Origin of the sequence: Vagococcus allomyrinae, from assembly GCF_017829975.1 — a bacterium.
In the GTDB taxonomy this organism is placed as follows: domain Bacteria; phylum Bacillota; class Bacilli; order Lactobacillales; family Vagococcaceae; genus Vagococcus_D; species Vagococcus_D allomyrinae.
The window spans coordinates 1-57,671 of sequence record NZ_JAEEGA010000003.1 but is presented as its reverse complement, the minus strand read 5'-3'; the positions used below and the strand labels follow the sequence as shown (position 1 = coordinate 57,671).

44 protein-coding genes and 1 pseudogene (1 of these 45 running past the window's edge) are annotated in these 57,671 nt (G+C 40.4%); 40 read left to right on the top strand and 5 right to left on the bottom strand.

Translation table 11 applies throughout. The annotated features are described in order from the left end of the window. The 11 genes and pseudogenes from I6N95_RS05735 to I6N95_RS05685 form a co-directional block, all read left to right on the top strand. Window positions 1–686 carry the 3' portion of a Glu/Leu/Phe/Val dehydrogenase dimerization domain-containing protein gene (locus I6N95_RS05735; protein WP_209525518.1) on the top strand. It extends 412 nt beyond the left edge of the window, so only the last 686 of its 1,098 coding nucleotides appear in the window; its start codon lies beyond the left edge, outside the window; it ends in the stop codon at window positions 684–686. Window positions 687–896: 210 nt separating this feature from the next. Further along, the gene (locus tag I6N95_RS05730) at window positions 897–2,060 is read left to right on the top strand and encodes a TraB/GumN family protein (protein WP_209525516.1); all 1,164 of its coding nucleotides are present in this window, start codon (window positions 897–899) and stop codon (window positions 2,058–2,060) included. Window positions 2,061–2,397: 337 nt separating this feature from the next. Next, window positions 2,398–2,925 (top strand): YqeG family HAD IIIA-type phosphatase, encoded by a 528-nt coding sequence (locus I6N95_RS05725; protein ID WP_209525514.1) that lies wholly within the window; start codon window positions 2,398–2,400, stop codon window positions 2,923–2,925. Then, a complete protein-coding gene (yqeH, locus tag I6N95_RS05720; RefSeq protein WP_209525512.1) occupies window positions 2,922–4,031 on the top strand; it encodes a ribosome biogenesis GTPase YqeH in 1,110 nt (369 codons plus the stop codon). The genes I6N95_RS05725 and yqeH overlap by 4 nt, the downstream gene beginning before the upstream one ends. 45 nt (window positions 4,032–4,076) lie before the next feature. After that, on the top strand, window positions 4,077–4,388 hold the full coding sequence (gene yhbY, locus I6N95_RS05715) for a ribosome assembly RNA-binding protein YhbY (protein ID WP_209525511.1): 312 nt from the start codon (window positions 4,077–4,079) through the stop codon (window positions 4,386–4,388). A 61-nt stretch (window positions 4,389–4,449) separates the two neighbouring features. Next, window positions 4,450–5,052 (top strand): nicotinate-nucleotide adenylyltransferase, encoded by a 603-nt coding sequence (locus I6N95_RS05710; RefSeq protein WP_209526095.1) that lies wholly within the window; start codon window positions 4,450–4,452, stop codon window positions 5,050–5,052. A gap of 61 nt (window positions 5,053–5,113) precedes the next feature. After that, a complete protein-coding gene (yqeK, locus tag I6N95_RS05705; protein ID WP_430727528.1) occupies window positions 5,114–5,650 on the top strand; it encodes a bis(5'-nucleosyl)-tetraphosphatase (symmetrical) YqeK in 537 nt (178 codons plus the stop codon). Beyond that, entirely contained in the window at window positions 5,641–6,000 is a 360-nt protein-coding gene (gene rsfS, locus I6N95_RS05700; RefSeq protein WP_209526097.1) for a ribosome silencing factor, read from the top strand. Before yqeK ends, rsfS begins: the two co-directional genes overlap by 10 nt. A 1-nt stretch (window position 6,001) precedes the next feature. Then, complete coding sequence (locus I6N95_RS05695) at window positions 6,002–6,739, top strand: class I SAM-dependent DNA methyltransferase (protein WP_209525508.1); 738 nt, start codon at window positions 6,002–6,004, stop codon at window positions 6,737–6,739. A gap of 348 nt (window positions 6,740–7,087) precedes the next feature. Then, window positions 7,088–10,630 (top strand): annotated as a pseudogene (nifJ, locus tag I6N95_RS05690) (pyruvate:ferredoxin (flavodoxin) oxidoreductase); the annotation flags it as partial. Window positions 10,631–10,951: 321 nt separating this feature from the next. Next, window positions 10,952–12,259, top strand: a complete 1,308-nt coding sequence (locus I6N95_RS05685; RefSeq protein WP_245249273.1) for a hemolysin family protein — start codon at window positions 10,952–10,954, stop codon at window positions 12,257–12,259. A 193-nt stretch (window positions 12,260–12,452) separates the two neighbouring features. Here I6N95_RS05685 and I6N95_RS05680 read toward each other — a convergent pair whose 3' ends face one another. Beyond that, the gene (locus I6N95_RS05680; protein WP_209525504.1) at window positions 12,453–13,598 is read right to left on the bottom strand and encodes an AI-2E family transporter; all 1,146 of its coding nucleotides are present in this window, start codon (window positions 13,596–13,598) and stop codon (window positions 12,453–12,455) included. Between the two features lie 201 nt (window positions 13,599–13,799). Here I6N95_RS05680 and I6N95_RS05675 point away from each other — a divergent pair, with 201 nt between their 5' ends. After that, window positions 13,800–14,318 carry a VanZ family protein gene (locus I6N95_RS05675; RefSeq protein ID WP_209525501.1) on the top strand — a complete coding sequence of 173 codons (519 nt, stop codon included), beginning with the start codon at window positions 13,800–13,802 and terminating at the stop codon, window positions 14,316–14,318. 15 nt (window positions 14,319–14,333) lie between these two features. On the opposite strand, the gene I6N95_RS05670 is transcribed toward I6N95_RS05675, so the two are convergent. Next, window positions 14,334–14,888 (bottom strand): bifunctional transcriptional activator/DNA repair enzyme AdaA, encoded by a 555-nt coding sequence (locus tag I6N95_RS05670; protein ID WP_209525499.1) that lies wholly within the window; start codon window positions 14,886–14,888, stop codon window positions 14,334–14,336. A 174-nt stretch (window positions 14,889–15,062) separates the two neighbouring features. Between I6N95_RS05670 and I6N95_RS05665 the strand changes: the two genes are divergently transcribed. The 12 genes from I6N95_RS05665 to I6N95_RS05610 all read left to right on the top strand — a co-directional run bounded on the left by I6N95_RS05665 (window position 15,063) and on the right by I6N95_RS05610 (window position 30,271). After that, window positions 15,063–16,070 carry a LacI family DNA-binding transcriptional regulator gene (locus I6N95_RS05665; protein WP_209525497.1) on the top strand — a complete coding sequence of 336 codons (1,008 nt, stop codon included), beginning with the start codon at window positions 15,063–15,065 and terminating at the stop codon, window positions 16,068–16,070. 60 nt (window positions 16,071–16,130) lie between these two features. Further along, window positions 16,131–17,363, top strand: coding sequence for an ABC transporter substrate-binding protein (locus I6N95_RS05660; RefSeq protein ID WP_209525495.1), 1,233 nt, complete (start codon window positions 16,131–16,133; stop codon window positions 17,361–17,363). 4 nt (window positions 17,364–17,367) lie between these two features. After that, complete coding sequence (locus tag I6N95_RS05655; RefSeq protein WP_209525493.1) at window positions 17,368–18,237, top strand: carbohydrate ABC transporter permease; 870 nt, start codon at window positions 17,368–17,370, stop codon at window positions 18,235–18,237. Continuing rightward, window positions 18,237–19,058, top strand: coding sequence for a carbohydrate ABC transporter permease (locus I6N95_RS05650; protein ID WP_209525491.1), 822 nt, complete (start codon window positions 18,237–18,239; stop codon window positions 19,056–19,058). Before I6N95_RS05655 ends, I6N95_RS05650 begins: the two co-directional genes overlap by 1 nt. A gap of 52 nt (window positions 19,059–19,110) precedes the next feature. Further along, window positions 19,111–20,742 carry a glycoside hydrolase family 13 protein gene (locus tag I6N95_RS05645; protein WP_245249272.1) on the top strand — a complete coding sequence of 544 codons (1,632 nt, stop codon included), beginning with the start codon at window positions 19,111–19,113 and terminating at the stop codon, window positions 20,740–20,742. A 474-nt stretch (window positions 20,743–21,216) separates the two neighbouring features. Beyond that, the gene (locus tag I6N95_RS05640) at window positions 21,217–22,395 is read left to right on the top strand and encodes a glycosyltransferase family 4 protein (protein ID WP_209525489.1); all 1,179 of its coding nucleotides are present in this window, start codon (window positions 21,217–21,219) and stop codon (window positions 22,393–22,395) included. A 494-nt stretch (window positions 22,396–22,889) separates the two neighbouring features. Then, complete coding sequence (cdaA, locus tag I6N95_RS05635; protein WP_209525487.1) at window positions 22,890–23,771, top strand: diadenylate cyclase CdaA; 882 nt, start codon at window positions 22,890–22,892, stop codon at window positions 23,769–23,771. Next, window positions 23,771–24,835 (top strand): CdaR family protein, encoded by a 1,065-nt coding sequence (locus I6N95_RS05630; RefSeq protein WP_209525485.1) that lies wholly within the window; start codon window positions 23,771–23,773, stop codon window positions 24,833–24,835. Before cdaA ends, I6N95_RS05630 begins: the two co-directional genes overlap by 1 nt. 48 nt (window positions 24,836–24,883) lie before the next feature. Then, a complete protein-coding gene (gene glmM, locus I6N95_RS05625) occupies window positions 24,884–26,242 on the top strand; it encodes a phosphoglucosamine mutase (protein WP_209525483.1) in 1,359 nt (452 codons plus the stop codon). Between the two features lie 558 nt (window positions 26,243–26,800). Then, window positions 26,801–28,615: a glutamine--fructose-6-phosphate transaminase (isomerizing) gene (glmS, locus tag I6N95_RS05620; RefSeq protein WP_209525481.1), complete on the top strand. Its 1,815-nt coding sequence runs from the start codon at window positions 26,801–26,803 to the stop codon at window positions 28,613–28,615. Between the two features lie 74 nt (window positions 28,616–28,689). Continuing rightward, window positions 28,690–29,655 carry a S66 family peptidase gene (locus I6N95_RS05615; RefSeq protein ID WP_209525479.1) on the top strand — a complete coding sequence of 322 codons (966 nt, stop codon included), beginning with the start codon at window positions 28,690–28,692 and terminating at the stop codon, window positions 29,653–29,655. Window positions 29,656–29,902: 247 nt separating this feature from the next. Then, window positions 29,903–30,271, top strand: coding sequence for a DUF805 domain-containing protein (locus I6N95_RS05610; RefSeq protein ID WP_209525477.1), 369 nt, complete (start codon window positions 29,903–29,905; stop codon window positions 30,269–30,271). A gap of 1,838 nt (window positions 30,272–32,109) precedes the next feature. On the opposite strand, the gene I6N95_RS05605 is transcribed toward I6N95_RS05610, so the two are convergent. Further along, the gene (locus tag I6N95_RS05605) at window positions 32,110–32,982 is read right to left on the bottom strand and encodes a LysR family transcriptional regulator (RefSeq protein ID WP_209525475.1); all 873 of its coding nucleotides are present in this window, start codon (window positions 32,980–32,982) and stop codon (window positions 32,110–32,112) included. Between the two features lie 215 nt (window positions 32,983–33,197). On the opposite strand from I6N95_RS05605, the gene I6N95_RS05600 reads away from it, so the two are divergent. From I6N95_RS05600 to abc-f, 9 genes are all read left to right on the top strand, one after another. Further along, on the top strand, window positions 33,198–34,409 hold the full coding sequence (locus I6N95_RS05600) for an amidohydrolase (RefSeq protein WP_209525473.1): 1,212 nt from the start codon (window positions 33,198–33,200) through the stop codon (window positions 34,407–34,409). Window positions 34,410–34,672: 263 nt separating this feature from the next. Then, the gene (locus I6N95_RS05595) at window positions 34,673–35,899 is read left to right on the top strand and encodes an ABC transporter substrate-binding protein (protein WP_209525470.1); all 1,227 of its coding nucleotides are present in this window, start codon (window positions 34,673–34,675) and stop codon (window positions 35,897–35,899) included. Between the two features lie 78 nt (window positions 35,900–35,977). After that, entirely contained in the window at window positions 35,978–36,940 is a 963-nt protein-coding gene (locus I6N95_RS05590; RefSeq protein ID WP_245249271.1) for a carbohydrate ABC transporter permease, read from the top strand. Beyond that, entirely contained in the window at window positions 36,941–37,762 is an 822-nt protein-coding gene (locus I6N95_RS05585) for a carbohydrate ABC transporter permease (protein ID WP_209525468.1), read from the top strand. Between the two features lie 26 nt (window positions 37,763–37,788). Continuing rightward, complete coding sequence (locus I6N95_RS05580; RefSeq protein ID WP_209525466.1) at window positions 37,789–40,755, top strand: glycoside hydrolase family 2 TIM barrel-domain containing protein; 2,967 nt, start codon at window positions 37,789–37,791, stop codon at window positions 40,753–40,755. Window positions 40,756–40,765: 10 nt separating this feature from the next. Beyond that, window positions 40,766–42,481, top strand: coding sequence for an amylo-alpha-1,6-glucosidase (locus I6N95_RS27650; protein ID WP_209525464.1), 1,716 nt, complete (start codon window positions 40,766–40,768; stop codon window positions 42,479–42,481). Then, complete coding sequence (locus tag I6N95_RS05570) at window positions 42,474–43,367, top strand: DMT family transporter (RefSeq protein ID WP_209525462.1); 894 nt, start codon at window positions 42,474–42,476, stop codon at window positions 43,365–43,367. Before I6N95_RS27650 ends, I6N95_RS05570 begins: the two co-directional genes overlap by 8 nt. Next, window positions 43,364–44,383 carry a LacI family DNA-binding transcriptional regulator gene (locus I6N95_RS05565; protein WP_209525459.1) on the top strand — a complete coding sequence of 340 codons (1,020 nt, stop codon included), beginning with the start codon at window positions 43,364–43,366 and terminating at the stop codon, window positions 44,381–44,383. The genes I6N95_RS05570 and I6N95_RS05565 overlap by 4 nt, the downstream gene beginning before the upstream one ends. 457 nt (window positions 44,384–44,840) lie before the next feature. Then, complete coding sequence (gene abc-f, locus I6N95_RS05560) at window positions 44,841–46,418, top strand: ribosomal protection-like ABC-F family protein (RefSeq protein WP_209525457.1); 1,578 nt, start codon at window positions 44,841–44,843, stop codon at window positions 46,416–46,418. An 86-nt stretch (window positions 46,419–46,504) separates the two neighbouring features. Here the strand turns inward: abc-f and I6N95_RS05555 are convergent, their stop codons facing one another. After that, window positions 46,505–48,205, bottom strand: coding sequence for an NFACT RNA binding domain-containing protein (locus tag I6N95_RS05555; protein WP_209525454.1), 1,701 nt, complete (start codon window positions 48,203–48,205; stop codon window positions 46,505–46,507). A 128-nt stretch (window positions 48,206–48,333) separates the two neighbouring features. Here I6N95_RS05555 and I6N95_RS05550 point away from each other — a divergent pair, with 128 nt between their 5' ends. The 5 genes from I6N95_RS05550 (at window position 48,334) to I6N95_RS05530 (ending at window position 53,847) form a co-directional block, all read left to right on the top strand. Further along, window positions 48,334–48,999, top strand: a complete 666-nt coding sequence (locus I6N95_RS05550) for a hypothetical protein (RefSeq protein ID WP_209525452.1) — start codon at window positions 48,334–48,336, stop codon at window positions 48,997–48,999. Between the two features lie 272 nt (window positions 49,000–49,271). Continuing rightward, window positions 49,272–50,714: a DUF1958 domain-containing protein gene (locus I6N95_RS05545; protein ID WP_209525450.1), complete on the top strand. Its 1,443-nt coding sequence runs from the start codon at window positions 49,272–49,274 to the stop codon at window positions 50,712–50,714. Between the two features lie 466 nt (window positions 50,715–51,180). Further along, the gene (trpX, locus tag I6N95_RS05540; protein ID WP_209525448.1) at window positions 51,181–52,188 is read left to right on the top strand and encodes a tryptophan ABC transporter substrate-binding protein; all 1,008 of its coding nucleotides are present in this window, start codon (window positions 51,181–51,183) and stop codon (window positions 52,186–52,188) included. 6 nt (window positions 52,189–52,194) lie between these two features. Continuing rightward, a complete protein-coding gene (locus I6N95_RS05535; RefSeq protein WP_209525446.1) occupies window positions 52,195–53,079 on the top strand; it encodes an ABC transporter permease in 885 nt (294 codons plus the stop codon). Continuing rightward, on the top strand, window positions 53,080–53,847 hold the full coding sequence (locus tag I6N95_RS05530) for an ABC transporter ATP-binding protein (RefSeq protein WP_209525443.1): 768 nt from the start codon (window positions 53,080–53,082) through the stop codon (window positions 53,845–53,847). A gap of 68 nt (window positions 53,848–53,915) precedes the next feature. On the opposite strand, the gene I6N95_RS05525 is transcribed toward I6N95_RS05530, so the two are convergent. After that, window positions 53,916–54,689, bottom strand: coding sequence for a MerR family DNA-binding transcriptional regulator (locus I6N95_RS05525; protein WP_209525441.1), 774 nt, complete (start codon window positions 54,687–54,689; stop codon window positions 53,916–53,918). Window positions 54,690–54,918: 229 nt separating this feature from the next. On the opposite strand from I6N95_RS05525, the gene I6N95_RS05520 reads away from it, so the two are divergent. Together I6N95_RS05520 and tnpA are read left to right on the top strand one after the other, a co-directional pair. Continuing rightward, the gene (locus tag I6N95_RS05520) at window positions 54,919–57,147 is read left to right on the top strand and encodes an ATP-binding cassette domain-containing protein (protein WP_209525439.1); all 2,229 of its coding nucleotides are present in this window, start codon (window positions 54,919–54,921) and stop codon (window positions 57,145–57,147) included. A gap of 250 nt (window positions 57,148–57,397) precedes the next feature. After that, window positions 57,398–57,671: IS200/IS605 family transposase (gene tnpA, locus I6N95_RS05515; RefSeq protein ID WP_209525437.1), on the top strand; the 274-nt coding region annotated here is incomplete at its 3' end.

The window sequence follows — 57,671 nt, the reverse complement described above, 5'->3', positions numbered from 1 at the left end:
CTCGCGCAGGCGCTTCTGGCAACCCGAGTCCTAAAACGGCCTTAGGTGTCTATTACGCCATGAAACGAACCGCTAAAGAAGTCTATGGTGACAATTCGCTGCAGGGGAAAACGATTGCCATTCAGGGATTGGGAAATGTGGCTTACGATCTTTGTCAGTTGATTAATCAAGAAGGTGGCCACTTGGTCGTCACGGATATTAATCAAGAGGCAATTCAACGTGTTGTCAGGGATTTTGACGCAAAAGCCGTCGGTGTTGAGGAGATTTACGGCGTGACAGCTGACATTTTCTCACCTTGTGCTTTAGGGGCGGTCTTGAACGATGAGACGATCCCTCAACTAAAAGTCAAGGCAATCTGCGGGTCAGCCAATAATCAGTTAGCGGATATTGAAAGGCACAGTCAACTGTTAAGTCAGTTGGAAATTCTTTATGCGCCAGATTTTATTGTTAATAGCGGAGGTGTTATTAACGTCGCAGATGAATTAAGTGGTTATGATGAAGAACGGGCGACGGTCAAAGTCAAAGCCATTTATGAACAGATGGGACAGGTCTTTGAGATCGCTAAAAGGGAGGCGATAACGACAGCGGAGGCAGCTAATCATTTAGCTGAACAGCGGATTGCCCAGATGCTGAATGTCAGACGAACTTTTTTGCAGACGGGTAAATCGGCAATTTGTAAACGTTAAGAATAACTAGTACAGGGAGAGGGGGTTAACTCTTTGCCAGTACTGGTTATTTTAGTGTTGTTAAGGTCGGTTTGACTTTCATTTCTTTTTAGTAAATGTTACTATAATAGACAAGTCCTGTTAGTTGAATCTGATTGTCAGTCAAGATTAAGAGGATGGTCAGTTAGTCAAGTCATGATTAAACATATAAATTGTGTGAAGGAGTCACAGATGGAACAACCAATAACTCGCTTAAGTTATCAAGAAAAAGAAATTATTTTAATCGCCACTGCCCATGTATCAAAAGAGAGTGTGGCCTTAGTTAAGGAGGTCATTGAGGCAGAAGAGCCAAGTAGTGTCTGTATCGAGTTAGATGACGCTCGTTATGAGACGATTCGTAATCCGCAAGCCTGGGAAGACACGGATATTGTTCAAGTCATAAAAACCAAAAAGGTTGGCTATTTATTAGTTAATTTGGTGTTAAGTTCTTATCAGAAAAAAATGGCGAAACAATTGGATACGCCAGTAGGGGGTGAGATGCTACAAGGAATTGCCAGTGCAGAAGCCCTAGGCGCAGAGATTGTGTTAGCGGATCGCGATATTCAGACCACTTTTTTACGTATTTGGCGAGAGTTAAGTTTTTGGGAGAAATCTAAATTACTGGTGAGTCTCTTTGTTTCCTTTGAAGACGACGAAGAAGAGGAATTGTCAGAAGCAGATTTAGCGACGATGTTAGAAAGTGATATGCTAGAAAGTGCTTTAGCCGATTTGAGAAAAGAGTTTCCTGTGATTGGTCAGATTTTAGTTCATGAGCGTGATATTTATTTAGCAACCAAGATTAAGGAGGCACCGGGTCAGAAAATCGTGGCCGTCTTAGGTGGCGCTCATGTGCCGGGGGTTACTAAAGAAATTTTTAACGAGCATGATTTAACGGCAATTTCAACGATTCCGCCAGCAAAGCAGTCGACGAAAATTATCGGTTGGCTATTTCCAGCGGCAATTGTGGCCCTAGTTGTTTATTCTTTCTTTATCAGCGTTGATACAGGTTGGCAACAACTGTCTACTTGGTTATTATGGAACAGCGGATTAGCCGCCTTATTCACCTTGTTTTCACTCGGTCATCCTTTAACGATTTTGACCTCCTTTGTGACAGCGCCGATTGGCACGCTTAATCCCCTCGTGGCAGTGGGTTTTTTTGCCGGCATTGTGGAAGCAACTCTCCGTAAACCAACGGTCCATGATTTGCAGCATGTTCAAGAGGATATCTCAAGTCTCAAAGGCTTTTTCAAGAATCGCGTGTTACGGATTTTATTAGTGGTGATTATGGCAAACATCGGCGGTGTTATCGGTAACTTTATCGGTGGTGCTGATATGATTCGCAATTTATTTGCCTAATAAGTGTGTGTGGCTGGGACAGTATTTCCCAGTCTTTTTGGGCTTTTTTGTGAGCGCGGGCAACTGAAAGTTTGGAGCTACCTTACCGTCTAAAGAGCGAAAGCAGTCAGAGCGCTGGTTTTGCTTAGCGGTCAGAGGTCATTTGAGAGGTCGTAAAAGATCATGAGGTTTTAGTTTGTTTTTAAGGGTCTGAGAAAAGTAGTGGTTATAGGATGAAAATAGCATGGAAATAATGTATAATAAAGTGGATGAAAGGGGTGCTGAGTCAGTACGCCTGTTTTTTAGGTGAGAAAGTACGGGATTCATTTGATGTGAGACACCCTTGAAAGGAGTATGTATGTTTTCAAAATTTAAGCCAACTTGGATGTTGGAAGCCATTTATCAGTTAACGCCAGAGCAATTGGCTAAATACAATATTAGAGCTGTCCTAACCGACTTGGATAACACATTGATCGCCTGGAATAATCCAGACGGGACAAAAGAATTGTTACATTGGATTGACACGATGAAAGAGGCGGGGATTCCAGTGGTTGTTGTGTCGAATAATAAAGCTGAACGGGTGGAACGGGCGATTTCCCATTTAGAGCTTGACTATGTGGCGCGAGCATTGAAACCTTTAGCAAAAGGGATGAATGAGGCCGCCAATAAGTTGGGATTACCTAAAAAGGAGATCATCATGGTTGGCGATCAGTTGATGACGGATATCAGAGCGTCGAATGGTGCTGGAATTCGTTCCATCCTCGTTCGACCGATTGTGGCTTCGGATGCGTGGAACACCAAGCCAAATCGGGCGATGGAAAAAGTGGTCATGAAAACGTTAAAAAGAAAGCATTCAGATATGGAATGGAGAAGTGATTTAGGATGAACGAAGAAATTCGTTGTATAGGTTGTGGTTCGGTTATTCAAACAGAGGATAAAGCTGAGGTGGGCTTTACCCCTTCCTCTGCTTTAGAAAAGGGCTTGGAAACAGGGGAAGTATACTGTCAACGTTGTTTCCGCCTGCGTCATTATAATGACATTCAAGATGTGTCATTGACGGATGACGATTTTCTTCGTTTGTTAAATGGCATTGGCCAAGAAGATGCTTTAATCGTAAACGTGGTAGATATTTTCGATTTTAATGGCAGTATTATCCCTGGATTGCATCGTTTTGTGGGCAGTAACCCGATCTTGCTAGTGGGGAATAAGGTGGATATTTTACCGAAATCTTTGAAACGTGGCAAGATGACTCAATGGATGCGAGAGCGAGCTCATGAAGCAGGATTACGTCCAATTGATGTGATTTTGACGAGTGCCAAAAAACCATTGGAAATGGAAACTTTGTTAGAGACAATTGAAAAATACCGTCAGGGACGAGACGTTTACGTCGTAGGTGTCACCAATGTGGGTAAGTCGACCTTAATCAACGCTATTATTAAATCAACAGCGGGTGTCCAAGAATTAATCACAACCTCTCAGTTTCCTGGGACAACCTTGGATAAAATTGAAATACCTTTGGAAGATGGCAAGTTGCTAATTGATACGCCTGGGATTATTCATAACTTCCAAATGGCTCATTATTTAGGGAAAAAGGATTTGCGGATTATTGCGCCTACGAAAGAAATTAAACCGAAAGTCTATCAACTTAATCCAGAGCAAACCTTGTTCTTAGGCGGGTTAGCCCGCTTTGATTTTCTTCAAGGAAAACGCAGTTCATTTGTGGCATATGTGTCAAATGACGTGGAAATTCACCGAACTAAATTGGAAAAGGCTGATGAGTTCTATCAGAAACATGTAGGTGGACTTTTGCAGCCGCCCCGTCCTGATGAAGTTGGCGACTTTCCCGAGTTGGTCCGTTTTGAATTCTCAGTTAAGGAAAATACGGATATCGTCTTTGCTGGCTTAGGCTGGATCATGGTCAGTGAGCCTTGTGTGGTAGCCGGTTGGGCTCCTAAGGGTGTTGACGTTATTCGTCGCAAAGCATTAGTATAGTAAGTTAGACACTTCCTTCATGGAAGGTTAGAAAAGAGGAGAAACATGGAATTAAGAGGTAAACAAAAACGCTTTTTACGTAGTCAGGCCCATCATTTAAGCCCGTTATTTCAAATTGGTAAAGGGGGGCTAAACGAGGCGATGATCACGCAAATTGAAGAAGCTCTTGAAAAAAGAGAATTGATTAAAATAAATCTTTTACAAAACACAGATGAGATCGCAACGGATGTAGCAGCGACACTTGAAAAAGAAATTAACTGTGATGTGGTGCAAATTATTGGCCGTGTGTTAGTCTTGTTTAAGGCTTCATCCAAAGCGGCTAATCAGAAATTATCTATAGATGTCCGTAAATTATAAAATGATGAGGTGAGTTATAGTGGAAACTAAGGGAAGATGTCAAGTCTTAACTCAGTCCCAGCTGGCGCCTCTTGAAGAACCAACAAAGAGGCGTCAAGTGGGGATTCTCGGTGGTAATTTTAATCCGGTTCATAACGCTCATTTGATTATTGCGGATCAAGTCTATCATCAATTAGGATTGGATAAACTTTATTTAATGCCTGCTTATGAGCCACCTCATATTGATGAAAAAAAGACGATTTCTGCTGATTTCCGTTTGGAGATGTTAGCTTTAGCTTTAACGGATGCCGAACATTTGGAAATTGAAACGGTTGAAATCGAGCGCACGGGTAAGAGCTTTACCTATGACACGATGAAGGAATTAACAGAAAAAAATCCTAACACGGATTATTATTTTATCATCGGTGGCGATATGGTAGACTATTTGCCGAAATGGCATCGTTTAGAGGAATTAATGGCCTTAGTGCAGTTAGTCGGTGTTCGTCGCCCTAATTATCCAGTTGAATCGGCCTACCCGATTATTTGGGTTGATGTGCCGTTGATGGATTTGAGTTCATCGTATATTCGCAAGAAAGTTGCAGAAGGATGTTCAATCAACTACCTTCTGCCTAAAAGTGTGATAAACTATATACACGAGAAAGGACTGTATGTGGATGAAAACTAGTCAGTTAGTGTATTCCGATGGTCTGACTCGAGGGGGGTTAGTTAATCAGATTCAAAAGAGCATGAGTGAGAAGCGGTTTAATCATGTTTTAGGTGTGGAAGCAACGGCTTTAACTCTGGCCGAACGATATGGTGTTAATTTGGAGCGAGCCAGCATGGCCGCTTTAAGTCACGATTATGCTAAAGAGCGACCAGATGATGAGATGATTGAGCTAATTCGCACTCAAGGCTTTGATTTGTCGTTAATCGAATATGGTAATCAGATTTGGCACGGCATTTTAGGGGCGTATCTGGCAAAAGTAGAATTAGGAATTGTGGATGAAGAGGTATTACAAGCGATTCGTCTTCACACGACGGGGGCTAAAGAGATGAGTCAGTTAGATAAGCTTATCTACGTTGCTGATTTTATCGAACCAGGACGTCAATTTCCCGGTGTAGAGGAAGCTCGTGTTGTGGCGTTTCGCAATCTTGATGAAGCGGTGGCTTTTGAAACCAAGCAAACCTTGAGCCATCTGATCGCCCAGGAAGTGAAGATTTACCCAAAAACAATTGAAACATACAATCAGTGGGTTGTAAAAAATAGGAGGGAATTATCATAGAAAGTAGTCAATTATTAGAAGTAGTAGTCAAAGCGGCCGATGACAAACGAGGAGAGGACATCGTGGCCTTAGATGTTCAAGGCATTTCCTTGTTAGCCGATTATTTTGTGATTTGTCATGGGAACAGTGAAAAGCAAGTTGGGGCAATTGTGGATGAAATAGCCAACGCTGCTCGTCAAGCCGGGATTGAAGTAGGCCGGATTGAAGGGAAAGAATCTGGCAAGTGGGTCTTGGTTGACTTAGGTGATATTGTGGTTCATGTTTTCCACTCGTCAGAACGAGAGTTTTACAATTTAGAAAAATTATGGTCAGACGCCCCGATGGTCAATTTGACATCTTTGGTTGACTAAGATGCTGTACAAGACATTTGCCTTTGTCTATGACGAGGTCATGGACCCATTTCTCTACATGGAATGGTTAAATTTCTCGAGACGTCATTTACCAAAGGATACGAAACGGATTTTAGAATTGGCATGTGGAACGGGCGCTTTGGCATGCGATTTTGCTCGTGAGGGCTATGAGGTAACTGCTTTGGATTTATCGGAACAAATGTTATCTGTAGCCAGTGAACGGGCTCAAGAAGAAGGCGTAGCCGTTCAATTTGTCCAAGGGGATATGATGGACCTCTCTGAAGTCGGAACCTATGAAGCCATTACTTGTTTTTCTGATTCTCTCTGCTATATGCCAGATCGTCAATCGGTTCAGCAAGTTTTTGATTCAGTCTATCAAGCTTTAGAAGAGGATGGCACGTTTATCTTTGACGTTCATTCCTTATTTCAAGTTGATGAGGTTTTCCCTGAATACAGTTATCATTATCAAACGGAAGAGTTCGCCTTTTTGTGGGACAGTTATCCCGGTGAAAAAGAGCATAGCGTGGAACATTTTCTGACTTTTTTTGTCAAGGAAAATGAAGGTGATCAAAAGTTTGTTCGTCATGATGAACTGCATCAGGAGCGAACTTACTCCATGGAAAACTACTATACAATGTTAGAGAATGCCAATTTTTATAATATCCAGATTTTTGCTGATTTTACGGATGAAAAACCAGAAGAAAACACCACTCGCTGGTTTTTTGTCTGCAAGAAATAAAGACAAGCTTGTGATCATGATGCAGTTCATGATCACAAGCTTTTTTTTGTTGATTAGGCAGCTTTGTGAAAGTTATACGTTTTATTGAACAAAACTGAATATTTTTTTAAAACGTTGAAACAGACTATCTAATGGGTTATAATGAGTATGTTGAAAAAACATTGAGTATTATTTCACAAAAATAACGCTGATAGATAACGTTGTGATGATGGGTGCAAGGCATAATCAGAATGGAGCGCTTTTCTGTGAAATAGCTTTTCTGACAGTGTGGGGCATGGGAATTGGTGATCGAGGTTTTCCAGCTTCTGCGTTTGTCAAAAAGCATGTTAAAGAAAGAAGGAATATCATATGCGTAATCAGCAAACGATGGATGGCAACACTGCCGCCGCCTATATCTCTTATGCCTTTACCGAACTTGCAGCCATTTATCCTATTACACCAAGCTCAACAATGGCTGAGTTAGTAGACGAGTGGGCGGCAAAAGGTCAAAAAAATATCTTTGGACATCCTGTTAAAGTAGTGGAAATGCAATCAGAAGCGGGAGCCGCAGGTGTGGTTCACGGTTCTCTAAAAACCGGTGCGTTAACGACCACTTATACTGCTTCCCAAGGGTTACTGTTAATGATTCCCAACATGTATAAAATTGCTGGTGAATTATTACCAGCGGTCTTCCATGTGGCAAGTCGAGCAGTGGCGACCAATGCCTTGAGTATTTTTGGGGATCACGGTGATGTGATGGCAGCTCGCCAAACCGGCGTGGTGATGCTAGCGGAAAGCACGGTTCAAGAAGTGATGGATTTATCTGCTGTGGCCCATTTGGCAGCGATTGAAAGCAGTCTGCCTTTTATTAATTTTTTTGATGGTTTCAGAACCAGTCATGAAATCCAAAAGGTTGAGGTTTTAGAATACGATGAGTTAAGTGGCTTGGTCAATCAGGAAAAATTAGCGGCGTTTAGAGCAAAAAGTATGAATCCCAATCATCCTCATGTCAGTGGAACCAATCAAAATGGTGACATTCATTTCCAACAACGGGAAACGGTTAACGATCATTATTTAGCTGTTCCTGGAATTGTCAAAAAATACATGAATGAAATTAACCAATTAAGGGGAACAAATTACGACTTAGTCAATTATTACGGAGCAGAAGATGCCACTGAAATCATTGTGTCGATGGGAAGTGTGGCGCCGGTTGTCCAACAAACCATTGATTATTTGAATCAGCAAGGGAGAAAAGTTGGTCATCTCACGATTCATCTTTACCGTCCTTTTCCTGTCGCAGCGTTCCTCCAAGCTTTGCCTAAAACAGTTACTAAAATAGCGGTGCTTGATCGGACGAAAGAGCCTGGGGCTGGTGGCGAGCCACTCTTGCTAGATGTTCAAAGCGTCATGTATGACAGTGATATCCATCCTGTGATTATTGGTGGTCGTTATGGTTTAGGCTCAAAAGATGTGACACCAGATCAACTGGTCAGTGTTTATGATCATTTGTTGTTGCCGAGAGCAGAACTGAAAACGCGCTTCACCATTGGTATTGTGGATGATGTGACCGGACTTTCTTTACCTGCAACAGCAAAGTTGGATTTGACACCCGCTGGCACCTTTCAAGCTAAATTTTGGGGATTCGGCTCAGATGGCACGGTTGGAGCCAATAAATCGTCAATCAAAATTATTGGGGATCACACGGACTTATATGCTCAGGGGTATTTTTCTTACGACTCGAAAAAATCTGGCGGGTTAACCGTCTCTCATTTGCGATTTGGCAAAGAGCCTATTCAATCGACTTACCTAGTTGAAACACCTGATTTTGTCGCGTGTCACAACGCATCCTATATCCAGAAGTATGACTTGATCAAAGGACTGAAAAAGGGTGGCACTTTCCTCTTAAATACCAGCTGGAATGAAGAACAATTAGCCGCCAATTTACCGGCAACTTTAAAGCGTCAATTAGCTGAAAGGGAAATTGACTTTTATGCGATTAATGCCGTTAAAATTGCCCAACAAAATGGCTTAGGTCAGCGGATAAACACCGTCATGCAAGCGGCTTTCTTTAAATTGATGGGAATCATGCCCGATGACGACGCCATGAACTTGATGAAAGCAGAAGTTCAAAAGAATTATGGGAAAAAATCGCAACAAGTTGTCGCTAACAATAATGCGGCCATTGATGAAACCGACGCGTATCTGCAAAAAATTGCGGTTCCTCAGTCTTGGTTGCTCTCTCAGGAAGCGCCTAAAAAAAGAGACAATATGCCGTCTTTTGTTTTCAATATCGTAGAGCCTGTCAATCGCCAAGAAGGTGATTCCTTAAGCGTGGGCGACTTAAAAGCAAACAATATGACTGATGGTCGAATGCCATTAGGAACTGCTGCCTTTGAAAAACGAGGTGTCGCCTTGGAAGTGCCGGAGTGGAATGTGGACCGTTGTACCATGTGCAATGAATGTGCCTTTGTTTGTCCTCACGCGGCGATTCGGCCATTTTTAATCGATGAGAAAGAGGCCAGCGAGGCACCGGAAGGCTTTATCATGCGGGAAATGCGAGGGGCTGATGGTTTGATGTATCGGATTCAAGTTTCCTTGGAAGACTGCACGGGCTGCGGTTTATGTGTCGAAGCCTGTCCCGCTAAAGGCAAGGCTTTGGCGATGAAACCATACGGTGAGTTAAAAGCAGAAGCGGTTAACTGGGCCTTTGCCATGACCTTAAAAACAAAAGAAAATCCTGTAAAGAAAAACTCCGTTAAAGGCTCTCAGTTTGAACAACCTCTGATTGAATTTTCTGGCGCTTGTTCGGGCTGTGGTGAAACCCCCTATATTAAATTGTTAACTCAGTTGTATGGTGATCGTTTGATGATGGCCAATGCAACGGGGTGTTCCTCGATCTTTGGTGGTGCTGCGCCGACTACGCCATATACAACTAACCATTTGGGACAAGGGCCTGCTTGGTCTAATTCCTTATTTGAAGATAATGCTGAGTATGGCTATGGCATGTATTTGGCTAATAATTCCCGTCGCGATTATCTAGGAGCCAAGGTGGCGGAAGTTTTAGATCGTGAGGAGCTAACACCTGATATTCGCGATTTATTGACCGATTGGTTGAGCCATAAAGATGATGGCGAAGGGACCCAACAGCGGGCGCGAAAACTAAGAGCGGCTCTAGAAGCTGAGCCAGAAATGAGTCAGTTGCTTAAAGAGATATCTGAGAATCACGATCTGTTTGTTAAACCAAGTCAATGGATGATCGGTGGCGATGGCTGGGCCTATGATATCGGCTTTGGGGGAATCGACCACATTATTGCCAGCGGGGAAGATGTCAATATCTTGGTCATGGACAACGAGGTGTATTCTAATACGGGCGGTCAAAAGTCAAAAGCAACACCAACATCTGCTGTTGCTAAGTTTGCTTCAGATGGCAAGCGTGGGGCTAAAAAAGATTTAGGCGTAATCGCGATGAGTTATGGTCATGTCTATGTAGCGCAGATTGCCTCTGGAGCTAATCAGGTTCAAACCATCCGTGCCATTGAAGAGGCGGAAAAATTTCCTGGTCCATCGCTGATTATTGCTTACACGCCGTGTATTGCTCATGGTATCTCAGGTGGAATCACCCTTGAACATACGAAAGAAGCCGTTGACACTGGCTACTGGGCGTTATATCGCTATAATCCTTTATTGCTTGAAAAGGGCAAAAATCCGATGACATTGGACTTTAAAAAACCGAATTTTGCTGGGATGAAGGACTTTATGGCCTCAGAAACTCGTTTTGCAACGTTGGCGGGGATCGCACCGGAGCTTTCGGAAGAACTTTTTGATTTAACCATTGAAAATGCCAAATCACGTTTTTATCGGTACGCTCGGATTGCTGGTCAGGAGGAAAAAATTCGCGAGAAATTAGAGAAATAATTGTCGTGTCAGCGAGTTTTTTTGGAGTTGCTACAGGCCGTTTAAGATTAGCACAGAAATGTGATGAAACTGAAACAGGGGAGGACATCTGTCCTGCCCTGTTGTTCTATTTTTTTTTGAAAAATTCCCAGTATAGACTGAATAACAGGAAAAATTTGGCTGACACTGAGAAACAAAAAGTCGGATGAGCAACGACTGACACACGGACAGTACGAGGAAAGCGGTCGGCGCTAGCGGAAACGGTTGAGTATTCTAGGCGTCACCGGATTAATGTGTTATATTATAGACGGCGTGTAGTGAATGAAAAGGAGTCTTTAAATGATAGCAGGAAAGTTATTGATATTAGTGGTTATGATAATGTTGACGGCATTTTTTGTCGCAGCTGAATTTGGTTTAGTTAAAATTAGAAAAAGTCGCCTAGAAGGCTTGGCTCAAAGTGGTGATAAGAAGGCACAGCTAGGATTGGAAATCGTCGGTCATTTAGATGAGTATTTGAGTGCGTGTCAGCTAGGGATTACGTTAACGTCTCTGGCAATTGGGTGGTTAGGTGAGGGAACCGTTAGAGAGCTTTTGCACCCATTATTAGGTTTTCTACCGATTCCAACAGCCGTTCTTCAGGTCATTTCTTTAGTGATCTCCTTTTTATTGATTACTTTTGTTCATGTCGTGATTGGGGAATTGATCCCTAAATCGCTGAGTATTACCAAAACAGAACCGGTAGTTTTGTGGGTGGTAACCCCTCTTCATTATTTTTATAAGGCAACCTATCCCTTTATCTGGTTGTTAAATTCTTCAGCAACAGGCATTGGAAAATTATTTGGCCTTAAGTTAGGGGAGGGTGAGGAGACTCATTCAGAAGAAGAATTACTACTAATTGCCAATGAGAGTTTGAAACATGGTGAAATCAATAAGGACGAATTTGATTTTCTTAACAATGTGTTTGATTTTGATGAGCTACTTGCTAAAGAAATCATGGTAACTCGTCTTGATATGGAGGCTATTCCTGAAGAATATACGATAGCCGAGGCTTTGTCGTTTACGATTGAGACAGGGCATAGTCGTTTTCCGGTTATTCGCAAAACGAAAGATGATATTGTTGGCTATATCACGTTGCAGGACTTAGTAAAGGCCTATCTTGCCAACTCTGAGGCAGCGATTGTCACGTTGGTTAATGAACCAATCATTGTTTTTGAAACGATTCCTGTTAAGACATTACTGGCAGAAATGCAGAGCAGTCATAAACACTTCGCTATTTTAGTCGATGAGTACGGTGGTACCAGTGGGATGGTCACAATTGAAGACATATTAGAAGAAATTGTGGGTGATATTCAAGATGAGCAGGATCGTGAAGAGGAGAACATTCGACCGTTAACGGAGCAGGAGTTTATGGTAAATGGTAAAACGCCGTTGACGGAAATCGAAGATTTTTTTCATGTTGATTTTCCAGCAGAAATTGAAAGCATTAGTTTAAGTGGTGTGATCACAGATACTTATAAACAAGCAGTCCGGGTTGGTTTCCGGTGTGTGCATGAAGGTCTTGAAATGGAAGTAGTTGAGATGGATAAGGTCAACATTACTAAAATTAAGATAAAAGATCGCAAAAGAGTTAAGGCGGTTGCGGAGTAAGCTTTTGCCAATTTGAATGAGTGGCCTTTTTATGTCAGGCAGCGTGAGCTGGGACATAAAGTCGCTTGTCTTCTCCTACGGTTACTCGTCACAGTGGAAGTTGCTACAGGGAGGAGACTTCAACCGGCAGTTTATCGCATGTTATACGTGAATAAACAAGTGACGAGAACTTTTTGTTCCCGTCACTTGTTTATTATTTACTTAAAAGACTGTCTTCCTTTTTCGGTGTTTCCAGCCACTCCATTAAGGTGATTTTTAAGATGGCGGCAACAGGGACCGATAAAAACATGCCTAAGACGCCAAAGTAGGCACCACCAACCGTGATCGAGACTATGATTAAAATAGGGTTGAGATTTAATGCTCCGCCCATAATACGGGGACCAATAATATTCCCATCAATTTGTTGTAATAGTAACAGCGAGACAATGGTGACTAAAGCGAGGTTTAAGCCACCGGTAAAGAAAGTAATGATCATGGTGATGATGGAAGCAAATATTGAGCCAAAATAAGGGATCATATTACAGATTCCTAATAAAATTCCCAGTGTAATAGAGAAACGAACCCCTAAAAGTGAAAGTAAGATAGTAGCTAATACCCCTAAAATACAGGCGTCAAGAAATTGACAAGCAATAAATTTATAAAAGATATCGTTTGCGTGTTGGATAAAGCCTTTTGTGCGATTAAAGGTGGTTTCTGATAAGAATTTTCTGAATAACTGGGTAAAAAAGGCGGCAATCGCATCTCTAAATATCAAGACATAAATAGAAATGATGAAGGCCAAGAAGGTGTTGAGTACCAGCGAGGAGAGGCTTTTGGCAAAGAGCCCAATTGAAGCCAAGGAGGCTGTTCCTTGGGAAATAAGCTTCTCAGGTGAATAACTGGCTGTCACTGATTTTAACAGTTCTTCTAGTTTTATCAATTCGATAATGCCATTGTCTTCTAAGCTGTTGGCTAGCTCGGTTAGATAGGCATAAAAAGAGGGTAAAAGATTAAGTAAATCCAATAAGTTTTTGATGATTAAGGGCACAACATAGTTTAGCGTTAAAAAGATAAACAACAAGGCCATCACATAGAGAATCAAGATACTAAGCCCGCGACTTTTTTTCTGAATAAACGTAATGTGGGTTTTGGCTAATAAGCTCTGGATCTTCTTTTGAGGACCGCTTAATAAGTACGCAACAATAAAGCCAATGATAAATGGGGATAGAACACCTAACAGATTTTTAACACCATCTGTAAAAACATGAAAATTTGAGATAGCTTTAAAGCTTATGATCACTGCAAGGACAAATAAAAATCTGACCATCCAGTAATTCCAATCAATTTTAATTTTTTTCATCATACCTTTTCCTAACATTAATATTTAGTACTCCAGTTAAGATTATAGCATTTTAAGCGTGTCACCACCAAATAAATGATTAATGGCGAAAGCGACTGGTTGTCAATTTCTTAATATTTTCAAAACTCCATCTTAAGGTGGAGCAAGATAGCGCCTAAAAATGGTACACTAGGGTAATAATAATGCAAGAAGGAGGAGCCGATGAAAAATAAAAAAGTCAGCTGGCAGGTTAATCTTTTATTTTGGGTGATGTTTTTAGTCTATCTCTATGTCCTCGTCTCGACAATTTTGTTTAAAGGCAATTCTCCAGTTGATATGTTGAATTATGCCAGTTCTGGGCCAAGACGAGTAAATTGGGAAGCCTTCTATTTTATGAATGATCTAAAGGATATTAATGTTGTGGGCAACTTGTTGTTGTTTATTCCCTTAGGTATGTACTTGGCTGTGTTGCTTAAAAGAAAGTGGCCAGGAGTTCTTTTAATGTTCTTGCTTAGTGTGAGTTTTGAAGCGGCACAATTTATTTTCAATATCGGCGCACTGGATGTTGACGACGTCATTTTGAATGTTTTAGGTGGCGTACTTGGGATGGGAATTATCGGTTTTTTAAGCCTCTTCCTCAAAAACAAGCAGCGGCTAAAAACATTTATGGCCATTGCTTCAACACTGATTGGGGTTCCGTTGATCATCTTGTACAGCCTTTTAAAATTTGCTAACCGTTAAAAAAGAAGTGAGGAATTACTTCTTTTTTTTGCGATAAGCACTGGGGCTTTCTGCTGTCATCTTCTTAAAAACCACTGAAAAATATGACGTGTTGCTAATCCCAATATAGCGAGCGATGGTGGCGATGGGATATGACGTTGTTGTCAATAAAAGTTTCGCTTTATCGATGCGAATCATCGTTAGATATTCTAAAGGTGTTAGACCTGTATGGGCTTTAAAGACGTGATGGAGATAATAGGGACTGCTGTGGATCTCACTGGCAATCAGCTCTAGAGTCAGTTTTCGTTGATAATTAAGTTGCAGATAGTTTTTGATATCTTCGACCCAAGTTGCTAAGGGCACTTTATTACCGAGGGGTTGACATCTTTTACACGGTCGAAAGCCCAGTTTGATCGGGTCCAAGCTGTTTGAGTAAACGGCCACATTTTCGCGCTTCGGTGGCCGTGAGGCGCAACTGGGCCGGCAGAAAATCTGGGTGGTTTTGACTGCGTAAAAAAAGTCACCGTCTGCTTGGCGATCATTTGTCGTGATCGCCTGCCACCTTTCATCGGTCAAATCTAACTGTGTCATTATGGTTAACCGCCTTTCTATCAAATTGTTTAAGCTAAGTATACAATAAATTAGTGTCAATATCTTGCTTTTAGAGTCAGCTAATAGTCGTAAAAAAACAATTGACAATGGATACAATCGATGGTAAAGTTCTCTTAAGGACAGTAAACGTTTACGTAGGTGGAGGTGAAAAAAATGTCAATATCAATGGTTGAAGTCGCCAAGCGGGCGGGTGTTTCGATTGCCACTGTGTCTCGTGTCATGAACGGCAAAGATGGTTTTAGCGAAAAAACCAGACGAAAAGTTGAAGAAGTGATTGCTGAACTGGGGTATCAAAAAAATGAAATGGCTAGCAGTTTAAAGAAAAATTTTAGTCAGTCACTAGGTGTTATTATTCCCAGTGTGGTGACCAATTACCACGGGTTAATCGTTGAAGGGATCGAAAGCAAAGCTCAAGAGTTAGGCTATTCGGTGTTGCTGTCTCACAGTGGCGAAAATGCTGAGTATTTTGAGCGCTCGTTACAATCTCTGGCAGAGCGGCGTGTGGAGGGGATTATCTTTGTGTCGATTCAACCAAATGCGTTTCAGTTTGATCTGCTAGAAAAAACTGGGGTTGCCCATATTTTTATTTCGTCAGAGTCACCAACCTTTGATTATCCTTATATTAAAATTGATGATTACCAAGCTGCCTATGATGCTACCACGTATTTGATTCAGCATGGCCATCAAAAAATTGGCATAGTTGGAATTGATAAGAAAGATGCAGTGGCGGGTATTCCTAGAATCAAGGGCTATCAACAAGCCATGAAAGATCATCAGCTTGGAACAAAGCCTGACTGGGTGAGAAACGGTGATTTTGGTGTGGAAATGGGCGAAGTTGGAGCCAACTATTTATTAACTCGTTATCCGGACATGACGGCTATCTTTGGCGGCAGTGATGAGGCGGCAATTGGTGCTATTAAAGCGTGTGGTAAGCGTGGTCTAAGAGTGCCCCATGATGTTTCTGTCAGCGGTTTTGATGATTCGATGACGGCGTTGTTGAGTTTTCCTGAATTAACGACCATTCACCAGCCCTTGTATCAAATGGGAGATCTGGCTGTTTCGGAAATCATTAACAAGTGTGAAAACGCTAGTGAGATCACCAGCCAAATTGTTCCCTATAAGTTAGTTGAGCGAGGGTCAGTGGCTCAAAAAAGCAAATAGTTATTTGCTTTAGCTATTAAGTTAAACGTTTACGTAATAAAATACAAAGGAGCTGAGTTGATGAATAAGAAAGTTTGGTTGTTGATCTGTTTGTTGAGTGTCACGGCCATGATGGCAGCTTGCGGAAAAAAAGAGAGCGATCAAGTCGAGATTGAGTTTTTTCAAACCAAATCTGAAGCGATCCCTACTTTTCGTAAATTAATCGCAAAATTTCAAGAGGAACATCCAGATATTAAGGTGATTGAAAGCTACCCACCAGATGCTGAAACGGTTTTACGAACACGGGTATTTAAACGTCAAATGCCCGAAGTAATCGGAATCGGTGGTAGTTATTTATTTTCAGAATTAATCGGAGCGGAACAGCTTAAAAATTTTGATGATTCGGACTTGGCTGCGAAATCTCAGGAAGGGTATGTGCAGATTTTAAAAGATGTGGGGATGACTGACCAGCTATACGGCTTACCATTTGTGGCGAATGCCAGTGGCGTCTTGTATAATCAAGACCTTTTCGAGAAATATCAAATCGCTGTTCCTAAAACATGGGATGAATTTATGGCGGCGGCTGAGACCTTTCAGTCATCAGAGGTCGACCCCTTTTATTTTACCATTAAGGATGCTTGGACCACTCTTGGTGCCATGAACCCGATTGTCGCAAATACTCAAGGAGATGATTTCTTTGAGAAGCGCCGTAATAAGGAGACCACATTTGTTGAGGGCTATCAGGAAGCGGCAGATAAGTTAAGCCAACTTTTCCCCTTTATCCAAAAAAATGGATACGGTCAGGGCTATGGAGATGGCAACTTAGCCTTTGCTAATGGTCAATCAGCGATGTATCTTCAAGGGATTTGGGCGATACCGGAAATAAAAAAAGCAAATCCAGATATCAAGATTGGCGTTTTTGCGATGCCAGTGAACAACGAGCCGGATAATAATCGTTTAGTCTCTGGTGTTGACTTGATGTTAGCTCAGTCAGCGGAAATCACTGATAAGCAAAAAGCGGCAGCCGCAGATGAGCTGATTGAATTTCTATATCAAGAGGAAAATGTGGCCCTTTATTTAGAGGAACAGGACGCCATTCCAGCGATTAAAGGGATGGAGATTCAAAATGAAAACTTGTTGCCTTTGGCTCCATACATTCAAAATAATCAGGTAGTGGACTTTGCCGATCATTTAATTCCTAGTGGGGTTGCGTTTGATTCTCAAGTACAGACTTATGTGATTAATCAAGATCAAAGGGCCTTTTTAGAAACCATGGATCGTGAATGGGTAAAAGTCATGAACAGAAAGGAATAGCAAGATGAAAAATTATCGAAAAACCATGTATATGATGACCATTCCTGCCGTTATTTTGTTTTTTGTGTTTCACACATTCCCATTTTTGCAAGGGGTATTTTATTCGTTTACTAATTGGAATGGCTTGAACAAAACCTTTGATATGGTCGGGTTTAAAAATTATTTGAATTTGTTTAAGGATAGCAATGTGTTAAGTTCTTACCTATTTACCTTTAAGTTTGCCATAATTTCCACTATCTTAGTAAACATCATTAGTTTGCTTGTGGCAATTGGGTTGAACTCACGGATTAAGTTTAAAAACTTTTTTAGAGCCATCTATTTTTTACCCAATGTGTTAGGAACACTGATTGTTGGTTATATTTTTAATTACTTTTTTGCGAATGTCTTACCGACGTGGGGCACGACGTTACAAGTCCCGTTTTTAGAGAACAATATATTAGGCAGCGTCGAGTTGGCTTGGATTGGGATTATTATTGTGGCAGTTTGGCAAGGCTGTGCCATGAATATTATTCTTTATCTATCTGGCTTGCAGACGGTACCAGAAGAATTATATGAAGCGTCTGCGATTGACGGCGCGAATATGTGGCAAAATTTCTGGAAAATTACTTTCCCTTCGATTGCCCCCTTTTTTACGATTAATATGGTGCTATCTTTAAAAAACTTTTTACAAGTTTTCGATCAGATTATTGCCTTGACTGGTGGTGGCCCTGCTAAGTCAACTGAATCCATTGCCTTTTTGATTTATAATGGTGGCTTCAAAGGTGGCGAGATGGCTTATCAGTCAGCTAATTCGGTGGTTTATTTTATCGTTATTACCGGTATTTCACTGTTTCAATTGAGAATTTTACAACGCCGCGAAGGAGATGATGCGTAATGCGAAAAAAAATCAATGTTCCCTCAACCTTGTTGATCATGATCGGTTCAGTTTTTGTCTTATTTCCTCTTTATATGGTGATCATTATTGCCGTCAAATCGCCTCAACAAATGGCTGATTCGATCTTGGCAATTCCCAGTAAATTTCATTTTGAAAATTTTAGTAACGCAATTAAACAAACTAATTTTTTTCATGCCTTTAAAAATAGTGCGATCATTTCCTTTTTCGCTGTTGTTTTAACTATTTTAACCAATTCTATGGTAGCTTACGCTATTGCTCGAGGAATGAAGCGCTCCAAGTTTTTTAAGGCGTTGTATTATTATTTTATCGCAGCCATGTTTATCCCCTTTCCAATTATTATGTTGCCGATTGTGAAGCAGACATCTTTTTTTCATATGGATAATCCAGTGGGACTAGTGGTACTTTATGTGGTATATGGTATGGCATTTAACACGATGTTATACGTCGGGTATATCAAATCGATTCCTTATGAGCTAGAAGAGGCGGCCAGCATCGATGGTGCTAGTCAGTGGACCACCTATTGGAAAGTGATCTTTCCCATGTTGAAACCGATGAATGCCACTGTTGGAATTTTGACTTGTCTGTGGGCCTGGAATGATTTTATGTTGCCTTTGTTGATTTTAAATGATCAAAAAAATAATACCTTGCCACTTGTTCAGTACGTTTTTCAATCAGAATTTGGCACTGATTTTAACTTGGCCTTTTCCTCTTATTTGATGGCGATGTTGCCGATGATTATCGTCTACATTTTTGCACAAAAATACATTATTGGCGGAGTGACAAGGGGATCAATTAAATAGTAGCAAATCATTAGAGGAACAAAATACATTGTTGTGAGAAGGAGAATAATCAATGATCAAAAAGAAATGGTGGCACGATTCGGTTGTCTATCAAATATACCCAAGAAGTTTTCAAGACAGTAATAATGATGGAATAGGTGATATTCAAGGCATCATCAGCCGCTTAGACTATTTAAAAGAACTGGGAATTGATGCTTTGTGGCTAAGCCCGGTTTTTGAATCACCGAATGATGATAACGGGTATGATATTAGTAACTATCAAGGAATTATGGCAGAATTTGGTACCATGGCCGATATGGATCAGTTGATTGCTCAATGTAATGCGCGTGGGATTCGCTTAATTATGGATTTGGTTGTGAATCATACGTCAGATGAGCATCCTTGGTTTGTGGAGTCTCGTCAATCACAAGATAATTCATACCGCGATTATTATATTTGGCGCGATCCAGTCAAAGGAGAGGCCCCGAATGACTTAGTCTCGACATTCAGTGGCTCGGCTTGGGAATTGGACCAAGGGACTGGGCAATATTATCTCCATCTTTTTAGCAAAAAGCAACCGGATTTAAATTGGGAAAATCAGCAGGTGAGACAAGAAGTCTGGGATATGATGAATTTTTGGCTGGAAAAAGGCATTGGTGGCTTTCGGATGGATGTGATTGATTTAATTGGCAAGCAACCGGATTTGGAAGTGACGGGCAATGGGCCCAAGCTTCATGAGTATTTACAGGAGATGAATCACAACACCTTTGGTAACTATGATGTGATGACCGTTGGTGAGACCTGGGGAGCAACGCCAGAAATTGCGAAATTATATTCTGATCCCAAACGAGAGGAATTGTCCATGGTCTTTCAATTTGAGCATATTGGCTTAGACGAAATCCCTGGTAAAGCGAAATGGGATTGGCAAGCTCTTGATTTTAAGAAGCTAAAGCAAATTTTTTCTAAATGGCAAACTTGTTTTAATGGGGACGGGTGGAACAGTTTATTTTGGAATAACCATGACACACCGCGAATCATTTCTCGTTGGGGAAATGACAGCCCAGAGTTTCGCGTGTTAAGTGGCAAAATGTTGGCAACTATTTTACATATGCAACAGGGAACGCCGTATATCTACCAAGGAGAAGAAATTGGCATGATCAACACCCCTGTTACGGAGATAGATCAGTTAGATGATATTGAGAGTTTGAATATGTATCAAGAACGTTTAGAGGCGGGGTATTCGAAAGAAGAGATTCTTTTTTCAATCAATAAAAAGGGGCGTGATAACGCTCGGCGACCTATTCACTGGAATGGGCAGGCAAACGGTGGGTTTACAGAAGGGACGCCCTGGTTGGCGTTAAATCCTGAATACGATACGATAAATGTTGCCAATGCCTTGGCGGATTCAGAATCTCTTTTTTATCATTACCAACGTTTGATCGCATTGAGAAAAGAACAGCCGATTGTTGTTTGGGGCGAGTATCAAGAACTATTGCCCGATGACGAGCAATTATATGTCTACGAACGTAAGTTAGCAGGAGAGCGATGGTTAGTCGTAGCTAATTTTTATGAGCAAGCAACGGTTTTTCAGACTGATGACTATCTTGCTACTGAGATTATTCTAAGTAATTATCCCGATTCAGCCTTGGATTTGGGCAATTTACTACTACGTCCTTATGAAGCCATCGTATATAAATGTAAATAAGAAAAGAGCCTTCATTTGATAGAAAATGAGGGCTCTTTATTTTGGGTTACAACTTTTGATCGTTGTGCAGATGAACCAAATAAGGACGACGGTTAAAAATAAAATGGCAAATAAAGCTAGACCAATCATTGCAATTCCTCCTAATAAAAATTTTCAAGCAGTTCGATGACTATAGTAATAGTATACCACAAGATACGCCCTGATACTCTAACAAATTTGTCACAAAGGGTGCTATTATTTGGCCTTAAGAAACTGGATATGTGGAATAGACCAATTTTTTTCCTGTTATTAATGACGAGTGTTTTCTGGGAGACGTAGAAAAAAATAAGACTATGGTTTAACAAAATATCCTACTAAAGTTGGATACAATCTGTTGAAAATTCTTATAAGATTAACTTATCAAATAAAACAAGTCGATGTTAAATGCGTTAGGGTGCTTTTGAAGGTTGTTTATAATAAAAGGAGAGTATTATTATGCGTATTGGGATATTTTCAGATACTTATTTCCCACAAGTTAGTGGGGTTTCAACGTCAATTAAAACATTAAAGGAAAGTCTAGAAGGCATGGGCCATCAGGTTTATATTTTTACCACCACAGATCCTAAAGCGGAGGCTGCTGAAGAGAATATCGTGCGATTACCAAGTATTGCGTTTATGTCATTTAAAGATCGTCGGATTGCTATTAGTGGCAACTACAAAGCGTTGCGGATAGCTCGTCAGCTGAAACTAGATGTGATTCATACTCAAACTGAGTTTAGTTTAGGGTTTATTGGGAAACATGTTGCCAAACAAATGGGAATCCCTCATATTCACACGTATCACACGATGTACGAAGATTATTTGCACTATATTGCCGGCGGTAAATTGTTGCGGCCACGTCATGTGGCAGCTCTCTCTCGTTATTTCTGTAATCAGGCTGATGGTGTTGTCGCCCCTAGTAAGCGAGTAGAAGACCAATTGCGAGGCTACGAGGTTTATTCTAAAATTGGTATTATTCCAACAGGTGTTGATTTATCTAAATTTAAACCGGTTGTTGACGGTCACAATATTCGTCATGAGCTTAATTTAAGAGCGGATCAGCCAATCATTTTATCTTTAAGTCGTTTATCCGAAGAAAAAAATATTATGGCGGTCATTCAGGCGATGCCAGAAGTCCTGCAATCCCGACCAGACGCTCGTTTAGTGATTGTCGGCGGTGGTCCACAACGTGATGAGCTTGAAAAGGCTGTTTCAGAGTTGGCTATCACCGAAGCAGTTGTGTTTACAGGTGAAAAGAAAAGCCATGAAGTACCTAATTATTATACCCAAGCGGATGTTTTTGTCAGTGCTTCTGAATCAGAATCTCAAGGTTTGACATATATTGAAGCCTTAGCTTGTAAAACAGCCATCGTAGCAAAAGAGAATGACTATACTAAAACATTAGTTGGCCCTAATGGTGAACTAGGGACACTAGTCGTAAAAGATGGGGAACTTGCTCAAGCCTTGTTAAAGGAGTTAAATTCAATTGAGAGTCAATCAATTGAAGCGATTCGTGGACAAGTACTAGAGGAAATTTCAGGTGAGACGTTTGCACGGAACATCGTCAGCTTCTATCACGATTGCGATCAAACGGTTCATCCCGTTTACTATGATCAACGAATGAAAGTCTTTTAATCATCAAAAAATGATCTTATCCCTCGGGTAAGGTTATTTTTTTTGAACTTAGCTCTGAGTTTATGAGAGATTACGATGTGCTAAAGACTGGTCAAAGGAACGCTTGGGATAGCTAATGGTTAGGTAATAAGTCTTATTTGTCTAGTGGAGGATTGAGAAGGGAAAATTAGAGGGAATGGTATTGTTGTTTTTTTAGTGGAAATCTTTAATAGAATAGTTGTCTTCTAAGTCCTGGTAAACGGTGTCTATGTTAGATATTTCCGAATTTTGTTATAAATATTCTTGGGTAAAAGGCTGAAGGAAAGAATCGGCTAATAGTTTTGTTTCCAGCTTTTTGAGAATATGGTATACTTAGATAGATAACTTTTTATCAACAGCCCAAGACAACGTGAATAATTGGGAATAACGGACCCATGAGAATAGGATTGTCAGTATACTGTACAGCAATTTGTGTGGCATTAAGACGCACCTATGGTGGATTAGGAGTGAGACTTATGTGGAGTCAGTTTATGAATCTTTTTAAATTTGATAGCTGGAGCGATTTATTTAATAATTATATTTTTACAACAAGTTTTTTAATAAATATTTTAGATATATTAGTTGTATGGTACTTGATTTACAAATTATTTAGTCTTGTAAAAGGAACGAAGGCTGTCCAATTGCTTAAAGGGATAGCAGTTATTATTGTCGTTAGAATTGTCAGTTCTCTATTAGGACTCCTAACAGTGTCTTGGTTGATGGATCAAGTCATCACTTATGGTGTAATAGCAGCCATTATTATTTTTCAACCAGAAGTGAGACGCGGTTTGGAGCACCTTGGACGAGGCGCGCTTTTCAGGAAAACCAATAAGAGTGAGCGGAAAGATTTAGCGATGGTAAACGCCTTTGATAAAGCCATTCAATACATGGCGAAGCGGAAAATAGGTGCATTGATTACCATTCAAAAGACGACTGGACTTGAAGAATATATTGAAACGGGTATCCCGATTGATGCAGAGATAACGGGAGAGCTGTTAATCAATATTTTCATTCCAAATACGCCGCTGCATGATGGTGCCGTCATTATTCGTGATGATAAAATAGCGGCAGCTTCAGCATACTTGCCCTTATCTGAAAACGAGTCGATCCCTAAAGAGTTTGGAACCCGGCACCGTGCAGCTGTGGGAATTAGTGAAGTCAGTGATTCTCTTACGATTATTGTGTCGGAAGAAACCGGGGATGTCAGTATTGCGCAAAATAACTACTTAGACACTCATTTAACGCAGGAACAGTATTTAAAAGTGCTAAAACGTGAGTTGGTTAAAGAAAAAAATGAGCCCAAAGAAAACTTGTTTCAAACCTTCTTAGATGGTATTTCTAAAGGAGGTGGCAAATAATGGATAAGCTGACCGATAGCAAGTGGTTTACACGGATTTTAGCCTTGTTTTTCGCACTACTACTTTTTTTTAATGCCAATTCGATTAATCAGCCCCTAAAAAACTCAACAAGTCAAACGGGACTGGAAATTTCTGTCAATGACGTGCCGATTAAATTGAAATACGATGAGAGCAAATACTATGTTGCCGGTTATGAAGAGACAACAACGGTTTATCTTCGAAGCTCTAATCAATTGTTGCTTGATATTGAGTCCAACAGTCAAACACGTAATTTTAAAGTTGAAGCTGATTTGACCTCCTATACAGAAGGGGTTTTCGAAGTGCCACTAAAAGTGACTGGGTTGAATCAGGCTGTGCGGGCAACCTTAGAAAACAAGAACATTCAAGTGCGAATTGAAAAACGGGAAACGCGTAACTTTGAGGTTACGACGAAAGTTAATGATAACTTGTTGAAAAATGGTTACTCTTTGGAAACGATCAGTGTTGAACCGTCACAAGTTGCGATTACGTCTGGAGCCACAACGCTGGATCAGATTGATCAAGTCGTCGCTTCTTTAGATGATGATCGAGATCTGTCTGATGATTTATCAAAACGAGTCGATGTTGTCGCTTTAGACAAAGAGGGTAATGTCTTAAGTGTGATTATTGAGCCGACAAATGTCATTATGAAAGTGACAGTGGATGCGCCAAGTAAATCTGTACCATTAGTATTAAAACAGTCTGGTTCAATTCCAGCAGGTATATCTTCTTTTCAATTTGATACAGGTTATGAAAATGTCACAATCAGCGGACCTCGTGAAGCGATCGATCAAGTCGAAAGTTTGGAAGTCTACATTGATACTAGTAACATTACCGAAAGTAAGACAGATACCTTTACCATAACTGCTCCAGAAAATGTCAAAGTTGAGCCAGTGGCTGTCGAAGTTAAAATTACGGCTGTGAAAAGTGATAAGCCAAAAGTGTCCGAGTCAACGACTAAGTCAAGTACAAAGACGAGCAGTACCAAAAATTCATCTAGTTCAACCAGTCCATCCAGTAGTACTACTACGGATGGCTCTAACTAATAAATAACTAACTTATAAAATTTAGAAGTAATGGAGAGGTATTAAAAAATGGGAAAATATTTTGGAACAGACGGCGTTAGAGGGATTGCCAACCAAGAACTTACACCAGAATTGGCATTTCAATTAGGACGTTATGGCGGTTATGTTTTATGCCAGCATAATCAAGAATCAGGGAAACAGCCACGAGTACTTGTCGGACGAGACACACGGATTTCTGGTCAGTTGTTGGAGCATGCCTTAATTTCCGGATTGTTGTCAGTCGGTATTGAAGTCTTTCAATTAGGTGTGATTTCGACACCGGGGGTTTCTTATTTAACAAGATTGCAAAAGGCGGCTGCAGGTGTGATGATCTCGGCTTCCCATAATCCGGCATTAGACAATGGCATTAAATTCTTTGGACCAGATGGGTTTAAATTGGTCGATGCCCAGGAATTGGAAATCGAAGCCTTATTGGATGCCGAAACTGATACTTTGCCTCGACCATCAGCTGCTGGTTTAGGAACGGTTGACGAGTTTCCCGAAGGCATTTTGAAGTATTCACAATTTTTAACCGATACAGTTGACGGTGATTTTGAAAATATTCGCGTTTGCTTAGATGGTGCCAATGGTGCCACAACACCACTTGTCAATCGAGTGTTTGCTGACTTGGAGACCGACTTTTATACAATGGGAACCAGTCCTAATGGCTTGAATATTAACGATGGTGTTGGTTCGACTCATCCAGAGGCTTTGGCTAAATTGGTTGTGGAGAAACAAGCTGATTTAGGTTTGGCTTTTGATGGCGATGGTGACCGAGTGATTGCTGTGGATGAACTTGGAAATATTATCGATGGCGATAAAATTATGTTTATTTGTGGTAAGTATTTGTTTGAACAAGGACGCTTAAAGAAAAATACCATTGTCTCTACAGTTATGAGTAACTTAGGTTTCCACAAAGCGGTTGAAGCAGAAGGAATGGTTGCTTTGGCGACCCAGGTTGGCGATCGCTATGTGGTAGAAGAAATGCGTAAAAACGGCTATAATTTCGGTGGCGAGCAGTCTGGTCACATGATTTTCTTAGATTATAATACAACTGGTGATGGGTTGTTGTCTGGTATTCAGCTGATCAATGTCATGCGTGAAACTGGTAAAAAATTATCGGAATTAGCCAGCGAAGTGGAAGAATACCCGCAAAAGTTAGTCAATATCAAAGTGTCGGATAAACATGGCGCCATGGATGTTCCTGCTATTAAAGAAGCGATTGACAAAGCTGAAGCTGAAATGAATGGCGATGGACGAATTCTGGTTCGACCTTCAGGAACAGAGCCTCTCTTGCGAGTAATGGCTGAAGCACCAACTCAAGAAAAAGTGAACTATTACGTTGATAAAATAGCGGATGTGGTTCGGGCTGAAATTGGCATTGAATAGAGTGAATACGGCAGCATAACCCTTAGCGGTTGTGCTGCTTTTTTTGTCCAAGATATAGGTGTTGAGAACCGTTTAGGTGGGCTTGAGCCATATCAGGGGGCAAGTCATCTTGGTTCTTAGATGGCCTTTATTCTGAGCGAGAATGGCATTTATCAAGAGCCATAAGGCCAGTAGTTAAAGTCGATCTCATGACCTACTGTTTTAAATAATTAACTGCTAAAAACTATTGACGGGGTATACCATTAGTGGTTTTTTAACGCTTTTAGAATATACCAATAAAAAAACTGTTGACAAATCTACCGATTAATATTATGATTTATAATGTTTCTATGAATAAAACATGAGAGAGGTGAACTATACCAATTTTATGGATAGCGCCAGACCTATTCGGTTTTGATGTTTAGGTGACGAGGACAGAGTTTATCGAAATTTCGGCGGGTGACTCTAGGGACTGCACTCTAAAGATTAAGTCTAAAAAATAGCTGTGAGGCTATAACAGAAACTTGATCAGGCAGATAGAGACATATAATGAGTTTAAAAAGAAAGTGGGTTTTCATTATGTGTGGAATTGTAGGCGTAATTGGAAAAAAAAATACAACGGAAATATTAATTCAAGGGTTGGAAAAATTAGAATATCGTGGGTATGACTCAGCTGGGATCTTTGTGACAGGTCATGATGATCAGGACCACCTGGTTAAATCCCAGGGGAGAATAGCCGATCTAAAAGAAAAAATTGACGGCCGAGTTCAAGGAGATATTGGGATTGGCCACACGCGGTGGGCGACACATGGCAAACCATCAGAAACCAATGCCCATCCTCACACGTCGAACGATGGACGTTTTGTCTTGGTTCACAATGGGGTCATTGAAAATTTTGAAGAAATTCGCGCTCATTTTATTAATGACGATTTATTAAAAGGTGAGACTGATACTGAAATTGCGGTTCAGTTGGTGAGTTATTTTGTTACTCAAGAGAGTATGACAGTCAAAGAGGCTTTTAAAAAGGCTTTGACGATTATCAAGGGATCATACGCCTTTGCATTAGTGGATAAACAAAACCCTGATCAAATTTACGTAGCCAAAAATAAGAGTCCTTTATTAGTTGGGTTAGGGGCTGATTTTAATGTGATTTGTAGTGATGCGATGGCCATGATTCAGGAAACCAAACATTTTGTGGAAATTGTCGACGGAGAGTTAGTGACGATTTGGGCCGATAAAGTGGAAATCGAAGACGAAAAGGGTAACTTGATTCGCCGCGAACCATATGAAGCGCAACTGGATTTGGAAGACATGGAAAAAGGAACCTACGCCCATTATATGTTAAAAGAGATTGATGAGCAGCCAGCAGTGATGCGTCGTTTAATTCAACGTTATTCTGATGATCAGAATCATTTGAAGGTTGATGCTAAGATTGTCGAAGAGTTAATTGCTAGCGAACGGGTTTATATTGTTGCTTGTGGAACGAGTTGGCATGCTGGTTGGGTTGGCAAACAACTATTAGAGCAATTAGTGGAAATACCTGTGGAAGTGCATTTAGCAAGCGAGTTTGGTTATAACATGCCGATTTTAGCAAAAAAACCATTCTTTATCTTTTTAAGTCAAAGTGGTGAGACAGCGGATAGTCGTCAAGTTTTGGTTAAAATTAATCATTTAGGGCACCCTTCCTTAACTTTGACCAACGTTCCTGGTTCTACGCTTTCACGAGAAGCTAAACACACGTTGTTGTTGCATGCTGGACCGGAAATTGCCGTTGCATCGACTAAAGCCTACACTGCTCAAATAGCAGTTCTAGCGATTTTAGCTAAAGTCGCCGGGGAAGGCCGTGGGTTGGAAAAAGCGAAGGTCTTTGATTTGATTCATCAGCTGGGACTTGTAGCAAATGGGATGGATGTGCTGATCAACGAAAAAGAAGCAATGGCTAAGTTGGTTGAAGAAAGTTTGAGTACCACTCGGAATGCCTTTTATATTGGACGGGGTGTTGACTACTATGTGTCAATGGAAGCTTCGCTTAAATTAAAAGAAATTTCTTATATTCAAGCAGAAGGCTTTGCGGCTGGTGAACTAAAGCATGGCACGATTGCACTTGTTGAAGAAGGAACACCAGTCTTTGGCATCATCACGGATTTGGTCATGGGCTCCCATACTCGTGGCAATCTGAAAGAAGTTGAGAGTCGGGGGGCTAATACGATTGTCATCGCCATGGAGGGCTTTGAGCGGTCAGGTGATGCGATTATTTTACCTCAGGTGGATACCTTATTAAGTCCTTTAGTAAGTGTCATTCCGACTCAATTGATCGCTTATTTTGCTAGTTTGCAACGGGGACTGGATGTGGACAAACCACGTAATTTAGCCAAGAGTGTGACAGTTGAATAATAGTTGCTAAAAAACAGCCTCTTAGGTATCATAGCCTAAAGAGGTTATTTTTTTGATGGAAAGGAAGATCAATGATGAAAATACCTGAAAAATTGAAACATGGGGACGAAATAAGAATAATTGCCCCAAGCCGTAGCTTAAAGATCTTAGCTGATGACGGGGTGATTTTAGCGCGACAGCGGTTAGAGGCCTTTGGGTTTAAGGTGACCTTCGGTAAACATGTGGAAACTTGTGATTTGCAACACTCGTCGCCAATTGCTGAACGAGTCGCAGACATTCACGAAGCTTTTGCGGATCCAAATGTTAAAGGTATTTTAACGGTTATCGGTGGCTTTAATAGCAATGAATTGCTACCTTATTTGGATTATCAGTTGATTCAGGCTAATCCTAAGGTTCTTTGCGGGTACAGTGATATTACGGCACTGGCTAACGCGATTACGGCAAAATGCCAGTTTGTCACCTATTCTGGGCCTCATTTTTCCAGTTTTCAAATGACGGAACTTCAATCGTATCAATCCACACATTTTAAGCAGTGTTTATGTCAAGAAGAACCCTTTGATTTAGTACCTTCTAGGTATTGGAGTGATGACAAGTGGTTTATTAATCAGGAAAAGAGAAACTATCATCAGACAGACTGGAAGGTCTACCAACACGGCACGGCTCTGGGGACTTTAGTAGGAGGAAATCTCTGTACGTTAAATTTACTTCAAGGAACCGAGTTTATGCCGACTGTTGATCAGTCCATCTTATTTATTGAGGATGACGAATTGACAATTCCAGAGACTTTTGCTAGAGATTTGGCTTCCTTGCTACAAGTCACTAAGGAGATTAAAGGATTGCTAATTGGTAGGTTCCAGGAAACATCTGAAATGACGGAGGAGCAATTACATTTTATTTTAGATAAGCACCCCGTCCTAAAAACAATTCCCGTCTATTATGATTTGGATTTTGGCCATACTCAGCCGATGATGACTTTACCAATTGGTGGGATGATCAGTCTGAACACACAATTAGCTCATCTAAAATTAATTGAATTTTAAAAGTCACAGCTAAGGCTCTGAGCTTTTTTGGATCAGGTGACCAATCGTGTGTTTCGGTTGGTCTTCTTTTGAGAAATTGTCGAATAGTGAGCGTGTTTTGTTATTTTTTTGTATCGTTTTCCGCGATTGATGAGATAAAAAAGTATGTCACTGAGTGATGAGTTATGTTATACTTTTATTTCAAGTTCGTTTCGTAAAAAGATCGTTATAAGAACTTGAAGAAAAGATGTTAGGAGAATTTTGTTAAATGGTTGAGTCGTATTTAAAGTTTTGGGGGAATTATGTTAATTTTGAAGGAAAGTCCACAAGAAGTGATTATTGGTACTTGATGTTGAGTAATTTTTTATTGGGATTAGTGTCAGTTGCGGTCACTCTTTTTCTTGGTTTTTTATCTGGATGGGGAGAAGGTAGCATCGTTCCCATGATCATCTGGCTTGCTATTATTATCTTGTACATCATTGCCTCAATAGTCCCGTCGGTTGCACTAAGTGTCAGAAGGTTAAGAGATGGTGGGTTTCACTGGGCATTAATTTTTATCAGTTTTATTCCTTATCTAGGGTCGTTTGCTCTATTTGTCTTATATTGTATGCCGAGCAAAGAAGGGGCCGCCTATTAATTTGTCCTAATAGAAGGGGCTGTCCCAACGTTCATCATTCGAATGTTGGGACAGCCTTTTTCTGCATGTAATGCTACTTTAGGTTGGAGCCTTAGTTGAGCCTATTATGAGCTTATTTTAAGGATAACAGGTTCCTTTCTTGTTAATCCCCGTCATTTCAGCGATTTGACCTCTTTGCGCAATTTTTTCTGAAATATTTCAATACGAAAAAGGGTGACTTAGGCCAGGCCTATTTACAAATTTCCTGGCATATGTTATCAATAGAGTAGAGCCGAAAGGCAAAATACTTCGGATGGAAATATCTAGTTAACAGGAGGTTCGAAGTTGTTTTAGGATGGGTTATGTTGTTTTTTTACATTGAGTTAAATAACTATTCCATTTGTTGATTCACGAAAATTGTATCGCTACAGTTGACGTTGAATTTATTAAAAAAAGTCTTAGAAAAAAGTTTAAAAAGATGATTATATCAGTCTTTTCCAGGGGTTAGTGATGATCGGTTGAACGTCAACTGATCTCGGACATGACCAAAAAAAAGCAAAAAATAGTATAACAACTTCTTAAATGGGGAGGGCAGTGAATGTATCTTGTTCACTTCACGAGAGTCAAAATCAGTTGCTTTAAATAACGATTTTGACCGTTTAATAAATAAAAATGTATCGCTATAGTTGACGTGATTTCTACGTCTAAAATGATTTGGAGACATTCTTTAAAAGGTTGTTATAGCGGCTTTTATTTGCATTTATTGCTGGTCGAGTGAACGTCAACTGATCTCGGACATGACCGAAAAATTAAGCGAGTGATAGCATAACGTCAACCCCTAATGATCGAGTCTGCTTCAGCGGAGGTCGCTCAAAATACAGCCATCGTTTTAAATAACAACGTTATTAACTGATCAAAAAAATTTGTATCGTTACAGTTGACGTTGTATTCGGCACTAAAAAAACTTAGAAAAAAGCTACCAAATACGTCTATATCAGCTTTTACTAGCGTTTGGTGATGGTCGAGTGAACGTCAACTGATGCCGGACATGACCAATAAAAAAGCAAATAATAGTATAACAATTTCTTTAATGAAAGTGCAGTGGCTTATCTGATTAACTTCACAAGAGGTAAAATCAGTTGCTTTAAATAACGATTTTGATCATTAATAAAATAGAAATATATCGCTACAGTTGACGTTAATAGAACTTTTATAACATCTTAGGAAAACGTTTGGAAACGTTGTTATATCAGTGTTGTTCGCTAGTTAGCAACCGCCGAGTGAACGTCGCCTAATGCCGGACTTGACCGATGACTAAAGCAAGTAATAGCATAACGTCAACGCTCGATTATGCTAACTGCCCTAGATAACCACTTTATCTCTCAATCAAAAAGTGTTGGATCGTTTCTGTTGACGTTTCCGCCGGTCTAACTCATCTTAACCCCCCTTTAAAAAGCTGTTAAGTAATTTTATTGACAGTCGACTAACTGTGGATTTATTCAACCAACAGCCCCCCAATTAATGATCTTTCTCCGGAGTGGGTTAGCTAATGGCCAATTAGCTGAGCTAACCAGCCTGTGATTTGCTTTCTTTGATGACTTATTTATCGCAAAAAAACGACTCACCTTATGTTAGTGAGTCGCTTGCAAACGGTGTGTTTAGTTGATTTCCTAAAAGTTCCTTTCCTGACAGACCGAAATGCGGGCTGAATGTGAGCAAAGGATCTAAAGTGGGGGGATTTTTATCCCTTTTCCGCCAAGGTAGCACATTTGGAATGAGGTTCAAACTGTCGATCAACTCCTTTTGGGAGCTTTTTTTTTGGCTCAATGCTCAGACCTTCAATTTTTACCAAAGAGTATTTAGAGTGAGGTTATTTCGGTAATCAGCTTTTTGACAACGGTGCTTTGATAAGTATTTTTGAGAGTGATTAATCCGTAGGAAGAATTAAACAACGGGTCCTCAAGTGGGTGAGCTTCAACTTTTCGATGGATTTGTTGGGTTAACAAGGATTTAGGTACAATGCTAGTGCCAAATCCCGCTTCGACGAGTTGAAACAACAGGTTAATGTCAGAGCAGCTTGAAATCGAGTGAGGATTGAGCTGAAACTTTGCTAGGTATTCGATAATTGAATGGTAAACACCTAATCCTTTGGTGCTTGGCAGAACTAGCTTACTGTTGGCGATGCCAATATAATCAGCAGGATTTGGCCCTTTTTTGCTAGACCCGTCACAGATAAAATAGAAGGGCTCTGTGTTTAAATAAATCACATCAAAATCATCAACTTGTAAAGGGAAACGGATTAAGGCGATATCGATTTGTCTCTCCCTAATCATTTGGCACAAGACATCTGATTCATTTTGATGAATATCAAAGGTGACCGCCGGATATTTTTGCTGAAATGAGACTAAGCTAGGGACAAGCTCTTCAGCTGAGAGGGTATTGATCCCTAAAGCTAAATTTCCTTTTATGCCAGAGTTGGTATCTTTCACTAATAACTCAGTTTCTTCTAATTGTTTGGTGATTTTGAGGGCTTCATTGTACAAAACCTTGCCTGAGTCAGTCAATCTGTTTTGGCGCCCTTGACGCTCGATTAGCGTAGTTCCTAGCTCCAATTCCAATTGTTTTAACATTTGACTTAATGGCGGCTGAGCAATGTGCAACCTTTTCGCAGCTTCTGTGATATTTTTGGCTTCTGCAATTGCAATAAAGTATTTAAGTTGTCGCAAATCCATCGCCGAACACCTCCTATATAAAATAAGTATAACAATCTAATATTATTAATATTTTCCATCTGAATACTATCATGATAAAGTAAAGATAGCAGAAGTGCAACCAGAGGCACTTAATTTCGTTTGTCCCATAAACTCAGGGAAACAGTCAATTCGACTGATCTGGCGTTATTATTAGTTTGTGGCATAGAATCATAAAAAAATTAGGAGATGAAAAGATGAAACGAATCATTATTCGAGATGTCCGGATTGAAACAGGTTTTAAAAAAGTGGCCGGAGTTGTCAGTGAGACATTGACAGACCTAGTTACAATAGTTATTGAAGATGGTGTTATTAGTCAGTTGTTGCAGGCGGATGATGACCAATTAGTCGGTTTTAGATACGATGCCAAAGGGGCGTTATTACTGCCTGGATTTACTGAAAAGCACTGTCATTTAGATAAATCTCGTTTGGGAACAAACTGGCAAGCGGTTAAGCGAGTGTCTTCAATTGTGGAGCGTTTTGAGATGGAAATTGGTGAACTTAATGGTTTGCCGCTAAATGTTGCTCAACGTGCTGAAAAATTGATTCAGGTCTTTCAACAAGCTGGGGTAACCAGTTTAAGAAGTCATGTGGATGTTCATCCGCGAGTGAACTTGGATTATTTAGATCAAGTGGTTGCTTGCTTAGCGGCTCACTCTCAGGAGTTGACCGCTGAAATAGTGGCATTTCCCCAACATGGTTTATTGCGAAATGATAGTCGTGACCTAGTTAGACAGGCGCTTAAACAAGGGGCATCCTTAGTGGGCGGCGTTGATCCGACGGCTGTTGATGGTGACATGAAAAAATCATTGGATGCCACGTTTGGATTAGCTGCTGAACAAGGAGCAGGCATCGATTTGCACTTGCATGAGCGAAACGAAATGGGATTGGCTACATTTGAGTATTTTTTAGACTTAGTTGAGAAATATCAAATGCAAAACAAGACGGCTGTGAGCCATGCCTTTGCTTTAGCAGATGTAACTGGCACACAACAGACTGAGTTGTTCAGTCGATTAGCGGAGCAAGGGGTCAGTATTATTACCAGTGTTCCACTGGGGAATATGCCGCCGGTGTTAACGTTGCAAAATGCCGGAGTTAAGGTTCATGTGGGGTGTGACAATATTTTTGATAACTGGTCGCCTTATGGCAGTGGTGATATTTTGGAACGAGTTGGTCGTTTAGGAGAAATGACCAATCAAGTGACTGAGTATGAATTGAGTCGCACTCTTGGGTTTATTACTGAAGGAGTGACACCTTTAAATGATCAAGGTGAACAGGTTTGGCCAAAAGTTGGCGATACAGCTGATTTTGTTTTTGTTGAGGCTAGTTGCTCAGCGGAGGCGGTAGCACGTCGGTCTAAAAGAGTTGCTACGATGTCTGCTGGTAAATTAGTCGCTGGTAAATTATAGCAAGATTAAACTGAAAAACTCTGAGATGGTAGACTCAGAGTTTTTTTCTGTCTTAAAACACAAGAATAGTATCGAGTGTTTTTTTACTTTGTCCTTTAGCAATCCATGGCGAAAGAAGAGAGTGGTCCTGATATTTAGTAAAGTTCATGATTTCACATTATTTATTTAGTAAATAAATATATAAAAACGCTTGCATTTAGTAAATAATATGATTATACTACAGGTAGTTAATAACTAAAAAATAGTAAAGGGGAGTTTTAGGCATGAAAGTTAAGACATTGTTTGTTGGTACAGTTCTTTTGGGGTTGAGTATGGCTTTGGGTGGTTGTTCAGCTAAGGAGGCCAAAGATGACGGGAAAACGACCGTTCGTTTTTCTACTTGGGATAGTGAAAAAAGTTTGGATATGCAGCAGCAATTAGTGGATAAGTTTAATGAGGAGCACAAAGACATCAAGGTTGTTTTAGAGGCTTATGGTAGTGAATACGATACGAAGATTTCTGCTGGAATTGGTGCTAAAGACGCACCAGATGTGATGTATATGTGGAATTATCCTCAGTATAAAGATGCCCTGGAACCCTTGGACTCTTTTATTGACAAAGAAGGACCTGAATTTAAAGACGACTTTTATGAGACGCTTTGGAGTTATAATTCTGTTGATGGGGATATCTTAGGTCTACCAGTCGGCTTTACGACTCACGCTATCTACTACAATAAGGACATGTTTGATGCGAAAAAAGTTCCTTACCCTCAATCAGGTTGGACCTGGGAGGAGTTGCACAAGATGGCAAAAGAATTAAGCGATAGTCAAACAGGTGATATAGGTTATGCCTTGCCGGGTAAACCAGATCCTTATGATTTTGAGATGTTTGCCTGGGGGAATGATGCCTCTTATTCAACGGCAGATGGGAAGCTTGCTGGCGCTCTAGATAGCGAAAAGACTATTCAAGTATTTGATGATTTCCAAGGCATGTTAAAGGACGAAAGTGCGATTGCCACCGAAGGCGATGGTTCAACAGAAATGGAATCAGGTAAAGTTGGCATGTTTGTCACAGGATCATGGTCACTGGAACCTCTAAAAGAAGCGGGAATTAATTATGGTTTAGCAGAAATTCCAAGTCGGAATGGCAACGAAGGTGTTAGTATTATTAGTTCTTCTGGTTTAGCCATGTCCAAGTATTCCAAAAATAAAGAGGCTGCCTTTGAATTTATTAAGTTTTGGACGAATCAAGCAGCCAATAATGAGCGCATTGAATACGAATTACCGGTTTTGAAATCAGTGGTAAAAGAGAATGGCTTGGAAGAAGATGAGTATAAAGGTATTTTTTATGAAATGTTAATCAAGAGTGAGGGCTATACGCCAAGCTCTTTTAAAGTGGCTAATTGGAGCGATGTGTCGGAAGATTTAAAATTATCTTTTGAACAAATTTTTAATCCAAGTACCATGGAATCCCCTAAAACTGTGTTAAAAGGTGTGACGGAAAAAGAGTAAAGGAGGGAGGCTGAGCTTAGCACTCAGCCTCTATCAAAAAACGGTCAGATTAGTTTATGATCAAAGGAGCTGAATTACTTGGAAGAAAGCATCAAGGCGTCGAATAGTATTAAAAGACCTTATCAGAAAAAGCAAGATCGTCGTAAATGGATTCCCTATTTATTTATTGCCCCATGGATTATTGGATTTATCGTCTTTACTTTTGGGCCGTTGATATTCTCATTTTTTATGAGCTTACATGACTGGCCGGTGACACGGGAGCCAACCTTTATCGGCTTGGAAAATTACAAGACGATGTTTACGATGGATCCTCAATTTAAGAAGTCGTTGATCATCACCATCAAATTTGCGGTTATTTTTGTTCCGCTTAATATGATTATCGCCCTGATCTTAGCTGTTCTCCTAACACAAAAAGTAAAAGGGGTTAAAATTTTTAGAGCGATTTTTTATTTACCAGCCGTGATATCGGGTGTTGCTGTCTCGATTATCTGGGGGTGGATTTTTAACTCAAAATATGGCATTTTAAACTATTTACTTAGTTTAATCGGAATTGAGGGACCAAAATGGTTAGTTGATCCCAAGTGGGCCATGTTTGCTGTTGTCATTGCCAGTGCTTGGGGAGTAGGTACGATGATGTTGATCTTTTATACCAATATTAAAAGTATTCCCAAGGATTATTATGAAGCAGCGGTTATTGACGGGGCGTCACCTCTCAAGCAATTTTTTAATATCACCATTCCGATTATTACGCCAACAATTTTATTTAATTTAATCACTTCAACAATTACAGCCTTACAGCAGCTTACGTTGGTTATTTTACTAACTAAGGGAGGCCCGTTAAAGTCTACCTATTTTTACGGGTTATATGTTTTTGAAAATGCCTTTAAGCACCAACGTCTCGGTTATGCAAGCGCCAATGCTTGGGTCATGTTTGTGATTATTTTAATGCTAACAGCGTTGATTTTTAAATCATCAAGCGCCTGGGTCTTTTATGAGGCCGAAGTTAAGGGACCGAAGAAGACTAAGAAAGGAAAGAGCTAAATGGAATTATCGAAGAAAAATAAATGGTTAACCTATATGTGCCTGGTTTTATTTTCACTCTATTTTATGGCCCCGTTTCTCTGGATGTTGATCACGGCCTTAAAATCCCCTAGTGAAGTTAATAGTTATCCACCGACAATTGTTCCACGGGCTTTTCAATGGCAAAATTTTGTGGAAGCTTGGCAGTCCCAACCATTTGGACGCTACTTATGGAATTCAACAGTGGTGACCGTTTTAACCACGATAGGCCAAGTGTTATCCTGTTCGTTGATCGCTTTTGGCTTTGCCCGCTATGATTTTAAGTTTAAGAACTTTTTGTTTATGTTGTTGCTAGCTTCAATGATGTTACCTTGGGATGTAACGATGATCCCTTTGTATATGCAATTTAATATGATGGGATGGATTAACACCTTAAAACCATTGATCGTCCCATCGTTTTTTGGATCGCCTTATTATATTTTCCTATTGCGTCAATTTTTAATGAACATTCCGACGGATATTGAAAATGCTGCCAGAATAGACGGAGCCAATGATTTTCAAATATTTTACAAAATCTTTTTCCCAATCATGCGGGCGCCTTTGATTCTAATTGCGATTCTTAATATGTTATCGGTGTGGAATGACTATTTAGGGCCGTTAATTTTCTTGCAAGATCGGAGCAAATATACCTTGGCTTTAGGTTTAGCTTCATTTAAAGGGGTGCATGATACTAATATTATTCCCATCATGTGTATCACCATCCTGATGATTGTCCCACCAATTTTGGCGTTTTTCTTTGCGCAAAAGTACATTATTGAAGGTGTCAGTGGTTCTATAAAATAATTTTTGATGAAAGAGGTATCGACAAAATGAGAGAAATGAAACCATGGGAAAACATCCATTGTTTAGGGAAAAATCGAATGGAGCCAGCTACTTCTTTTAACCGCTATGAGACTCGTGAAACTGCGCTAACGTTTGATGACTGCCAGCAAAAAGGTTTTATGAGTTTAAATGGTAATTGGCAGTTTAATTTTTATCAATATCCAGAGCTAGTTCCTGAGATTTCGGAATTAACTGCTGAGATTATGAGTGATAACCAGATAAAGGTGCCATCTTGTTGGCAATTGTCTGGATATGATCAGATGCACTATACAGATGTCTTATACCCATTCCCGATTAATCCCCCTTTTGTCCCTGATGAGAATCCGACAGGGCTTTATTACCGACAGTTTGATTGTCAGCTTCTTCCATCCGATCAGCTGATCTTACTGTTCGAAGGGGTCAGCTCTTATTTTGAGGTTTTTCTAAATGGTCAATTTGTTGGCTCTAATATGGGAAGCCGCTATGAGACGCGGTTTGATGTTTCCGAATTCGTGCAAGCGAAAGAGAATCAATTATTCGTCAAAGTCCTCAAGTGGTCGGCAGGAACTTATTTAGAGGATCAAGATATGTGGTGGCTTTCAGGGATTTTTAGAGATGTTTCTTTATACCAACAGGCGAAAACTACCATTCAAGATATTCGTGTTGAAACTATTCCTGATGACCATTACCGTGATTATGAATTGCGTTTAGTTGTCGAGAACCCCCACAAGCAACTGCTGCAGGGAGAAATTCTGATTGAGGGTCAGTGGTGCCAACTAGCGGGATTTGAAGCGCATGGTTCCCAGTTTATTAGTTCAACGGTCATTAAAAGTCCTAAATTATGGTCGGCAGAAACCCCTGATTTGTATCAACTCTTGTTGAAAGCGGGAAGTGAATACCTGCCATTATCGATTGGTTTTCGATCGATTGAAATAAAGGATCATCAGATTCAACTCAACGGACAAACCATCTTTTTAAACGGCGTCAATCGTCATGATTTCACCACGACTGGTGGCATGACAACGACACGGGCTATTATGGAAGAGGACGTTTGCTTGATGAAACAGCATAATATTAATGCTGTTAGAACGGCCCATTACCCTAATCAACACTATTTTTATCAGTTGTGCGATCGCTATGGTCTATATGTGATTGACGAGGCAGATTTGGAATGTCATGGTTTTGAAAATACTGGCGATTACAATTGGTTAAGTGATAATGACTTATGGGAAGAGGCGTATGTGGAGCGCGGCTTAAGAATGGTCAAACGGGATTATAACCATCCAGCGATTATCATGTGGTCTCTCGGAAATGAGTCAGGGGCTGGGCAAAATTTTGACGCCATGTATCGGGAAATGAAAAAAATTGATTCTCGTCCCATTCATTATGAAGGGGCTCGAGAGGGACGCCACAGTGATGTCTTCACGACGATGTACACTCGTTTGGCTAAGTTGGAAACGATTGGCAAAGAAACCCAAGGACAAAAACCTCACTTAATTTGTGAGTATGGGCATGCCATGGGCAATGGGCCAGGTGGTCTGAAAGAGTATCAAGAGGTTATGCGAAAATACGATCGACTCCACGGCGGCTTTATTTGGGAGTGGTTTGATCATGGGATTAAGACCGAAAGAAATGGTAAATCTACCTATTTGTATGGTGGTGATTACGGCGACACACCGAATAACAGTAATTTTTGTATCGACGGCTTATTGCGCCCAGATCGAACGCCGTCGCCAGCTTTGCTTGAATACAAATACATCATTCAGCCGATTGAAGTTGCTGCGACTGAAACGCCGTTTACGTTGGCGATCACCAATTTGTTTGATTTTAAAAGTTTGCAGACGATCACCCTTGATTATCAAGTTTGTCAACAGGAGCAGGTTTTATTTGAAGGATCGCTGGTGTTGCCAGATATCTCTGCTCGGTCAACGGTTAGAATTAATTTACCTGATGTTGAGTATGAGGAAGGTCAAATCGGCGATGTTTACCTCAATTTGTCTTTTTGTGAAACGCAAGTAACAGGTCAAAACGAGATTGCTAAAAGTCAACTTGTGTTAGCTGAAAAAGCCAAATGGCAGGAAGTCGTTCATCCTGGTTCTGCTTTGGTGATCGATCGTCAAAAAGATCGGTTTCAAGTCAAGAGTGATGCGTTAACGGTCATTTTTAGCCCGATAACTGGTAAGTTGCTGAGTGTCAGTCAGGGCGGTCAGTTGATTTTTGAAGAGGGGTTTGCCTTTACCATGTGGCGGGCGCCAATTGACAATGATATGTATAAGACGGCCGAGTGGCAAGACGCCTATTTCATGGATCAAGTCACAGAGCAATTGATCGATTTTGAGATGGTGGAAGGGGAGGACTGTGTCGTAGTAACGGTTCAAACATACGCTTCGGCCACGAATCAAAATTGGGGGTATCATTTAACGTATCGCTATGATATCTTGTCAGCGGGCCTGATTAAAGTTAAGATACAGGGCGAGACTAAAATCCGCGGAAGCCATCGACCGGACATGTTGCCAAGGCTAGGGTTTGACTTTAAGACAAGGGCTTTTCAAGATGTCATCTGGTATGGCAATGGCCCAGGAGAAAGTTATTGTGATAGTCTAGCAGCAGTTCAGCTAGGGGTGTATCGGAAAACGGTTGGCCAAATGCATACGGAGTACATTTTACCTCAAGAAAATGGCGCCCGAACGAGTGTTTATTGGGCCAAGTTGACGAGAGCTAGGGATCAAGGGGGGCAGCTAGAGTTGCGATTCAATCAGCCAGTCACCTTTACTGTTCACGACTATTGTCGAGAGACTTTAGAAAAAGCTAAACACATTGATGAGTTAAGTAGGGGCAGCAGTAACTGGTTAACGATAGATGTGGCCCATTCTGGATTAGGCAGTAACAGTTGCGGTCAAGAACAGTACGAGGAGCATAAGGTTCGATTTGAGAATTTTGAGCTAGGTTTTTCGATTGAAGTTAAGGATAAGTGAGGTGGAGAGTGTGAAGATTGATATTAAAGAGATTCCTTTTTCAAGAAGAGGTTCTTATTTTGCTGTGTCCTATCTGGCTCAACATCAGGCGATCTTTATTCGCGACGTTCACGGGGGAGATGATTCCCCTAGTGAATTGTTTGAGATCGTCTTAGAAGGAAATAGTGATTTGACCAGCGAGGCGTTTCATGAGAGCTATGTGATCGAAACCACGGCAAGTCTTTTAAAAATCAGTCGGCGAAGTCGGCCAACTGAATTTTGCGCCTTGATTTTGCCGACAGCGGAACAATTACGTATGAAAGTGGTTGGAATGGCAGTCAGATTGAAGGCTCATAAAGTCAGATATGACAGCCTGAATCAACTATCTTCAAACACGTATGAGTACATTTCGTATAAAAAAGAGACAAAGTTTCACTTGAGACTAAATGGCAGTCAGATTAAGGTGGAGGCTCCTTGGTATCGTGTTGGCAATCCAACTATTGAGATCTGTTTAGATGGACAACAAAAGCCTCAGGAACTAGTGATTGATAATTATCAGGTAGTTTTACCAAAGGAAATGAAGTCTTTGTCGACTTTTGAAGAGGCCCATCAATTAGTTGAGCAGGAATACCGCGAGTGGGAAAAAACAGCTGATGTGCCTCACGCCTATCGTAAAGGTCAGGCGTTAGCCAATTATATCATCTGGTCAAGCATTGTTCGACCGGTTGGTCAGCTGACGAGTGAGTCGATTTATATGTCAAAAAATTGGATGCAAAATATTTGGAGTTGGGATAATTGCTTTAATGCGATGGGAGTAGCTGCTGAACACCCTGAATTAGCGTTTGGCCAGTTTCAAGTTTTTATGGCTCATCAGGATAAATCGGGAGTTTACCCTGATTTTATCAATGATCAGTTTGTCTCATATAATTGTTGTAAACCGCCGATTCACGGCTGGGCTTATTCACAATTGATGGCTGTTCACCCCTATTTTAGCCAGCCAGCGCAATTAGATGTGATTTATGACAGCATTGCGGCGTCGACTAATTTTTGGCTAACTTACCGCATGAGCGATCATGGGTTGCCTTATTACACTCATGGAAACGACTCGGGCTGGGATAATGCCAGTATTTTTCATCAAGGATTGCCTGTCATCTCTCCTGATTTAAGCGGATATCTCATTCAGCAAATGGACATCTTAGGAAGGTGGGCCAAACAATTAGGTCGCTCTGATGATAGTGAGCGGTGGCAACAATTAGCAGATCAACTAACCGAACAGTTGTTAAAGGTGCTTTACGATGGCGATCATTTTATGGCTCGTTCTTATCGAACAGGAGAGCCGATTGAGGAGTCTCACAGCTTGCTCCTTTGTCTGCCGTTGGTGATTAGTTACCGCCTGCCAGAATCGCTTGTGACGCGTTTAATTCAGCGGATTATCACGCAATTCGAAGGGCCTTTTGGTTTGCAGACAGAAGCTAAGGACAGTCCTCATTATCAGGTAGATGGTTATTGGTTAGGTCCGATTTGGGCCCCAGCGAGCTTTATCTTTTTTGATGCTTTTCGTCGTAGTGGGCATTTGGAAATCGCTAAACGATTGGCACAAAAATATTGTCAATTAGCGAATGAGCACGGCATGGCTGAAAACTATAATCCAGAGACTGGAGCGGGGAATGATGATTTAGCTTTCACGTGGACGTCAAGTGTGTTTTTATTATTAGGGAATTATTTAAAGGAGTTGGAGAATGGCTAGAAGCAGGAGATTAGGACAGTTAGGTTTAATTGCTGTAGCCATTATTTGGGGAAACGGGTTTGTGGCTAGTTCGTTGGCTTTAGCTTATTTTAACCCCTTCCAAATATTAGCCATCAGATTTACGTTAGCATTTGTTGTATTGGTAGTTCTAAATCTTAAGCGACTAAGGACTTTAAAAAAGCCGACTGTTATCAAGAGCGCTTTTTTAGGAGTGATCCTCTATCTGGCATTTATGTTTCAAACCATTGGGCTACAATATACGACGCCCTCACGCAATGCTTTTTTGACGGCTGTCAATGTGGTGATTGTTCCTTTTTTAGGCTTGCTTATTTTTCGTAAAAAAATCCCCATTAAAGGCCTAATAGGAGCGATTGTTAGCTTTTTAGGGATCGCGTTTATCTCTTTAGATACTAGCAAGTTGACCTTCCTAAATCGAGGAGATGTGTTAACCTTAGTTTGTGCTTGCTTTTTTGCCTTACATATTTTTTTCACCGATATTTTTGTTAAAGAGGATCAGGCGTGGGCCATCACCTTAATTCAAATGGGAGGGGCTGCGGCGTGTAGTTTGTTGATGTTAGTGTTTAATGGTGGGACGATGCCATCTCTATCGCAACAATCACTGGTACCAGTCTTGTATCTGGGATTAATCAGTACGCTAGTGGCTTATTTCTTGCAGACCTATTCGCAAATGTACACGACTAGCAGTGAGGCGGCTGTCATCTTATCCACAGAAGCCTTCTTTGGGATGCTGGGGGCTGTTTTATTGCTAAATGAAGTCGTCAATCTACAAATGATAATTGGTGCAATCTTAATTTTTTTAGGTATACTAATAGTAGAGTTAAAACCGAAAGCTAAAAAGCTTTCAGAAGGTGAAGAGCGCATATGACGAAGAAACGAAATCCAACCATTAAGGACATAGCAGCAATCGCAGAGGTATCACCTGCAACGGTATCTCGTGTTTTGAATTATGACACAACATTGAATGTGCCAAATGAAACGAAAATCCGTATATTTGAAGCCGCAGAAGAATTGGACTATGAAACTCCAAAAACCAAAAAGAAAAAGGACAACCAGCAGACCATCGGCTTATTGTGCAGTTACTCGGCTGAAGAAGAGCTGGAAGATGTCTATTATTTGGCGATTCGAGTGGCATTAGAAAAACATTTACTTTTAGATGGTAAAAAAATCCAACGCATCACAAAACAATACCCGCAAAAGTTTTTGAGCAGCTTAGATGCTATTGTCTGCTTGGGGCTATTTGACTTAGAGGATGTTGCCTGGCTTGAAACACTGGGCAAACGAGTTGTATTTATCGATTCATCCCCTGCGCCAGAACAGTTTATGTCCGTGGTGATTGATTTTAAATTGGGGACAGAAAAAGCCCTTAATTATCTGATAGAGTTAGACCATCGAAAAATTGGGTTTATTGGTGGGGAAGATGAAAATTTTGCTATGGATGAACGGCAAGTGGTCTATGAACGCTATTTGCAGAAACAGCAATTGTTGAATAGTGAGTGGACCCTTGTTGGCAAGTACACACCAGCCGATGGTTATCGCTTATTCAAAGAGTTGATGAACAAAGCGGACCGACCGACGGCGATTTTTATTGCAAATGACTCGATGGCTGTCGGTTGTTACAAAGCGGCTCATGAAATGGGGATCCAAATTCCCTCAGATGTTAGTTTAATCGGGTTTAATGATTTGTCCTCATCAGAGTTTCTGGTGCCTGCTTTGACGACCATCCGTTTGCAAATTGATTTTATGGTTCAGGTTACCATTGAGTTGTTAAATCGCATGTTGGTCAAATCGTATGATTATCCAATTAAGCATACGATACCACCAAAATTAATTATTAGGGAAAGTACGCAAAAAAATCAAAAATCGCCAAGGGCTAGCAAGTAAGTGAACTAGTTGCTTTTTCGTTCCTTTACATCAAGGTGATTATTTGTTATTATATGGGTACTATAATAAAAAGGTGGTGAATGGTCAGATGTTTTGTACAGGAGAGATCAATAACAAAAAACTGCAACGTTTTATTGCTCTTAACCGTGCAATTATTTCCGTATTTTTTGCTAAGGGGACAAGTGTGTCCAAAAACAGCAATTAAATATGAGAAAAAGACCATTCAGGCTAATTTTTATTACGACTAAATTCATTATTAAATAACATCGTTATCGATAGTGTAGCAGCCATGACGTCTTTGTCATGGCTCTTTTTGGCGATGGTTAGTTTGCATTGCCCTGAAGACAGATTCTGTTGTAGGATTTGCGAATTAGTTAGGACAACCTTGACAAAGCTGTTTCTTCTGCTTTTTAGACACAGTGAAAATTTGCCTCGAATGGAAGAAAGAAGGCAAAAAATGATTATCCAGTTGAACAATGTAACGAAAACCATTGGCGGTGAGTTGCTATTTGAAAATTTAGATATGCGTATTAAAGAGGGCCAAAAGGTAGGCATAATTGGGCGAAATGGCTGTGGGAAGTCAACTTTATTAAAAATGATTATGGGGATTGAAGGTCGGGATGAAGGTCATCTCAGTATTCGTAATCACGTGTCAATAGGTTACTTATCTCAAGAACGAGTGAGTGCTGTTGGTTTGGTAGGGAGGGATTTTCTTTTATCGGCTCGAGCAGATTTATTGGAAATTGGTGGGCAACTCAGATTGTTGGAAAGCCAGTTTGCGACAGCTGGTGACGAGTTGGAAGTTCTTTTAGTCAAGTATGGCAAACTTCAAGAAAAGTTTGAAGAGGAAGGTGGCTACGAAATCGAAAGTAATCTTGAGACCATTGCCAATGGTTTAGGTATTTTTCCGCTGCTAACTCAACAGGTAACTTCCTTAAGTGGAGGGGAGCAAACCTTGTTGGCTTTGGCTAAAGTCTTGCTAGAAAATCCAGACGTATTTCTGATGGATGAGCCGACGAATCATCTTGATTTGCAAGGGTTAGCTTGGCTGGGAAATTATATGAGTAAATCAAAGAAGACCTTTTTAGTGGTCTCTCATGATCGTCATTTTCTCAATCAGGTGGTCGATACGATTATCGAGTTGGATTATGAGGCAGTGGTATATCAAGGGAATTATTCTGCTTATCAAGCAGCCAAGAAAAAGCGCATGGAATTGTTGGCGAAAGACTACGAGGAACAACAGAAGGAAATCAAAAAAATTAAAGAGGCCATTCGCCGTTATCGTCAATGGGGACATGAAAGTGATAACGAGAAGTTTTTCAAGCGCGCTAAGCATTTGGAGAAACGCTTGGAGCAAATGGAGGAAATCAGTCGACCGCCGAAGGAGCAAGTCGCTTTGATGAAATCATTTAATTTCAGCCAGCGATCAGGGAAGGAAGTCTTGGAATTTAAAGGTGTCTCAAAGGCCTTTGCAGGAAAAGTATTATTCAATCAGCTTGATTTTAACTTGTTTTGGCAAGATAAGGCGGCGATTCTTGGGCCTAATGGTAGTGGCAAGAGCACCATTTTAAAAATGCTACTGGGGGAATACCCTGTTGATCAAGGGCAAATTAAGCTTGGTAGTCAGGTTCAAGTGGGTTACTTGTCTCAATCGATTGACTATGAAAACCGGCAACAAACGGTTTTGGATGCTTTCCGCAGTAGTTGTCAATTACATGAAGAAGAAAGTCGGCGCACGTTGGCGAAATATCTTTTTTTTAAAGATGATGTGTTCCGCCAAGTGGGCAACTTAAGTGGTGGTGAGAAAGTCCGGTTGGAATTGGCAAAATTGATGCAACAACCTAATAATTTATTAGTGTTAGATGAGCCAACCAATCATTTGGACATTGAAACTCGTGAGTTGCTAGAAGAGGTTTTAAGTTACTACCAAGGCACGTTATTAGTGGTTTCTCATGATCGGTATTTTTTAGAAAAGACGACAATAACTTATTTTACGATCGATCATCAAACAATTAGTTCTCGTTTATCCAGATAATTCCAGTTAGTTGGTTGTTTATCGAGCATAGACGTTGAACAGGATAAAAGGTGACACACTCCAAGAGTCAGGAGCGTGTCACCTTTTTATAGTTTGAGACGTTGAACCAGCTCTTTGTCAGGGGTGACATAGATGGTTTGTTGGTTTTCATAGATAACATATCCAGGCTTTGCTCCATTTGGTTTTTTTACATGGCGAACCGCCACGTAATCAATAGGAACAGAGCTTGATAAGCGGAATTTTGAAAAGTAGCCGGCGATATTGGCAGCTTCGGCGATGGTTGTTTCGCTAGGCTGACTGTCTTGGATAATCACATGTGACCCAGGAATGTCTTTTGCGTGAAGCCAAATATCATTTTTATTAGCTGTTTTAAGGGTTAGTTGATCATTTTGTAAATTGTTTTTACCGACTAATATCAACGTGCCATCAGAGGCTTGATATTTTTCAGGTTTACTTTTCGGTAATTTTTTCCGTTGGCCAGCTTTTTGTTTTAGCCGGATGTATTTGCCTTCAATCAATTCTTCACGAATCACATCTATATCCATTGGTGTCGCGATTTCTAGTTGTGCAAGGACCGATTCTAGATAAGCGGCTTCTTTTTTAGCAGACTCAATTTGAGCGGCAATGATTTTTACTCCATTTTTAAGTTTAGCGTATTTTTGAAAGAATTTCTGAGCGTTTTGAGCAGGTGATAAGTCTTCACGAAGGTTAATCGTGATGGGCGCATTCTCATCATAATAATTCTCTAAGGTAACTTTTTTTGCTCCTCGCTCTACTTGATGAAGGAAGGTGGTTAAGAGCTCGCCTTTTTGGCGAAACTCTTCAGCATTTTCCGTGTCACCTAAGGCTTTTTCTAACTTTTTAATTTTCGCAATGGTCTTTTTGTATTCATTGTCAATTTTGCGGATAAGTTCTCCAGCTTGTTGTTTAACCCGTTCTCGTTCAGCCTTGCCTAAATAATAGGCTTCCAATAATTCACTGAGGGTCGGGAAACTTTGCCGCTCATTCCCTAGATAATCGTAAGCGATGGGAGTAAAGTACTCTTTTCCTTGATAAAGGCTCAAGCTTGGTTCCGGTGTATTGTCAATTGCTTCCCAGAAACCATACCACGTCTTCATTCGTTCAGTCGGTTGGGCGCTTAAACGGGTAGCTAATTCAGTGGCTGTGTCAAAACCAAGGCCTTGAAAATGCTGTTGCAGAAATTTCCCTGTCAAATCATCTGCTGTTGCCAATAAGTCAAAAAGACGAGTTTGGTTGACTGAGAAAGGGTTGAGCTGTGAGTCATTTAGAGGTGGATTAACATAGCTTGCTCCAGGAAGTAAGGTGCGATACGTATTTTGGCTTGGACCAACATGTTTAATACAGTCAAGTATCTTTTTTGATTCGTGATTGACTAAGACGATGGTGCTGTGGCGACCCATTAATTCAACTACAAGAACAATGTTCTCTAAATCTCCTAGTTCATTGCGCTTGGAGAAAGCAAAGTGAATAATTCGGTCATTGTCGACTTGTTCAATTTTTTGGAGGATAGCTCCTTCTAAATATTTTCGCAACATCATACAGAAGTTGGGCGCAATAGGCGGGTTCTGATAGTCAACGCTTGTTAGTTGCATGCGCGCATAAGTTGGGTGAGCTGACAACAAAAGCTTGTGGTTCTTCCCTTGATTGCGAATTACTAGGATGATTTCATTATCGTAAGGCTGATGAATTTTTGATAGACGTCCATTAAGAAGTTTATTATTCAATTCAGCCGTCATAGCACGTGTAAAAACGCCATCGAATGACATATGTATTGCCTCGTTTCTTTTTAAATTACTCATTTTTACATGAGAAGAAAAAAGGATTTCTTATTTTGTCTTTCCTTTTCTTTCTGCAATGAGTATACTATTATTATAACAGAGTAAGGGTGAAGTGAATGGAGAAATTTGAGAACATTAAAGAGATTGTGGTAAAAAGAGCGAAAGCGTTTATTCATTATGTAAAAGAAAACTGGCAAGTATCTGCAATTGCTGGGTTATCTGTTGTGTTAGTTATCTTAGTCATAGCAGTGGTTTTACCTAATACTCAACGTAAAATACGTATTAAACAAGCCGATTCTTTAGTGATGGCCCAAGTGTCCGACATCAAGCAAGTGGAGACTGTTAACTTTGACCAATTGGAGAGCACGATTCGAAAAAACGATAAAATCCTTGTGGCGATTGTTGACCCAAAAGATAAAAATTATGATCAGTTTGTGGAGATTTTAAATGACAAAGGTAAGATGGCGGAATTTGAGGGGACAGTATTTTTCTTTCCGATACTTTATAACGTAACAAAGGTAACTGATTTTTACCACCTTAAAGGCGGTATAACGTTGATCTATTTTGAAAATCAACAAGAAGTTGAACGCATTAGTCTGGATAATCAGCAGGAGATTGAATTGTATTTAGTTGATCATCTCAATAGTTTGATTCGACCTTCAGGTGATGAGTTAGATCGAATTAACGCAGAGAAACAAGCGGAAGCTGAGAAACAAACGACACAAAGTACTGAAGAAGAAGTGATCGATGAATTGCAAAACAGCAGTACGACGGGTCAATAATGATGAGTAAGTTGAATCATTTCGATTCAACTTTTTTTTGTGTTTTTAAAAAATTCACTTGCAAATCCCGCCTAAGAAAGGAATAATAAATGAATACCCTTTTTTTATTTACTGGGCGGGCTTAAGCGTCTTGCAAGTCAGCTCAACATGACTATTTTGTAAGAATGAGAAGTATTGATTTAGCAGTCAAGTAACGGTAGTATGGAATAGATAGAGTAAATAGAGGGATGAATAGTCAATAGTGAAAAGTATAATTTATTAAGGAGTTTAGAATGAAGAAATTGATTAAGGTATTAGTTGTGTTGATGGTGGGGCTGAGCTCATTAGCTACTGGGGTGGTAGCATTTGCTCAGGAAGATATTATGACAATCACCAGAGAGGCGGGTTACACAGTTGATGAGAAATATCGACCAAAAACCTCGATTATGATTGATTCGCAAACAGGGCGTGTGATATGGGAAGACAACGCTGATGTCCAGCGCTACATTGCCAGTTTAACCAAATTAATGACGTTGTATTTAGGATTTGAGGCGATTGAAGCTGGCAAGTTTTCTTTAGAGACGACGTTGCAGCCTTCTCAAAATGTGTTAAATATTTCGAATATATATAGTTTAAGCAATAATAAAATGGCAGCGGGGGTTGAATATACGATTGAAGACATCATCCATTTAGTTTTGATTCCGTCTTCCAATGCGGCAACGGTTATGCTGGCTAATTTAGTCAGTGATGACAACGCGGCGTCATTTGTCAATTTGATGAATGAAAAAGCTAAAGAATTAGGGATGACAAATACAATTTATTATAATGCCACAGGCGCTGCCAGCAGTTTTTTTGAGGGGTATTATCTGCCAGAAGGAATTGATCCTAATGGCGATAACATGTCCACCGCTCGTGACCTGTCGATTTTGGCTTTTAATATGTTAAAAAAATACCCTCAGGTTTTAGAGTTCACTAAAAATCCAACCTATACGGTAAAACCAGGAACACCTTATGAAGAAACTTTTGACAGTTATTTGTTTGCTCTTCCTGGTAAAACGTATGCTTATGAGGGGTTTGATGGGATCAAAACAGGTTCAAGTCCATCTGCTGCTTTTGGTTTTGTAGGGACCGCCAAGCGCCAAGACACACGGTTTATCGAAGTGATTTTAGGGGTTGGTGATTGGAGTGACCAAATAGGTGAAGAAGAGCGTCATCCTTTCGGCAATGCGTTGTTGGACCTTGGTTTTAATGGCTTTGAGTATAAAAAAGTGCTTGATAGTGGGGAACAGACGATTAATGATCAACAAATCGTGTTGGAACAAGATTTTTATACCTTGGTACCTAAAAATCAAGAGCTGTCCTTTAAGCTGGAAAATAATCAACTGTCCTTAGTGACTGACTTGCCACAAGTCTCTGATAAAGTACCAAATCCGAGTGTCTCTTATCAAGTGGTTGCCCAAGGCAAAAATTTAGGGAAACCCACAGCTGACAAAGGGGATTTAAAGCCGACAGATGATAGTTCCTTTTTTTCGCAGATAGATAAGTACGCCATTCCAGCTCTGGTCACGTTGATCGGTCTGATCGTGGTGGTGGTCTCACGGTTACAGCGCAAACCTAAAAGAGGGAGTCGCCATAGTGCCAAATCCAGCATGGGGAAAATAACGCTAATAGTCGGCCTAATCATCACGGCAGCCGGAATTGGTTTTGGGGTTCTCGTTAATTTAAATCTGTTATAAATGGTCAAAAGAGCTTTGTCAGTGAGGATTGGTTTAGCTCTTTTGGCGAAGAGTGTTTAGAAGAACAGATGTTTTTATAATTTACTATTGACATCTGTAAAGTGTCGTCGTAAACTAATGTTTATAACTTATAGAAGAGAGGGATTTTCATGAGACAACCATCTAACACAGCAAAACAACCTAATTTAACATGGCAAAGCTGGCGTAGATAGTTGTGTGTATGAATGTTTCGATTCATAGATGCAACTTTTAGTGTACTTTCTAAAATTGTATCTATGAGGCTAACTTATGATTAAGAAGACCACATAGATGAGCTGTCTATGTGGTTTTTGCTATATGTTGGAATGGGATTAGCCATTCACAGGGCAATGACGACAACAGTCATTGCCTTTTTCTAATGGGATTGGAAATGGCTGGCGCCAGTGGCGCAGAAATAAATCGAAAATGATAGGTGGAGGAAAATGAGATGAAAAATAAACGATTGATAAGTGTGGTAGGACTAATTGTCATCTTTTTGATTGTGAGTTTTGTGATGCAAAAGACAGAGATGACTGCAAAAACGCAAGAAAAAGAGCGGATTTTAACGGTTGGTGTCTTGCAGTTCCTTAGTCATCCTGCTTTAGATGAAATTTATCGTGGCATTCAAGATGGTCTAAAGGATGAGGGCTATGAAGAAGGCAAGAATTTGAAAATAGAATTTCAAAATGGTCAAGCGGACCAAAGTAAGTTAAATACCATGAGCCAGCAACTGATTAATCAAAACGCTGATGTCTTAATTGGCATTGCCACACCAGCGGCGCAAGCCTTGGCAAATTTGACAACCGAAATTCCGATTGTTCTTGGGGCCATTACTGATCCTAAAGGTGCTAACTTAGTTGCCGATAATGAAAAACCTGGTGGGAATATCACGGGTGTTAGTGATAAGTCGCCAGTTGAGGCGCAATTTGAGTTAGTCAAGGCGTTGCTACCAGAAGCGAAATCGGTTGGGATTTTATACTCTTCAGCTGAGGATAATTCAAAGTATCAAGCGAATGAGGTGGAAGCAGTTGCTAAAAAGCAAGGAATGACAGTTAAGCATTACCCAGTTCCATCAGGCAACGAAATTTCTCAAATGGTGCAAGTGATGACGTCAGAAGTGGACATGATTTATGTCCCTACAGACAATATGATTGCCAATGCCATGCAAATTGTCGTGGACATCGCCAATAAAAATGAAACACCAATTATTCCTTCTGTGGATACGATGGTCGAACAGGGGGGCCTAGCGACTGTTGGCATTAATCAATATGAGTTAGGCGTTCAAACAGGGCGTATGGCGGCCGATATTTTAGCTGGTAAATCGAATCCTGCTACAACACCGATCTATACCTTCACTTCAGGTGATATTATTATTAATGAGGGGCAAGCTGAAAAGTTAGGTGTTAAGATTCCAGCCAATATTTTAGAGAAAGCCACGCTTGTGGGAAAGGGGTAAGCTGAAATGATAGTATCAGTTATCGGTCAGGGATTGATTTGGGGGATATTAGGTTTAGGAATATTTATGACGTATCGGATATTAAATTTTCCCGATATGACAACAGAAGGGTCCTATCCTTTAGGGGCTGCGGTCTGTGTGACAGCTATTACTCACGGTCTGTCACCAATTATTGCCACGATTTTGGGTGTTTTAGCGGGGATGGTGGCTGGATTAGTTACAGGCTTACTTTATACCAAAGGCAAGATCCCGATTATCTTATCAGGAATTCTGGTGATGTCAGGATTGAATTCAGTTATTTTATTCGTTATGCAATCGCCTAACTTGTCATTGTTGAATCAAGCCAAGATCCATGATTATTTTAGAGGATTAAATTTGCCAAATTATTTTGATACCGTCTTGATTGGCTTAATCGCCGTGGTGATTATTATCACCTTATTATTACTTTTCTTCAATACGAATTTAGGTCAAGCTTATATCGCCACTGGTGATAACGAAATCATGGCTCGTTCGTTGGGAATTAAAACAGATCGGATGAAAATATTGGGTTTGACATTATCCAATGGGGTCATTGCTTTGGCTGGTGCCCTTTTAGCTCAAAATGATGGGTATGCCAGTGTCGATAAGGGGATCGGCGTTATCGTCATTGGATTGGCTTCCATCATTATCGGCGAGGTCATATTTGGTGAATTGACGTTGACTGAACGCTTAATTGCAATTGTTGTAGGAAGCATTATCTATCAGTTGTTAATCCTTGCCGTTATTCGCTTAGGGTTTAATACTAACTATTTGAAAATCATTTCAGCCGTCATATTGGCCTTGTGTTTGATGATTCCACAAATTAAAAGCAAGCTCAATTTAAATTTTTTACCTGATAAGGAGGAGCTGTAAATGACAGAAGCCATTCTTGAAATTCAACACGGTGTTAAAACCATTTCCAACGGGTTAGATGAATCAAAAGTTATTATGAATGATTTGAATCTAACGATTCGTTCAGGTGATTTTATTACGGTCTTAGGCGGCAATGGGGCTGGTAAATCAACTTTGTTTAATAGTATTGCCGGAAGTTTGTCCTTAACCAAGGGGAAGGTTTTGTTAAAAGGACAGGATATTTCTAACAAAAAAGAAGAAGAACGGGCTAAATTCATTTCTCGGGTTTTTCAAGATCCTAAGATGGGAACCGCCCCTCGAATGACAGTGGCAGAAAATCTCTTGTTGGCCATGTATCGCGGCCAAAAACGACAGTTTAAAAAACGACCTTTGGCTCAAAATCGCCAGGAGTTTCAGGCCTTGTGTCAGCTGATTGGCAATGGGCTAGAACAGCATTTGGACACCCCCGCGGGCAACTTATCAGGTGGTCAACGCCAAGCTCTAAGTCTTTTGATGGCGACCATCACAAAGCCGGAGTTATTACTATTAGATGAGCACACAGCCGCACTTGATCCTAAAACGTCTCGCTCTTTAATGAAGCTAACCGATCAACGAATTCAAGACAATCACTTAACTTGTTTGATGATTACCCATCGAATGGAAGATGCTTTAACCTATGGGAATCGACTAATTGTGTTACAAAAAGGTCAAATTAAAGTTGATTTAGCTAAAGAAGAAAAAGAAAAATTGACCTTGCAAGATTTATTGCTATTTTTTGAAGAAGAGTAAATATGAAAAAGCCCAACGAGGCGTGACACTAGATCCAAACGACAATATGGGAAAAAAGATGAGACAGATTAATTTGTCTCATCTTTTTTTAGAACAAACCTGGCTTTTTTAACCATAGGTTGTCGGGGGAAGTCGTCTATTTCAGTTAAGGATAATTCACGACAGAGCATGTATAAATAGTGAATGCCCACAAGCTGCCGTTGAATGGCTTGATTGATATAAGTGAGGGAGTGTTGAGCAATTTCAACTATTTTTTCTGGTGAATGATGATCTAAACGAGTCAATGTGGAGCGGACTTCGTCTAAGGACCAAGTAGAGGTTTTAATCACCCGAATCAGTAAAACTTTTTGCATCATTTCATAGGTAAACATGCGATAACCGCTCTCTAAATCTCTTTCAGGTTCGATCAAGCCTTCTAAACACCAGTGCCGTAAAGCGGTTGTCGAAAGATTTAATTTATCTGCGGCTTCACCAATGGTAAACCAGCCTCTTTTAGGGAGATTTAACTCAGTGTGCAGTTCTTGCCCAGTCAGCATCTCAAGGGTTTGGTCGGTTAGTTTTTTTTCCTTGTTTAAATTTGCTTGAGAGTCATTAATTAACCAAAAAGCAGCAAGCATTTCTTTGTTTAAAATCTTACCCATGATGCGGTGAGTTAATTGATACCCAAACCCCAAACTGAGACTGCGAATCGCTTGGAAATAGTAAAGGTGTTCCTCTGTATAGATGCGATAACCGCTAGCGGTTCGCTCTGGCTTTGGGACAATGCCATCCTCTTCGTAAAAACGTAAAGAACTGGTGCTAATATTTAGTTTTCTTGCAATGTCGATCGGTCGATAAGTCATGTAATCGTCTCCTTGCTAGACGTAGATTTGATGGGTTCTTGTGAGATCTGTTGAGGTGAGCTTTTAAAAGGTCGGTCTGGATTGTAAACTTTTTACGTAAAAACATTGTAAATCATTACGTTAACTATGACAAGTTTAGTAATTGCTTTAATGTGATACTATCATCTTGTCGAGTTAATTAGAAAGTAAGTTTATTCTAACGACCAAATAATCTTTCGGAGGTAGCATGATGACACAAGAATATTTGATTTTGAAAGGCGCACGGGAAAATAATTTGAAAAATATTTCATTAGCGATTCCTAAACGTCAGTTAACGGTTTTTACAGGTGTTTCCGGTTCAGGTAAATCATCGATTGTTTTTGATACGATCGCCACAGAATCTCAACGACAAATGAACGAAACGCACAGCACGTTTGTTCGCAATTTTTTACCAAAGTATCAAGAACCCGATATTGACAGTATTGAACACTTGTCTACCTCAGTTGTGATTGACCAAAAACGCATTGGCGGCAACTCTCGTTCGACACTTGGAACCATTACCGACATCAATGGGTTGATCCGTCTACTCTTTTCCAGAGTGGGGCAACCACACATTGGCAATGCCAACTACTTTTCCTTTAATCAGCAATTAGGCATGTGTCCTGAATGTGATGGCATTGGGCGGAAAATAACAGTGGATATCAGTAAAATGGTAGATCGCGAACGGTCATTAAACGAAGGAGCGATTCTTTTCCCCATTTTTGCAAATAATTCGTGGTACTTACAAGTTTATTTGCAATCAGGATTTTTTGACAATGATAAAAAATTAAAAGACTATTCAGAAGCCGAATGGCAACAACTTCTGAATGGGAATGGGGTCAAAGTTAAGGTTGATAACCACAATATTAATTTTGAAGGACTTTTAGTTAAGTTTGATCGAATGTACTTAAAGAAGGAGGGGGAAGTCTCAGAGCGCACCCAGAAGCAAATTGCTCAGTTCACTCACGAGACATGTTGTGAGTTATGCCTTGGCCAACGAGTGTCGCAAGCTGCCTTGTCTTCGAAAATTAAAGGATATAATATTGCTGATTTTTTAAGCATGGAGTTGCCAATCTTACTCGAGCGATTAGTTGAAATTGATCAACCTGATGTGCATCCGCTAATTAAAAGTCTGAGAGAACGTCTGCAAAATTTGATCGACATTGGGTTGGATTATTTGAATTTAGCGCGGGAAACGTCAACACTGTCTGGTGGTGAGTCACAACGAGTTAAAATGGTGCGTCACTTGAATAGTAGTTTAACAGATTTGCTGTATATTTTTGATGAGCCTAGTATTGGCCTTCACCCGAGAGATGTAGCGCGAATGAACCAGCTTCTGATTAAGTTGAGAGATAAGGGCAATACGGTTTTGGTCATTGAACACGACCCGGATGTGATTAAAATCGCAGATCATGTGATTGAAGTTGGGCCTCATGCAGGGGTTCATGGTGGCGAGATTATGTTTGAAGGCAGTTTTGCCGAGTTATTGACGTCAACCACCTTAACCGGGCGCTTTCTACAACAGAAATTGCCATTTAAAACTGCGCCTCGGCAAGCTAAGGGTCAACTGACTGCTCCGCCAGCGAGTATTCATAACTTGAAAAATGTGTCAGTTTCCATTCCAGAGGGGGTCTTAACGGTTGTGACAGGTGTGGCTGGTTCTGGCAAAAGTTCTTTGATTTATCACTCTTTTTTGAAGGAGCATCCTGCAGCAGTTGTGATTGATCAGGCAGCGACCCATACGAGCTCACGCTCTACGCCAGTGACTTATATGGGGATTCTCGACGAGCTTCGCAAACAATTTGGCAAAGAGAACGGCGTCAGTCCATCTCTATTTAGCTTTAACTCCAAGGGGGCTTGCGAAGAATGTAAAGGATTGGGGTATCAGAGTCAGGACTTAGCCTTCATGGACTCGATTCGCATCAAATGTGCCACTTGCCATGGGAAACGATTTAAAGAAAGCGTCTTGCGCTATCATTTAAATGGTCAGACGATTAGTGATATTTTAGAAATGACAGTTGAACAAGCGGTTGATTTTTTTCAAGCGACTAAGATTCATAAAAAGGTGAGGGCACTTCAAGAAGTTGGGCTGGGATATATTACCTTAGGTCAGCCTTTAAACACTTTATCTGGCGGTGAGGCTCAGCGACTAAAGTTGGCCAGTGAGCTCCATAAGAAAAGTTCCCTCTATATTATGGATGAGCCTTCTACGGGGTTACATCTCTCTGATATCGCTCATATCTTAGAAATAATCAATAAGTTAGTGGATAAAGGAAGTACGGTGGTTGTGATTGAACATCATGTGGATATTATTCGGCAGGCGGACTGGGCGATCGATATTGGACCTGATGGTGGCAGTCGTGGGGGACAGATTGTTTTTGCAGGAACTCCCAAAGAGATGAGCCAAGCACCTGAAAGTATCACGGGGCGCTATTTATAATCAAAAATGGTTCGGCTCTTTTGAGTTGAACCATTTTTGATTTATAGGAAAGTAGCAAACTTTTTCTATTTCGTAGTTTGGATCCAACTTCACGAGACGGCTTTACGCTCAGCTTTTATTATTTATGCAATAGCCGAGAACACTCGCGACTTTAGTCGTGTAGATGAATCGGCTTCGGTTGTGGCATAGCTTTAGCTATGTTGAACAGCCGATATCATATATGTTAAACTATTTCCAAGGAGGTTTTTTCATGTCAGAAGTACATCATGGTCGTGGGTATGTCTATTCCATAAAGTATCATTTAGTTTGGTGTGTGACATATAGACATCATATTTTGCACGGAAACATTGAGACATATGTTAAAAAATTATTAAACCAGATTGCATTAGATAATGATATTAAAATCATTGAGATGGAGTCAGATAAAGACCATATTCACTTACTTATTGAATGCAAACCTCAACATTATATTCCTAATATAATGAAAGCATTTAAAGGCGTGTCTGCACGGCTCTTGTTGAAAG

Bases quoted from the DNA above. Each gene is read 5' to 3' on its own strand.
- I6N95_RS05655 (WP_209525493.1), top strand. From the start codon at position 17,368: ATGAAAAATTATCGAAAAACCATGTATATGATGACCATTCCTGCCGTT.
- I6N95_RS05535 (WP_209525446.1), top strand. From the start codon at position 52,195: ATGATAGTATCAGTTATCGGTCAGGGATTGATTTGGGGGATATTAGGT.
- I6N95_RS05725 (WP_209525514.1), top strand. From the start codon at position 2,398: ATGTTTTCAAAATTTAAGCCAACTTGGATGTTGGAAGCCATTTATCAG.
- I6N95_RS05555 (WP_209525454.1), bottom strand. From the start codon at position 48,205: ATGTCATTCGATGGCGTTTTTACACGTGCTATGACGGCTGAATTGAAT.
- I6N95_RS05580 (WP_209525466.1), top strand. From the start codon at position 37,789: ATGAGAGAAATGAAACCATGGGAAAACATCCATTGTTTAGGGAAAAAT.
- glmM (WP_209525483.1), top strand. From the start codon at position 24,884: ATGGGAAAATATTTTGGAACAGACGGCGTTAGAGGGATTGCCAACCAA.
- I6N95_RS05640 (WP_209525489.1), top strand. From the start codon at position 21,217: ATGCGTATTGGGATATTTTCAGATACTTATTTCCCACAAGTTAGTGGG.
- trpX (WP_209525448.1), top strand. From the start codon at position 51,181: ATGAAAAATAAACGATTGATAAGTGTGGTAGGACTAATTGTCATCTTT.
- cdaA (WP_209525487.1), top strand. From the start codon at position 22,890: ATGTGGAGTCAGTTTATGAATCTTTTTAAATTTGATAGCTGGAGCGAT.
- I6N95_RS05670 (WP_209525499.1), bottom strand. From the start codon at position 14,888: ATGACACAGTTAGATTTGACCGATGAAAGGTGGCAGGCGATCACGACA.
- I6N95_RS05595 (WP_209525470.1), top strand. From the start codon at position 34,673: ATGAAAGTTAAGACATTGTTTGTTGGTACAGTTCTTTTGGGGTTGAGT.
- I6N95_RS05585 (WP_209525468.1), top strand. From the start codon at position 36,941: ATGGAATTATCGAAGAAAAATAAATGGTTAACCTATATGTGCCTGGTT.
- I6N95_RS05730 (WP_209525516.1), top strand. From the start codon at position 897: ATGGAACAACCAATAACTCGCTTAAGTTATCAAGAAAAAGAAATTATT.
- glmS (WP_209525481.1), top strand. From the start codon at position 26,801: ATGTGTGGAATTGTAGGCGTAATTGGAAAAAAAAATACAACGGAAATA.
- yhbY (WP_209525511.1), top strand. From the start codon at position 4,077: ATGGAATTAAGAGGTAAACAAAAACGCTTTTTACGTAGTCAGGCCCAT.
- I6N95_RS05600 (WP_209525473.1), top strand. From the start codon at position 33,198: ATGAAACGAATCATTATTCGAGATGTCCGGATTGAAACAGGTTTTAAA.
- I6N95_RS05665 (WP_209525497.1), top strand. From the start codon at position 15,063: ATGTCAATATCAATGGTTGAAGTCGCCAAGCGGGCGGGTGTTTCGATT.
- I6N95_RS05660 (WP_209525495.1), top strand. From the start codon at position 16,131: ATGAATAAGAAAGTTTGGTTGTTGATCTGTTTGTTGAGTGTCACGGCC.
- abc-f (WP_209525457.1), top strand. From the start codon at position 44,841: ATGATTATCCAGTTGAACAATGTAACGAAAACCATTGGCGGTGAGTTG.
- yqeH (WP_209525512.1), top strand. From the start codon at position 2,922: ATGAACGAAGAAATTCGTTGTATAGGTTGTGGTTCGGTTATTCAAACA.
- I6N95_RS05675 (WP_209525501.1), top strand. From the start codon at position 13,800: ATGAAAAATAAAAAAGTCAGCTGGCAGGTTAATCTTTTATTTTGGGTG.
- I6N95_RS05525 (WP_209525441.1), bottom strand. From the start codon at position 54,689: ATGACTTATCGACCGATCGACATTGCAAGAAAACTAAATATTAGCACC.
- I6N95_RS05610 (WP_209525477.1), top strand. From the start codon at position 29,903: ATGGTTGAGTCGTATTTAAAGTTTTGGGGGAATTATGTTAATTTTGAA.
- I6N95_RS05680 (WP_209525504.1), bottom strand. From the start codon at position 13,598: ATGAAAAAAATTAAAATTGATTGGAATTACTGGATGGTCAGATTTTTA.
- I6N95_RS05565 (WP_209525459.1), top strand. From the start codon at position 43,364: ATGACGAAGAAACGAAATCCAACCATTAAGGACATAGCAGCAATCGCA.
- I6N95_RS05650 (WP_209525491.1), top strand. From the start codon at position 18,237: ATGCGAAAAAAAATCAATGTTCCCTCAACCTTGTTGATCATGATCGGT.
- I6N95_RS05685 (WP_245249273.1), top strand. From the start codon at position 10,952: ATGATAGCAGGAAAGTTATTGATATTAGTGGTTATGATAATGTTGACG.
- I6N95_RS05570 (WP_209525462.1), top strand. From the start codon at position 42,474: ATGGCTAGAAGCAGGAGATTAGGACAGTTAGGTTTAATTGCTGTAGCC.
- I6N95_RS05605 (WP_209525475.1), bottom strand. From the start codon at position 32,982: ATGGATTTGCGACAACTTAAATACTTTATTGCAATTGCAGAAGCCAAA.
- I6N95_RS05530 (WP_209525443.1), top strand. From the start codon at position 53,080: ATGACAGAAGCCATTCTTGAAATTCAACACGGTGTTAAAACCATTTCC.
- yqeK (WP_430727528.1), top strand. From the start codon at position 5,114: ATGAGTGAGAAGCGGTTTAATCATGTTTTAGGTGTGGAAGCAACGGCT.
- I6N95_RS05695 (WP_209525508.1), top strand. From the start codon at position 6,002: ATGCTGTACAAGACATTTGCCTTTGTCTATGACGAGGTCATGGACCCA.
- I6N95_RS05615 (WP_209525479.1), top strand. From the start codon at position 28,690: ATGAAAATACCTGAAAAATTGAAACATGGGGACGAAATAAGAATAATT.
- I6N95_RS05545 (WP_209525450.1), top strand. From the start codon at position 49,272: ATGAAGAAATTGATTAAGGTATTAGTTGTGTTGATGGTGGGGCTGAGC.
- I6N95_RS05550 (WP_209525452.1), top strand. From the start codon at position 48,334: ATGGAGAAATTTGAGAACATTAAAGAGATTGTGGTAAAAAGAGCGAAA.
- I6N95_RS05630 (WP_209525485.1), top strand. From the start codon at position 23,771: ATGGATAAGCTGACCGATAGCAAGTGGTTTACACGGATTTTAGCCTTG.
- I6N95_RS05645 (WP_245249272.1), top strand. From the start codon at position 19,111: ATGATCAAAAAGAAATGGTGGCACGATTCGGTTGTCTATCAAATATAC.
- I6N95_RS05520 (WP_209525439.1), top strand. From the start codon at position 54,919: ATGACACAAGAATATTTGATTTTGAAAGGCGCACGGGAAAATAATTTG.